This window comes from Octadecabacter dasysiphoniae (genome assembly GCF_021532615.1).
GTDB classification, from domain to species: Bacteria; Pseudomonadota; Alphaproteobacteria; order Rhodobacterales; family Rhodobacteraceae; genus Octadecabacter; species Octadecabacter dasysiphoniae.
Genome location: NZ_JAKGAQ010000001.1, coordinates 1,079,034 through 1,135,099 on the forward strand (window position 1 = coordinate 1,079,034; position 56,066 = coordinate 1,135,099).

Here is a 56,066-nt window from a genome sequence, read left to right on the forward strand (position 1 = left end):
GAAATCGCAGTGAGTGTGATGGCACAAGTGACGACACGGTTGCGCAAAGGATGAGCGTGCGATGAGATTTGGCCTGGTTCCCGTTGCCGACGCGCTTGGCACTATTCTGGCGCATGGTGTGCCAGCGGCGGCGCTTAGCAAAGGGATCGTGCTGGGGGACGGGCATGTGCTTGCCCTTAAAGCCCTCGGAATTGAAAACGTTACGGTTGCGCGGCTTGAAAAGGGCGATGTGGGCGAAGACGATGCGGCGGTTCAGCTGGCGAACGCCTTGGCCCCCAACGCCGATGCGCAGGGTGTGCGTCTGACCAAAGCATCAACCGGGCGCGTCAATATCATGAGCCTGCGTGCTGGGCTGTTTGAACTGGATGTGGCGCGGATCACGGCCCTCAACCGCATTAACCCAATGATCACCCTTGCGACATTGCCCAACCTGCGACGCGTTGAGGCGGGGGTGATGCTGGCCACGATCAAAGTCATTGCCTACGCGCTCCCGCAGGAGGAAGTGAACGACGCCTGCCGCGTGCTTGGCGGTGATCTGGCGCAGGGCGACGCGATGACAATCCGCAGTGCGATGATCAAGACGGCCACGTTGATTGAAACGCACCATCCCGGCCAGCGGTCCCAACCCAAAGGGCGCCGTGTTCTGGATGCGCGGTTGGATCGGTTGGGAACAAATCTGGTCGAAACGCTGGATGTCCCGCACGAGGAAACGGCGATTATCAACGCGATTGCAAACGCCGAGGGAGAGATGATTTTCTTCCTCACGGCTTCGGCCACATCTGACCCCAACGACACCGCGCCCGCAGCCTTAAGGCGAGCAGGGGGGCTGGTCACGCGGTTCGGCATGCCCGTTGATCCGGGCAATCTGTTGTTTTTGGGATCGTTCGAAGACAAACCTGTCATCGGCCTGCCAGGATGCGCGCGATCTCCTGCGATGAACGGCGCGGATTGGGTCATGGAACGCGTGATTTGTGGCCTGCCCATCGGTACGGATGAAATCAGCGCGATGGGCGTTGGTGGATTGCTCAAGGACATTCCGGAACGCGGACGCCCACGCAGTTAAACGCGCAGCGGATCGCCTGACGCTGCATTGCGGCGTAAGAAAAGGTTCTCAGTCGTGCCCTCCCGTGCTTAACTCATTCCAAATACAAATATATCTGGGAGGAATTTCAATGACACAGGTCTCAATGACCGTGAACGGGATGGCTGTCAGCGGCGACGTCGAAGGGCGCACGCTGTTGTCTGATTTCCTGCGGGGCGATCTGCATATGACGGGCACGCACATCGGCTGCGACACCAGCCAATGCGGGGCGTGCGTTGTGCATGTGAACGGCGAGGCCGTGAAATCCTGCACGATGTTTGCCGCAGAAGCAGACGGCGCAGAGGTGGGCACCATCGAAGGTCAGGCGAACGCGGATGGATCGTTGAATGTGATCCAGCAGGCGTTTCAGGACCACCACGGGTTGCAATGCGGATTCTGCACACCGGGCATGGTGATGTCAGCGGCCGCCTTGCTGAAAGATAATCCAAAGCCGAGCGAGGCTGAAGTGCGCGCCTATCTGGAAGGCAATATTTGCCGCTGCACAGGATATCACAACATCGTCAAAGCGATTTTAGCCGCGTCCGGTCAGGACGTGTCATCCATCGCCGCTGAGTAATTCACCGCAGCGCCAGCTTTGGGTGCCAGCGCGGGGAGGCGCGGACACTTTGATAAGCGGCACTGCCTGAGGGAGGACCTTTCTATGCCTAAGGACAACACAACAACAGAAGGCGGCATTGGTGCCGCAACCGTGCGCCGCGAGGACATCCGGTTCTTGACGGGCGAGGGGAACTACACCGACGACATCCGCCTTCAGGGCGAATGCCATGCGATATTCGTGCGATCCGATGTCGCCAATGGTGTGATTAAATCCATTGATACATCCACAGCCGAGGGCATGCCCGGTGTGCTTGCCGTGTTCACAGGTGAGGATTTCGTCGAGGTCGGCGGCAACCCTGCGGGCTGGCTGATCAATTCACGTGACGGCGAACCGATGAAAGAACCCAAGCGCCCCGTGCTGGCCCACGGCAAAGTGCGCCATGTGGGGGATGCCTACGCCGCTGTGGTCGCTGAAACCCGCGAACAGGCGCTGGATGCGGCTGGCGCGATTGAGGCGGACATCGAAGAACTGCCTGCAGTGATCAACATGGCCTCAGCTGTGGCGGGCGGTGGTCTGGTGCATGATGAAATCGACACAAACGTCTGTTTTGACTGGGGCTGGATTGAAGACAACCGCGCCGCGACGGACGCTGCGATTAAGGCCGCGCCGCATGTCACGACGCTGGAACTGGTCAACAACCGTCTGGTGCCTAATGCGATGGAAACACGTGCGTCCATGGGCGATTACAACGCGGGCACGGGGGAATACACGCTCTATACCACCTCCCAGAACCCGCATATGTCGCGCCTGCTGATCTGTGCGTTCGTTCTCGGAATTCCGGAAAACAAATTGCGGGTGATTGCGCCTGATGTTGGTGGCGGATTTGGTTCCAAAATCTACCACTACGGCGAAGAGGCGCTGGTGCTTGCCGCGTCCAAAAAGCTGAAACGCCCTGTGCGCTGGACGTCCACACGCTCTGAGGCGTTTTTGTCAGACGCCCACGGGCGTGACCACGTCACCAAGATCGAACTGGCCTGTGAAAAAGATGGTACATTCATCGCGTTTCGCACGGAAACCATGGCCAATGTCGGCGCCTATTTGTCGAACTTTTCCACCGCCACACCGACGTTCCTGCATGGAACGTTGATGGCCGGAAACTACACCGTGCCCAATGTCTATGTGAACGTGAAGGCCGTGTTTACCAACACCGTGCCCGTTGACGCCTATCGCGGCGCTGGACGGCCAGAGGCGACGTACTCGATTGAACGGGTTATCGACATGGCGGCGCGTGAACTTGGGATGGATCCGATTGAGCTGCGGCGCAAGAATTTCGTCAAACCCGATCAGTACCCCTTCGCGAGCGCTGCGGGACTGGAGTACGACAGCGGCAATTACGATCTGCAAATGGACAAGCTTGAGGCGATGATTGACCGGCCTGGGTTTGCCGCACGTCGCGCCGAAAGTGAAAAGAACGGCAAGCTGCGCGGCCTTGGTCTGAACGCCTATATTGAGGCCTGCGGGATTGCACCGTCAAACCTCGTTGGTGTTTTGGGTGCGCGGGTTGGTCTTTATGATGCCGCCACAGTGCGGGTGAATGCGACCGGTAGTCTGGCCGTCATGGTCGGGGCGCACAGCCACGGGCAGGGGCACGAAACAGCGTTCCCGCAGGTGGTTGCTGAAATGCTGGGGATCGATCCACAAAGCATTGATATTGTGCATGGCGACACGGCGAAAATTCCGTTCGGGATGGGGACCTATGGGTCGCGGTCCTTGGCGGTTTGTGGATCTGCGGTGGTGCGCGCGACTGAAAAGATCATCGCGAAGGCCAAAAAGATCGCCGCCCACATGCTGGAAGCCGCCGAGGCGGATATCGAGTTTGAGGCGGGCAATTTCAGCGTCGCGGGCACGGACAAATCCGTCAGCTTCGGTGAGGTCGCGTTCAAGGCCTATATTCCCCATAACTTCCCGATTGAAGACATCGAACCGGGGTTGGAGGAAACGGCGTTTTATGATCCTGCCAACTTTACATACCCAAGCGGCGCTTATGCCTGCGAGGTCGAGCTGGACCCTGAAACCGGCAAGGTCACCATTGAACGGTTCGCGGCGGCGGATGATTTTGGCAACATTATCAATCCTATGATCGTGACAGGACAGGTCCATGGCGGCATTGGCCAAGGCATCGGTCAGGCGTTGATCGAACAAACGGCCTATGACGATGACGGCCAATTGCTGAGCGCATCTTACATGGATTACGCGATGCCACGGGCCGAAGATGTGCCGTTCTATCAAGTGAACCACGACGATGGCACGCCGTGCGCACACAACCCGCTCGGCGTCAAAGGCTGCGGAGAGGCGGGGGCGATCGGATCGCCTGCGTCGGTCGTGAATGCCGTGATTGATGCGATGCAATCGGGGGGCAAAAACGTCACCCATATGGATATGCCCCTGACGCCAAGCCGCGTCTGGGAAGCCATGAACGCTAAAGGAGTTTGAGAGATGTATAACTTTGAAATGACACGTCCCTCGACGATTGCGGACGCGGCGAAGGCCCTGAAAGAAGAAGACGCACAAGCGCTGGGCGGGGGGCAAACGCTGATCCCGACGTTGAAACAACGCCTTGCGATCCCGTCCACCTTGGTCAGTCTTACCGGTATCGGTGAGATGAACGGTGTGTGCATGTCAGACGCGAACGAGGTTTGTGTGGGCGGGGCGACATCCCATGCGGTGGTCGCGCGCGAGGCTTCGGCCTATCCCGGGTTGGCGGGGCTTGCGTCCCATATCGGCGATCCTGCGGTGCGCAATCGCGGCACGGTTGGTGGATCTTTGGCCAACAACGATCCGTCCGCCTGTTATCCGGCGGCGGCGCTCGCATCGGGTGCGAGCATCATCACCAACACCCGCGAAATTGCGGCGGATGATTATTTCCAAGGCATGTTCACTACGGCGCTTGAGGACGGGGAAATCATCACCGAGGTCCGTTTTCCGGTGCCCGAAAAATCCCACTATGAAAAGTTCGTTCAACCTGCGTCGCGCTTTGCACTGGTCGGTGTGATGGTCGCGAAATACGCTGATGGCGTGCGGGTGGCTGTCACCGGTGCGTCCGAAGAGGGCGTGTTCCGCTGGACCGAGGCCGAAGCAGCGCTGAGCGCGAATTTCAGCGCGGATGCTTTGCCGGACCTGTCGATCAGTGGGGACGACATGATCAGCGATCTGCACGGATCCGGCGAATATCGCGCGCACCTGGTAAAGGTCATGACGGGGCGGGCGGTTGCATCTGCCGCATAAGCTGGGCCGCGTAAATGACGATTGAACGCGAACCAGCGGATATTGCGGGCCGCAGTTTGACCACGGCGCACAACGGCGTGGTTTATGCTGTGGCCTACGATCCAGCCGCGGCGGATGGAATCGTGGCGCAAACACAAAACGCGCTGGCCTTTCTTGATGATCGGCTGGCGGGCTTTGGTGCATCCAAAGCCGGGCTTTTGCAGGTGACGATTTATTTGCATGATATGGCGAACAAAGGTGAAATGGATCGTGTTTGGACAGCTTGGATCGGGCCGCAGGATAACTGGCCGCAGCGGGCCTGCGTCGGTGCGGATCTTGGCGACAGGGGAACGACCCTGATTGAGATCGTCGCAATCGCCGCCCAATTCCCGATTGAGAACGGAGCCTAAATAGAAAGAGCGCCGATCCGCTAAGACCGACGCTCTCAAAATTTCGACCAGACTGAATTAGCCTTTTTGCGGCAGTGGCCCGATCAGCATGACCATCTGGCGGCCTTCCATTTTCGGGAAGTTTTCCACCTTACCGTGTTCCACGGTGTCAGCTGCGACGCGTTCAAGAAGTTCACGGCCAAGGTTCTGGTGGGCCATTTCACGGCCACGGAACCGCAAAGTCACCTTCACTTTGTCGCCGTTTTCCAGGAACTTATAGACGTTGCGCATTTTGACATCGTAGTCATTTGTATCCGTGTTGGGACGGAATTTGACTTCTTTGATCTCAATGATCTTTTGCTTTTTGCGGGCTTCGGCCTCACGCTTTTGCGTCTCGTATTTGAACTTACCGAAGTCCATGATTTTACAGACGGGCGGCGTCGCATTGGGAGAGATTTCAACCAGATCGAGGCCGGCGTCTTCTGCCATCACCATGGCGCGTTCGGGCGTTACAACGCCGACGTTTTCGCCTTCTGCGCCAATGAGGCGGATTTCGGTAGCGCGGATACGGTCGTTGACGCGTGGTCCGGTGTCACGCGCGGGTGGCGCGTTGTGAGGTCTGCGGGCTATGGGACTTGTCCTTAGATTGTTTGCCTTAGAGTGCTGCAACGTAAACCCGCCGCGCCCGCACTTCAAGGCGCAAAAGCGTCTTTCCGCCAACGGGTTTGACGGGGAAAGACCACAATCGGTTCCCGCTTTTCTTTGCACGCGCAGCATGGCATACCCCCAGCCGAGGTCCAGTTGGGGGCCATGTTTTTAAAGGACGAAGATCATGAGAGGCACGATTGCTATTATTGTCATCGCTGTGCTGGGCTTTTTTGGCTACCAGTGGGGCGTAAACGGCAAGAACCCGGCGCAAGTGTTTTCTGGCGCAACTGAAATGGCAACAGAAGCTGCTGACGGCGCCATGGAAACAGCTGGCGACGTGGCTGAAGGCGCGGCAGACATGGCGTCTGATGCGGCTGACGCTGTGACAGACACGGCCGAAGGTGCTGTCGAAGCGGTAACAGATGCTGCCGAAGGTGTAGCGGATGCTGCAAGCGACGCGGTTGATGACGCTGCCGAAGCTGTTGAAGGCGCTGTTGATGGTGTAACTGACGAAGCCGCGGCTGCCGTTGCTGCCGCCGAAGAAGAAGCCGCTGCCGCTGAAGAAGAGGCTGCTGCGCTTGCTGCTGCTGCCGAAGAAGAAGCCGCCGCTGCTGCTGCCGCTGAAGAAGAAGCTGCTGCCGCCGCTGCTGCCGCTGAAGAAGAAGCCGCTGCTGCTGCGACTGCCGCTGAAGAAGCTGCTGCTGCTGAAGCCGCCGCCGCCGAAGAAGCTGCTGCCGCTGCCGCTGAAGAGGCTGCTGCCCTTGAAGAGGCCGCTGCTGCTGAAGCTGAAGCCGCTGTAGAAGAGGGCACCGCGACTGTGTCCGAAACTGCAGACGCTGCCACGGAAGAAGTGACCGAGGCTGTTGAAGCCGGTGAAGCTGCACAAGACGCGATTGATGACGTGGCTGCTGCGTCTGACGGCATGGACATCATGGGTCTTTTGACACCTGAGACATTCGACGCCGCACAGATCAACGAATGGATCGACGGCCAAGAGCTCGGCGCGCTGGTGTCGACACCTCTCAAGGCGGCTGTGACTGCGGCAGGGGACAACCCTGATGCGATCTCTGCTGTGATTGCCCAGATCAAAGAAGCAACAGGCCTCTAAGGTTGGTTCACAACACATGAAAAGGGCCGCTCGATTGAGCGGCCCTTTTTGTATCTGACGGGTCTGTTTAGTCGAGGAAGGCTTTTTCCACGACGTAGTGTTGCGGGTTGGAATTGGCGCCCTCTACCAGCCCGTAGTCTTCGAACATGTCTTTGAGTTCGAGGTTGAACGCCATGTTGCCGCAGATCATCGCGCGGTCATTGTCGGGGTTCAGGGGCGGCACGCCGAGGTCTTCGAAGGCTTCACCGGATTTCATCAGATCAGTGATGCGGCCCATCTTCGGGCTCTGCTCTCGGGTTGTGGTGGGGTAATATTTGATCTTCTTCCAGAACCCTTCGCCGATGACTTCGTTCAGCAGCTCATCTGTTTTCAGGCTTTCGATAAGGTCGCGCCCATAGGTAAGTTCACCCACTTCGCGGCAGGTGTGGGTGATGATGATTTCATCGTAATCTTCATAGGTTTGCGGTTCGCGCAGAAGGCTGGCGAAGGGCGCAAACCCTGTGCCTGTGGCAAAGAACCAGATGCGTTTGCCGGGCAGCAGCGCGTCATGGACCAACGTGCCTACGGGTTTGGGGCGCATGATTACGTCATCGCCGACCTTGATATGCTGCAATTTGGATGTCAGCGGGCCGTCTGGCACTTTGATGGAATAGAATTCCAGTTCTTCATCCCAAGATGGCGACGCGATCGAATAGGCGCGCAGCAGCGGTTTGACCTTGCCGGTTTCGGGGTGTGGATCGCCCATCAGGCCGATCATCACAAATTCACCGGAACGAAACCGCATGGACGCGGGACGTGTCATGCGGAAGCTGAACAAACGGTCCGTGTAATGTTTAACGTCCGTTACAGTCTGCGCATCGGGCAGGGCGGGAACGGCTTTGGTCGCTGGTTCGATCTTTGAATCTGGCACGGGCTTCATTTCTGTCATGTGGATATCGGCGCGAGCTTGCGCCCGCGTCCCTCTGTTACGCGTTGATCTATGTCAGTGAAAGGGGGGGTTGTTGTGCTTTATCCGCGCATGCGGGATTGATAATCATGATCCCGCCAGTTGGCGCGGGCCAGCCATTGGGGTTCGGGTTGGCGGGCCGCGAGGTCTTGTGCGATTTCAACTTCGTCAAATCCGCTGCGCCGCGCCATAGCGTATTGATCCGCAATCACATGGCCGCGCGCGCGCAGACGACCGCCAAAGCCGAGGCGGCGCAGCTGGGCGGCGATGGTGAATCCGCGCCCGTCGGCAAAGCTGGGGAAATCCACGCGGATCATGGCGATGCGGTCCAGACAGCCGGCCAGATCATCGGGTTCCGCATCTGACGCAAGGTCAATCGCCACGGCACCACAATCATTGGCGGCCATATCTGCCAAGGCCACGAAATCGGTTGTCCAATCATCGGCGCCAAAGCCTGTGTCGGTTACAATCACGCTCATTATTTTATCCTTGCTGTCCGGCTGAACCACCAAAGTGGATGCCGCATTCTGTTTTGGCTTGATCACGCCAGCGGCCCGCGCGGGCAGGTTCGCCAGCGTTCACACGGGTCGTGCACGGCATGCAGCCCACGGACGGATACCCCTTCGCGACAAGCGGATGACGGGGCAGATTGTGGGTTTCGATGTAACTACGCAGATCGCTGCTGTCCCAATGGGCTAGCGGGTTGACCTTAATGCGGGGCAGGCGGCCAAGGGGGCGGTCCACCTCAAACATTTCAAGTGCTGCGCGGCTGCCGCCCTGAAACCGTTTGCGCCCTGAAATCCATGTGTCGACGTCGCGCAACGCAGCCTCAAGCGGTTCGGTTTTGCGCAAGGCACAACAGGCGTCGGGATCATGCAGATGCAGCAGGTTTTCGTTGTCGCGTTCAAACAGCACATCGCGTTTGGCGGTGATGGTTTTAACACCCGTCAAACCCAGCGTGTCAGCGACCTTGGCCTGATATTCAAGCGTTTCGGGGAACAGCATTTCCGTATCGATGAACAGCACTGGCACGTTGCGATCCACCTGTGCGGCCATGTGCAACAGCACCACAGATTCCGCCCCGAACGAGCTGACCATGGCCACATCACCCAGCATCGTCAGGGCGTGTTCCATCACATCCTGCGCGTCTTTGTCTTTGAACAAGCGGTTGAGCGTTTGCGTGCGTCCATCAAGCGGCATCAGCTTTCTCCTCTGGGTAAAGAATGGCTTTGAAAGGGGCGGCGCCAAGGCGGCGGTAGGCCTCAAGGAAGGTTTCGTCGGCGTCGTCCCGTAATTCCATATATCCGTAAACAAGCCGTTCAATTGCGGGCACAATGTCGTCCGCGCTAAAGCCCGGACCTGCGCGTTCACCGACTGCGGCGGTTTGCGTGTGATCGCCGCCAAGGGTGATCTGGTAGCTTTCAACGCCTGCGCGATCCAGTCCAAGAATGCCGATATGGCCGACGTGGTGGTGCCCGCAGGCATTGATGCAGCCCGAGATTTTGATTTTCAGCGCGCCAATGTCGTGTTCGATTTTCAGTTCATCAAAACGGGTGGCAATTTGCTGCGCGATCGGGATGGAACGTGCAGTCGCGAGGGCGCAGTAATCCATGCCGGGGCAGGCGATGATATCGGACGCGAGGCCGATGTTTGCCGTCGCCAGATCCGCCGCGCGTAATTCTGCATAAAGTTTGGCGAGGTCGGATTTATGCACGTGGGGCAGGATGACGTTCTGTTCGTGGCTGATGCGCAATTCATTGTGGCCGTATTTGCGGGCCAGATCGGCCATAACGCGCATTTGATCCGCCGTGGCATCGCCCGGCGTGGCCCCATGTTTTTTCACAGAGATACTAACGATTGCATAACCGTCCGCGCGGTGGGCGGTCAGATTGGTATCTGTCCAACTGCGAAACGCGGGGTTGGCCATGCGAGCGGCCTCGTATCCGTCGGTGCTGGCGACCTTGAAATCGGGGGCGGCGAATTGCGCTTCAATCTCTGCCAGCATGTCTTGATCTACGCCACTGAACGTCGGGCGGACTTGGGCGAAACGTTCGTCCACCAGACGGCGGATTTCATCGATGCCATGTTCATGCACGGTTATCTTGATGCGGGCCTTATATTTGTTGTCACGGCGACCAAGGCGGTTCCAGACGGACACGATGGATTCGACGTAAGGCAACAGATCAGCTTGTGGCAGGAAGTCATTGATAACTTTGCCGATCATCGGGGTGCGGCCAAGGCCGCCACCGACGATGATCTTGTAGCCGATCTCGTCATTTTGCTGCACAATCTGAATGCCGATGTCGTGGGCCTTGATCACGGCGCGGTCATTTTCAGACCCCGTCACGGCCAGTTTAAACTTGCGCGGCAGGAACTGGAACTCGGGGTGGTCGGTGGACCATTGGCGCAGCAGTTCGGCCACTGGGCGTGGATCCGCGACCTCATCCGCGGCGGCACCTGCGAAATGGTCGGCGGTCACATTTCTGATAGTGTTTCCAGAGGTTTGGATGGCGTGCATGCCGACGTCCGCGAGGTTGGACAGCATGTCTGGCACGTCTTTGAGGGACGGCCAGTTGTACTGGATGTTCTGACGGGTCGTGAAGTGGCCATAGCCTTTGTCATAGGTCTGCGCGAGGTGGGCAAGCATGTCCATCTGATCGGCGTTCAGCGTGCCGTAAGGCACCGCCACGCGCAGCATGTAGGCGTGCAATTGCAGGTACAAACCGTTCATCAGACGCAGCGGTTTGAATTCGTCTTCTGTCAGCGATCCGTCGATGCGGCATTCGACCTGACCGCGGAATTGCGCGACACGTTCACGGACAAAAGCCTCGTCGAAGTCATTGTATTTATACATTGTTTTCTACCTGCTTGCCGTGTGCGTAATTTGATGGGCCGCGTGTGCGGAAGGCTTCGCGAAAGTGGGTTGTGGTCGGGCCCGCGTCGTCCATGCCCGCGTCCGCGAGGTAGGCACCCGCGATCACCGATTGCTGTGCCTGCGCTTCGAGGAGGCGCAGATCGGCGTGGGCTTCGTCGGTCAGGAATTCGGCGTCTTTGATGTTGCCGGACCATGTGTCAGTGGCGGTGAACCAGACGGCGTCCCCTTCGATCAGAAGGTTCGCGGTGATCACTTTGGGGGTAAAAGCGCGGGGCATTACAGGGCCTCCTGAGTGGATATGGGTCGGGTATGGGTTTGGTATGGGTCTGGTATGGCTACGGGTGTGGTTTTTGCCGCAAGAACTGCATCGCGGGGGGCTAAGCCCATGAAAACCAACGCAGGTCCGCTGATTTGGGCGTTTGTAATCGTCGGTTCCATTTCCACCAGCGTTGTTGCGATGACGCGCTGATCGGCGCGGCTGACGTTTTCGATGATCGTGATTGGTGTCAGCGGGTCGGCGCCGTGCATCAGCAGGCGGCCCTGAATAAAGCGTGCGGATTTCTTGCCCATGTAGATGGCGGCGACTTGCCCATCTTCGGCCAGCGCGCGCCAATCGTGATCGGCATACCCTTTGGTGTCGTGTCCGGTGATAAAGCGCACGGATGAATTGCGGCCCCGTTTGGTCAGGGACTGGCCGATGCCCGCGACAGCGGCAGACGCGGCGGTGATGCCGGGGACGATGGTGTAAGACAGTTCAGCCGCTGTGATCGCGTCGATTTCTTCGTCGAGGCGGCCAAACACCGTCGGGTCGCCCGCCTTAAGGCGCACAACGTGGTGCCCTTGCAGCCCGTGATCCACGATCAGCGCGTTGATGTCGCCTTGCGCCATGGATTTTCCGAACCCTTCTTTGCCCGCGTCGATCATGATCGCTTCGCGGCGCGCCAGTTCGAGGATTTCGGGCGTGACCAAGCGGTCGTAAATCACGACGTCCGCCTTATCGAGGGCTTTGCGCGCTTTCAGCGTCAGCAGATCAGGATCACCGGGGCCCGCACCGACCAGATCGATATGCCCGGGTTTGGCATCGGTGTTCAGGTGATCATGCAGCAACGCGTCGAGCGCTTCTTCGACGGCGTTTTCACCATGGGTCACCGCGCGGGGGCCTGCGTTGAAATAATAATCCGCCCAGAAGTTGCGGCGCGCCACACCAAAGGGAAGCTTTTCGGCCATGCCGCGGAACGACTTACCGATGCGCGCAAGAGTGCCAAGCGAGGCAGGCAGGCGTTCTTCGAGGTCTTTTTTGATGGCGCGGGCCAGCACAGGGGCCGCGCCTTCTGTGCCGATGGCCACGGTCACGGGGTCACGATCCACGATGGCGGGGGTGATGAATTGGCTGTCGCCAAGGTTGTCCACGATGTTGACCAGCGCGCCGTCGCGGTGGGCGAGGGCGGCTGTGCGTGCGTCTTCAACCGCGTCTTCGTGGGCGGCGTAAAACAGGGACGCGCACATTGCATCGCCCGGTTCCATGGCTCGTTCGATCAACGTCAGTTTGCCGGTTTGCGCCCAAGTGTGGATTTCGGGGGCGGCGTTTTCGGCGATGACAGTGATGCGGCCTTCGGTCTTGAGAAGCAGGCGCAGTTTGGCCAGTGCGGCGTCACCACCGCCCGCAAGAACGATGCGGCGGCCTTCAACGGCGAGGAAGATGGGGAAGTGCTTCATGTGCTTTTTCCAATTGCTTCCCTGCAATATAGAATATTATTCCAATAAATGCTTTATGCGGCGGGTTGAAAGGGATGATTGTTCCGCGTATTGCGCAATTCAGTCAGATAATTTTCGATCACGGGAGAAAAGCGAATGGATGTTCGGATAGACGAGTTGGATCGGAAAATCCTACGCGAGATGCAGCGCGATGCGGGGCAATCTTTGGACGAAATCGCCAAATCTGTGGGGTCGAGCAAGACGCCGGTTTGGAACAGGATTCGCAAACTGCGCGAGGCTGGTGTGGTGGGCCAACAGACGGTGATGCTGGATGCCGAAGCGTTGGGTTTTGAGGCCTGTTTCTTTGTGCTGATCCGCACGTCTGAACATGAAGCGGATTGGCAGGCTAAGTTCTTGAAAGCCTTGATGGATCGCGAAGAGGTGCAAGAGGCGCATCGGCTGGCGGGCGACATTGATTATATCCTGAAGGTGCGGGTGAAAAACGCGCGGGCCTATGATGTGTTTTATCAGGCCCTGATATCAGAGGTGCGGGTGTTCAATGTGACCGCGTTGCTGAGCATGGAAGAAATCAAATCGACGGTGGCCCTGCCTTTATAACGGCGGCGCTTTAGCCGAACACGCGGGACACTTCGCGCAGGATCTTTTCGCGGATCGCGCGGGGGTAGTCGCGGTGGGTGCGGGCAGTGATGACGAACCCGTCGCGGGTGATCACGGCGCGGCTGAAGAATGTGGTGATGGCCACGCCCATGGATTCAATCGCGATACCGTTGATTGTCACGCCTTGGCGTTCGGCCTGACGGGAGGCGGTGCGGGTGTCAGACCCCGCGTTTGGTGTGCCGTCGCCCGAAATATCAATGACTTGGCGTTCGCAGGTCGGCGCGGTTTGCATAAAATCGAGCGCGAACAGGATGGCGTCGCCCGGGGCTGTATCGGACATCACGAAGGCACGCGGCATTGTGCGGGCGTCTGCGGCGAAGTTGCGCACATCGGCCTCGGTTCTGATTTGGGTCCAAGGGATCGAGACCTCTTGGCGGCCCACGCCGGACCATTGCATGACTGAAACTGCAACTTGTCCCTGGATCAAGGCCTCCATCACTTCGGCGTCCAGAACCGCGTCTGTCATACCGTCTGTCTGGAGTTTGTATTCGGCCACGTCGATGGAATTGGACACATCGATGGTCAGGATCAGGGCCGTGTCGCAGGCAAGAGCGGGCGTGGCAGCAAGGAGGAGGGCGGACAAAAAACTCTTCATCGATGAAGTGTGCGCGCAAATGGAAGGGGGGTAAAGTGCAGGTTTCTGTTGCCTTGGGTTTGCCCGCAAACACAATCCCAGGACAGAGCAATTGGCCGCAGGACAAATGCGGAGTCCGTTGGGTCCGCGTGTTCGGGCGTGTTGATCGTCGAGGAGGTAAAGTGCAGGTTTCTGTTGCCAGGTACCTGCGAACCCCGCCTTAGGCTGCTAAGCGTAAGGGCTTAAGTTTCGGTATTACGCACAGCTTACGCTGCGAGTGCTACCTGAGCATTGTTGTCATTTGCAACTAGCTTGAATGTACCGATAACGGTGGTGACTCACCGAAACAAAGCTAACCCCTTTAGACGTTCGTCGATCCTATTTCGTCCCCATATCGGCCAAATGAGCCATCCCAGTGAAGGGCGTGATGGTGGAGACGCCGGGTACCGCCCCCGGGTCCGATCCGCTTATTACGAGCGCGTTTATGTTCATAGTCCCGAGGGACATCCCATATATAGGGGGGCTGGTGCCTGCTGCAAAGGGTGGAATTGGATATTTTAGAACCAAAGAAGCGGGGCGGCGCGTTTAGACGGGCCAGTTGAGCCAGATCAGAAGGGCGGCGGGGGGCCATTCGAACGCCAGAAAGACCAGTGCTTTGGTCAGGGGGGGCTTGTCGATGAGGATCGACAGAAACCGCCCCGCGCCCGCGCCGACGTAGGCCACGCCGAGCATGAAATAGGCGTAAGGATCGCCGGTGAACAGGCACCACAGGCCCACGGCAACGAACAAGCCACCCGATCCTGCGCGCAGTTCGGACAGGCCCATGGTTGATTTGGTTGTTTCAAAATCCAGCGCGCCCATGGTGTAGCGCGGGGCCAGGAACCCGAAGGCCCCGAAGGCGATGGTCAGTAGGGCGATGGCGGGGCTGATGTAGTCCATGATGGCTCCTTGATGTTTGATAGTATTACGAGCCGGTGGGGGTGTTGGTTCGGTTTAAGTTTTGGATGGCTTTGCGTCGGCCACGGATTGACCGAGTTTTGAGGTATAGGCCGCGAGATCGGCGAGCAGGCTGTCGACCGCCGCCGCGTCCTGTGATTCCAAGGCGTCGGCGATGGCGGTGTGCAGCCCGATGATGTGATCGCGCGAGCGCGCGGTGAAGGTGATCATGTTCATCAGTGGTTCAATCGCTTCGACTGCGCCGGCGAGCTGATAGGACAGAACCGGATTGCCCGCACCATCCACCAGTGCGCGGTGAAAGGCGACGTCTGAGGCGCAAAAGCTTTCGTCGGATAGGCCCGGCTGCCCCTGACGGGTGATTTCGGCGCGCATCGTGGCGAGGTGATCGGCGGTGCGGCGATCTGCGGACAAGGGCGCGCAGGCGCGTTCAAGGGCAAAGCGCGCTTCGCAAGCCGTGACGAAATCAACGGCGTTCATGCTGAGGAGAAGGGCGGAGGTTGTGATTTGCTGCCCGTAGGCGTCTTCGAACCGGAGTTTGTTGACGAACGCCCCGCCTGTGGCCCCGCGCTGTGTGCGGATCAGGGATTGGGCGGCGAGCCGTTTCAACGCCTCGCGCACGGTAGAGCGGGAGACATTGAATTGTTCGCTAAGCTCTGCTTCGCTCGGGAGGCGTTCACCGATGTCGAGATCACCGGACACAATGGCGTCGCGGATGGATTTGGCAATTTGGGCGGAGAGGTCAGGTGCATTTTTCATTTGTCAGACAATTAAATGTCAGACATATGATTGGCAAGGATTGAGTCGCTTGGGAGGGCGTTCGCATGACAGCCTTTTTCAACATCAGGTCTGCGCTATGGGTGGCGTTCTTTGTCGCGATCCTTTTGGCGTGGGCGATGATGTTCATGATGGCCGTTGATATGGATCTTGATCTGATCGGGCGGCCCGGTGACATGGGCGCGGCGATGGCGGCCATGGACCCGCGTATGCCGATGGATATGCCCATGGCGCGGTTTGGGCCTTTGTTTATGATGTGGGCCGTTATGATGGCGGCGATGATGTTGCCGACGCTGGTGCCAACGTTGCGATCCTACGAAGACCTGATCGTCAGCGCCAATGGCACGCGGGCCGGATGGCTGGGCGTTTTGCTGGGGTATTTTGTGGTTTGGGTGGCGTTTGCCGCGTTGATCACCGCCGTTCAGTTGGGGCTGTTGTTTGGCGGGGTCATCGACATGCTGGGCATCGCCAAAAGTGTCTGGGTGTCGGCCGGGTTGTTGATTGTTGTCGGCGCGTTCCAGTTCACGCGCATCAAAGAGGTTTGCCACGGGGTCTGCCATTCACCGATGATGTATTTTGTCGGGCATTGGAAAACCGGGTTCGGCGGCGGGCTGCGCATGGGGCTGGGCCTTGGCGCGTTTTGTGTTGTGTGCTGCTGGGGCTTTATGGCGCTGGGGTTTGTGGGCGGCGTGATGTCGCTGCTTTGGATGGGTCTGGCGACCTTGTTCATGATTTTGGAAAAACTGCCCGCTGTTGGGCATCTTGTCACCAAACCCATGGGGGTCGTTTTGATCCTCGCGGGGATCGCATTGCCCGTTTGGGCGCTCATTTAGGAGGGTCACACATGGCCATGAAGGAACGCGCACCGGCAGATAAACTGCCCGTCAGTCAGCGGATCGACAGCAAGATGGAAAGCCATCCGTTGCGCCGCAAGATGAAGCCAACGGAGTGGGCCATCAAGGGAGAGCTGTTTTTGAACTGCTCGTGCACCGTGTTTTGCCCCTGTGTTGTGTCGCTTGGCGCGCATCCCCCCACTGAGGGGCATTGCCACGCATGGATGGCGATTGCCATTGATGAGGGGCATTTCGAGGGCGAGGATTTATCCGGTCTGAACGTCGGGCTGTTGGTGGATATTCCGGGCCGTATGGGTGAGGGCAACTGGCGCGTTGCGGCCTATGTGGATGAGAGATCTTCTCAGAAGGCCTACAATGGTCTGTTGAAGATTTTCAGCGGCGCGGCGGGCGGCACGACGGGGCTGTTCACGTTCTTGGTGAGCGAGATCATCGGCGCTGAGCGTGAGAAGGTCGAGATCGTGCGCGATGGCAAAAAGCGCGGGCTTTATATTGGCCGCAAGATTGCCGGAGAGATCGAGATGATCGACGGTGGTGACCCTGATCATCCGGTGATGATCACCAATTCCAAATACTGGATGGGGCCGGATATTATTGCGGCCAAAGGTGTCAAATCCAAGGTGCGCGATTATGGCCGTGTCTGGGATTTCGGCGGTATGTCTGCCGAGATTTGCCCGATTGATTGGAAAGGGCCCAAGCCGTGATAACGCCGCAATATTGCCGGACGATGGCGCAATATAACAGATGGCAAAACAACGGGTTGCGCGACATCGTTAAGACAATGGATGAAGATGAGCTGCGCAAGGATCGCGGGGCGTTTTTCAAGTCTATTTCGGAAACGATGAACCATTTGCTGTGGGGTGACATGTTGTGGATGAGCCGCTTTGACGGGGGCGATGGCCCATCCGTCGGGCCTGAGAAACATGCGCAACTGACACCCAACAAAGCCGAATGGGACCGTCTGCGGTTTCTGACGGACGGGCGGATTATCCAGTGGGCCGAGGGTGCGAAATCCGTCGATCTGACGGGGGATTTGACATGGTATTCGGGCATGAGCGGCAAAGACCTGTCAGAGCCGAAATCCCTGTGCGTCGTGCATTTCTTCAATCACCAGACCCATCATCGCGGTCAAATCCATGCAATGTTGACGGCTGCGGGGCACAAACCGCAGGACACCGACCTTGCGATCATGTCGGAGAACTAGAATGGCGATCATTGCAGGATCGCGCCGGATCAGGCGTACCCCGTTTTCGGACGGCGTAGAGGCGGCGGGCGTTAAGGGATATACGGTTTATAACCATATGTTATTGCCCACTGTTTTCCGCAGCGTGGTTGAAGACTACCACCATCTGAAATCTGCGGTGCAGGTCTGGGATGTGTCCGTTGAACGGCAGGTGGAAATTCGTGGGCCGGATGCGGGGAGGTTGATGCAGATGCTGACGCCGCGCGATCTGCGGGCGATGCTGCCGGGCATGTGTTATTACGTGCCGATGGTTGATGAGACCGGCGGGATGTTGAATGATCCGGTGGCGGTGATGATTGCCGATGACCGCTATTGGGTGTCGATTGCTGACAGTGATTTGTTGTTCTGGATCAAGGGATTGGCCTACGGTCTTCGTCTTGATGTACTGGTCGATGAGCCGGACGTGTCGCCGTTGGCGATCCAGGGGCCAAAGGCGGATGATCTGGCCGCACGGGTGTTTGGCGATAAGGTGAAAGACCTGAAATTTTTTCGCTATGGCTGGTTTGATTTCATGGGTCAGCAGATGCTGGTTGCGCGGTCGGGCTATTCAAAACAGGGCGGTTTCGAAGTCTATGTCGAGGGGTCCAAAAACGGGATGCCGTTGTGGAATGCCCTGATGGAAGCGGGCAAGGATCTGGATGTCCATGCGGGCTGCCCCAATCTGATTGAACGCATCGAGGGTGGGTTGCTGTCATACGGCAACGACATGAACCGCGACAATACCCCCCATGAAGCAGGGCTTGGACGGTTCTGTTCGACCCAGACGGCGATCGGGTGTGTGGGCCGCGATGCGTTGTTGCGCGTGTCCAAAGAGGGGCCCGTCAAACAACTGCGCGCGTTGCGCATTGAGGGCGATATTCCGCCCTGTGATCGCGGTTGGCCGTTGATGGATGGGCAGCGACAGGTTGGCACGGTGACGTCTGCGGCGTGGTCGCCCGATTTTGAAACGAATGTTGCCATCGGGATGGTGCGCATGACCCACTGGGAACCGAAAACGGATGTTGATGTGGTCACCCAAGCGGGGGTTTTCCCCGCTGTCGTGCAAGAAACTTTTTGGATTTGATGAACAGGAGAGATGCTATGTTTAACGCTTTGATAGTTGAGAAGGACGATGAGGGCAAAACGAGCGCGAGCGTTCGCCAGATCGGTGAAGACCGCCTGCCAGAAGGCGATGTGACCGTCGCCGTTGAATATTCGACGGTGAATTACAAAGACGGTTTGTGCGTTGGTCCGGGCGGCGGTCTGGTGCGCAACTATCCGCACGTCCCGGGGATTGATTTTGCGGGCACCGTCGAGGCGTCATCGGATGACCGTTACAAGGCGGGCGACAAAGTTGTGCTGACGGGCTGGCGCGTGGGTGAGGCCCATTGGGGCGGATATTCCCAAAAAGCACGCGTAAAGGCCGATTGGCTGGTGCCGCTGCCCGATGGATTGGACACGCGTCAGGCGATGGCGGTTGGCACGGCCGGGTTTACGGCGATGCTGGCGGTTATGGCGCTTGAGGATCATGGCATCAAGGACGGGCCTGTGTTGGTGACAGGGGCTGCTGGTGGTGTCGGGTCGGTCGCGACGGCGATTTTGGCCAATCTGGGCCATGAGGTTGCCGGTGTGACAGGGCGGCCAGAGACAGCGGATTATCTGAAATCGCTGGGGGCGACGCAGATTGTCGCCCGCGAGGAGCTGAACGAGACCGTCAAACGCCCCCTTGAGGCGGAAACATGGGGCGGCTGTGTCGATGCGGTCGGCGGTGAGATGCTGGCGCGTCTGCTGGGGCAAATCAAATACGGCGGATCGGTTGCGGCTGTCGGTTTGGCGGGCGGCGCTGGTTTGCCTGCCACGGTCATTCCGTTTTTGCTGCGCGGTGTGAACTTGCTGGGGATCGATAGCGTCATGCAGCCCTATGACAACCGTGTGCGCGCATGGGCGCGGATTGCCAAAGACCTGCCGATGGACACCCTTGAGGCGATGGTGCAGCCCGCCGTACTGAGCGATTTGCCAGCCTTGGGGCGTGATATTCTGAAAGGTCAGATCAAGGGCCGCGTTGTCGTTGATGTGAACGCGTAAACGATTGGAGCGTTGCCCTCGCGTCGCAACGGGTTAGGTTGCGCGGTGACAAGGGGAGCGTGACATGACGCCTGTGATTTACTGGGTTCGACGGGATTTCCGGCTGAGCGATAATGCGGCATTGGTGGCGGCCTGTGAGGCCGGTCCGGTGGTGCCTGTGTTTATCTGCGACGATATCGTTGAGGCGCAAGGTGGCGCACCCAAATTCCGGTTGGGTGAGGGCGTGCGCGTGTTTGCCGAGGCGCTTGAGGCCGCCGGATCGCGCCTGATTTTGCGCCGCGGGGATGCCTTGGCTGTGTTGCGCGATTTGGTTGCGGAAACGGGCGCCACGTCGGTGGTTTGGAACCGTCTTTATGATCCGGTCAGCAAGGCGCGCGATACGGCAGTGAAGGCGGCGTTAAAGGACGACGGGATCGGCGCGGACTCCTTTGCGGGGCATTTGTTGTTTGAACCCTGGACGGTCGAGACCAAAACAGGCGGTTTTTACAAAGTCTTCACGCCGATGTGGAAACTGGTGCGCGGGCGCGATGTTGCCGCGCCACTAAGCGCACCTAAGATCAACGCGCCCGGGGATTGGCCCGCATCAGACCTTCTAGACGACTGGGGGCTTGGCGATGCCATGCGCCGGGGGCGGGACGTTTTGACGGCGCACATCTGTGTCGGTGAGGACGCCGCACGGGACCGATTGGGTGATTTCATCAAAAATCGCGTCCAGCGTTATGACACGAACCGCGATTTGCCATCGGTGGACGGGACGTCGCGGTTGTCGGAAAATCTGACTTATGGGGAAATCAGCCCGCGGACCTGTTGGCATGCGGGCTGGGCGGCGATCCATGATGGTAAACCGGATGCAGAAACATTCTGCAAAGAGCTGGTCTGGCGCGAGTTTGCCTATCACCTTGCCCACCACACGCCGCGTATCATCGACCAGAACTGGAAAGAGGGCTGGGATGATTTCCCGTGGAACACCGAAGAAACGGCTGAGGTCACGGCGTGGAAACAGGGGCGTACGGGGATACCGTTTGTCGATGCCGCCATGCGCGAGATGTATGTGACGGGCACCATGCACAACCGCGGGCGTATGATCGTCGCGTCCTATCTGACCAAGCATCTGATGTGTCACTGGAAAATCGGGCAGGCGTGGTTTGAGGATTGCCTGATTGATTGGGACCCTGCGTCCAACGCGATGGGGTGGCAGTGGTCCGCCGGGTCAGGCCCCGATGCGACGCCGTATTTCCGTGTGTTCAACCCCGTCAGCCAGCTGGAAAAGTTCGACCGTGGGGGCAATTACAGCCGTGCGTGGATCGCAGAGGGGCAGGGAACCCCGACAGACACATCGCTGGCCTATTTTGATGCGATTCCGAAAAGTTGGGGCCTGTCGCCACAAGACAAATATCCCCGCCCGATTGTCGATCCGGCACAGGGGCGGGAACGCGCGTTGGAGGCCTACAAGAACCGCACGTTTTGAAGCCTTTGAAAAGAAACAAAGATCAGCCGTGACAGATTTTTCCGAAGCCGTTAATATATAATGAAACTACGGGGCTACTCACCGCGTATACCTTCTAAACACAACGCCAACACCTGGAGCGTCGATGATCCTTACGACCACGCAAGGGCAGTCCAATCTGCCCCGCTATTTCAGTTCCGTTTTTGATATGATGAAGCACCTGCCACGGGGGCGGGTTGATTTCGTGCTGCCCGACGGGCGTACGTTTCGCGCCGATTCAGGTGAGGCCGGATATGTCGCTGTTCTTGAGGTTCACAACGATGATTTGTTCGCCCGTTTGATCCGCGAAGGCGATCTGGGGTTTTCTGAGGCCTACCTTGACGGATGGTGGTCCACGCCGGATTTGATGGCGTTTATGGATTTGGTCAGCGATGACGCCGAAGAGATTTATGACGGCTTTCCGGGGCAAGGGTTGATCCGCACCTACGAAAAGCTGCGGTTCTGGTGGCAGAGCAATTCAAAGCGCCAAGCGCGCAAGAACATCAGCTATCACTACGATCTGGGCAACGAATTTTATGGCCTGTGGCTGGACGACACGATGACCTATTCGAGCGCCAAGTTCGAAACCGGTCAGGAAGATCTGGAAAAGGCGCAGACGCAGAAATACGCATCCATGGTTGATGAAATGGGCGTCAAAGCGGGCGATCATGTTCTGGAAATCGGCTGTGGTTGGGGCGGGTTTGCGGAATACGCCGCCAAAGAACGCGGGTTGAAGGTTACGGGGCTGACCATCAGCCAAGAACAGTTTAACTACGCCGTGGAGCGCATTGAAAAGGCTGGTCTTTCTGATCAGGTCACGTTCAAGATGCAGGATTATCGCGACGAAAAAGGCACCTATGACGGCATCGCATCTATCGAGATGTTCGAGGCTGTGGGCGAGAAATACTGGCCGACCTATTTCGAAACCGTGCGCGAACGCCTGAAACCCGGCGCGCGCGGCACGTTTCAGGTGATTTTGGTGCAAGACAAGCGCTGGCATGTCTATAAACGCGGCGTTGATTTCATCCAGAAATACATTTTCCCCGGTGGGATGTTGCCTGCCCCGACCATCCTGCGCGAGACAATTCGCAAGGCCGGTCTTGAGGTCACGCAGTCCGTGGAATTCGGGCAAAGTTACAGCGATACGCTGCGCCGCTGGCACGATACATTCAACGAAAAGTGGGATCAGGTGGCCGAAATGGGCTTTGATGATCGGTTTCGCAGAATGTGGAACTTTTACCTCGCCTCTTGCGCGGGGGCCTTCCGCGGGGGTATTTGCGATGTAACGCAGATCACGGTGACCCGTCCGGCCAAGTAAACGGGCCCAAAAAGTCGGGCACCTGCAACGGCAAGGAGCAGCGCAATGCCGACTATGGGACGACTGGTAGGGGCCATCTTGTTTGGTGGTCTTGCGTGGTACACCACATTATTGATTATTCCGCTGTTTCCCGAAAACGCGCCGTTGGGGATGTTCCAAGAGGTGAACACATTTTTCGGTCTGGTGGCCGGATGGACAGTGGCGGGCCCGCGTGCGGGGCTGGGGTATGTCGCGGCGTTCAGTTACGGGCTGACGGCGCTGGTTTCGATGGTTGTGATGGCGCTGTTTTTCAATTCTTCGGTTGTGATGATCGAACAATCCTTGCGCAAACGCTATGATGGCCCGGGTGAGGCCGTGACGGATGTGTTCCAGATGTTTGTGGATCATGCGTTGTTGATGGCGACACCCGAAATCATCGGCACGCTGGTGGTTGGCGGCATCGTGGGCGGTTTGATCACGGAGTTCTTCGGACGGCGGTTCAGCTGATGGATTTGTTCATTTTCGGGACGTTGCTGCACGTGCCCCTTTTGGAGGCCGTGAGCGGGGACGCTGATGTATCCAAGCGGTTGGTGTGGGCTGCGCGCCCCGGATATTCCGTAAGCCGCGTGAGCGGGCAGGTTTTCCCGATGATCCACCCCGCGACGAACGGCGTTGCCGAGGGCATTATCGTGCAAGGGTTGGATGATACCGCCCTGGAGAGATTGGATTATTACGAAAAGGCGTTCGGGCATGACCGCGTCGAATTTGTGGTGCTGGATGCCTATGAACAATCGCGCACTGTCACGGCCTATCTGCCCGAACCCGACCGCTGGAGCACAGCAGAGCTTTGGGATCGTGACGGGTGGATCGCGCGGGCGGGTGAATTGACGACCATGACAGCGATTGAGGCGATGAGCGTGATGGACCGCATGGCGGCGCCTGAAATGGGCGCGCAATATCCGGCGATGATGGCGCGGGCCGCATCGCGCCAACGCGCGGCCAAAGACACGGGCACGGGCGGGTTGGGGCGTGCGGATGTGCACGTTCTTCATGCGTCCAAACCCTATGCTGGTTTCTTTAACGTCGAAGAACTGGACCTGTCGTTTCGCCGCTTTGACGGGTCGATGTCGGACCCTGTGAACCGCGCCGTGCTGGTCGGTGTGGATTGCGCAATTTTGCTGCCCTATGACCCTGTGCGCGACCGCGTGATGGTGGTCGAACAATTCCGCCCCGGTGCCTATTTGCGCGGTGATCCCAACCCATGGACGTTGGAACCGATCGCGGGGCGCATTGATCCGGGCGAAGAACCCGAGGACGCGGCGCGGCGTGAAGCCCATGAAGAAGCAGGCGTGACGGTGACGGATTTGCACTGTGTGTCCGCCGCCTATCCCAGCCCCGGTTCAACCACGGAACTGTTTTACACCTATATCGGAATCGCTGATTTGCCCGATGGTGCAAACGGGACGGGGGGGCTTGTGGCCGAGGCCGAAGACATCCGGTCCCATATCATGACGTGGGCTGAATTTGATGCGGCATTGAACGCAGGAAAATTCCGGTTGATGCCGCTGCTTGTGGCGGGGCTTTGGCTGGCGCGCAATCGCGACAGATTGCGCGCATCTGCTTGAAGGTGGGCGGCGTGCAGCCTACACCTTATGTAACTTCAAAAGGTGACCCAAGATGACCATCCGTTCCGACCTTGCCGACGCTGTTGGCAACACACCGCTGATCCGCCTGCGCGCTGCATCCGAAGCCACGGGCTGTGAGATCCTTGGCAAAGCTGAATTCATGAACCCCGGCCAGTCCGTCAAAGACCGTGCGGCGTTGTTTATCATTCGCGATGCTGTGGCCAAGGGGCTGTTGAAACCCGGCGGCACCATTGTCGAAGGGACGGCGGGCAACACGGGAATCGGCCTTGCGCTGGTGGGGGCGTCGATGGGATTCAAGACCGTGATCGTCATCCCCGAGACCCAGAGCGAAGAGAAAAAGGAAATGTTGCGCCTTGCGGGGGCGGAATTGGTGCAGGTGCCAGCAGCGCCGTACCGCAACCCCAACAACTTTGTGCGCTACAGTGAACGTCTGGCCAAGGAAATGGCGCGCAACACCAATGAGGGCGTGATCTGGGCCAACCAGTTTGACAATATTGCCAACCGCCAAGCCCACATCGAAACGACTGGCCCCGAAATCTGGGAACAGACCGACGGTAAGGTGGACGGATTTATCTGCGCGGTCGGGTCTGGCGGGACGCTGGCGGGTGTTGCCATGGCGTTGCAAGACAAGGGCGTCAAGATCGGGCTGGCGGATCCTGACGGGGCCGCGCTGTTCAATTACTACACCAAAGGTGAGCTGAGCATGACCGATGGCGGTTCCATCAACGAAGGAATCGGGCAGGTGCGCATCACCGAAAACCTGAAAGATCTGAAGCCGGATTTTGCCTACAACATCCACGACACAGAGGCGCTGCCGTATGTGTTTGATTTGCTGTCTGACGAAGGCCTATGTCTTGGCGGATCAAGCGGTGTGAACATTGCGGGCGCTGTGCGTATGGCGCACGATATGGGGCCGGGGCATACCATTGTGACGATCCTGTGTGATTATGGCACGCGCTATCAATCCAAACTGTTCAATCCTGAATTCCTGCGGTCCAAAAACCTGCCCGTTCCGGCGTGGCTGGATAAAGAGCCCGTAGTCATTCCGTCGGTCATGGAAGACGTATGAAATATATAGCGGGTTTTCTGATCGCACTGCTGCTGGCGTCTGTGTCGCTGGCGCAGGAGGCTGATCTGGTCGGGTCTGACGCGGACCCTGTTGATGCTTCGGTCGTGCTGCCGGATGTCTTTGAAGACCAGTCCGAATGGGACAGTTTTGCAGCCCGGGTCGAACTGGCGATCAGTGCGGGGCGTGCGTCCAACACCGTTTTGGGCGGGTTGCGCAGTGAACTTGCCGATTGGCGTGATATTTTTCTGGCCCGACAGGGATTGAATGCGTCGCGGATTGCCACGGTGCGGGCCCAGATTGCGGCCCTTGGTCCTGTGCCCGAAGACGGGAACGTAGACCCACGAGTGTCCCAGCGCCGCGATGCGTTGAATGCGCAGCTGCTTGAACTGCGCGCGCCTGTGATCCTTGCCGCTGAGGCGCATACGCAGGCCGATGGCATGATCGGAGAGATCGATGATCTGATCCGCGAGCGCCAATCGGCGCGGTTTACCGAAAGATCGACATCGCCTCTTAACCCGACGGTGTGGGCGCGCACTTGGGACAGTCTTGTCACCGCGCTGCGATCAACGCGCGCTGAAATCAATGGGCAGATATCAAACCCAAGCCGTCGCACCGAATTCGTTGCGGCATTGCCGGGGATATTGGCGTTGTTTGCCGTGGCTTTGGTGTTCGTGCTGCGCGGGCGCAACTGGTTTTCACGTCTGACCGGTCTGATCGAGGCGCGCACCACACGTGGGCGCGGTGTTGTGCGGTTCTTTGTATCGCTCGGCCAAGTTATCATGCCGTTCTTGGGGCTTGTGGCGCTGTCTTCGGCGTTGATCCTGACGGGCATGATGGGGCGGCGCCTGGAGGCGGTTCTCGAAAATGTCGCGCTTTGGGGATTGTTCCCGATCTTGGCGCATTGGCTGGCCGGGCATTTGTTGCCCAAATCCGGCACACCAGAGGATCACCCCCTGCGGCTGAGTGAACAGGTGTCAGGGCGGGCGCATCGCCGTTTTGTGACGCTGGGCTATGCGTTGATGCTGTTCTGTCTGGTTGATGCGTTTTTGACGGCCAACAGTTTTGATGCCGTGCCGTTTGCGGTTGTGATGTTTCCTGTGGGCGTTGTGCTGGCGTGGCCACTTTATCGGTTCGGCAAAGTACTGCGCGAAAGCCTGCTTGAGCAAACCGAGGAGGGCGCGCGGTCTTTTCGTGGGACGGTCCGTGGTTTGCTAAGCCGCGGTTTGATGCTGTCGGCTGTGGGCGGGGTGGTGTTTGCCGCGCTTGGCTATTCCAGCGCCCTTGAGGTTCTGACATTTCCGGCGGCTGTCACCGTTTATGTGTTGGGCATATTGTTGTTGCTGCAAACCCTGACCATGGACACCTATACGCTGGTTTCAAAATCAGAAACCGGTGCGCAGACGGCGCTGATGCCGGTGTTGATCGGGTTCTTGCTGGTGCTTTTGGCGCTACCAATTCTGGCGGTGATCTGGGGCACACAGGTCACCGACCTGACAGAGATGTGGGCGCGGTTCCAGGAAGGGTTCGCCATTGGTGAAACCCGTATTTCGCCAACATCGTTCCTGTTATTCGCGGTCGTGTTTGTGGTTGGTTACACTGTGACGCGGCTGGTGCAGGCTGCATTGCGCACCACGGTTCTGCCGCGCACCAAACTGGATGCGGGCGGGCAGAATGCCATCGTGTCGGGCATGGGGTACGTCGGTATTTTCCTTGCGGCCGTTATCGCGATCACCACAGCCGGGATCGATCTGAGCGGCTTGGCCATTGTTGCGGGTGCATTGTCGGTGGGCATTGGTTTTGGTCTGCAAAACATCGTGTCCAATTTCGTGTCGGGCATTATTTTGTTGATCGAACGCCCGATCAGCCAAGGCGATTGGATCGAAGTGGGCGGGCAGATGGGCTATGTGCGCGATATCTCTGTGCGTTCCACCCGGATTGAGACGTTTGACCGCACAGACGTGATCGTGCCCAACGCTGATCTTGTGTCCAACCAAGTTACCAACTGGACGCGTGGCAACAATGTGGGCCGTGTCATCGTGCCTGTGGGCGTGGCTTACGGGACGGACACCGAATGGGTGACGTCAATCCTGAAAGAAATCGCAGAGGCGCATCCGATGGTTCTGCTGAACCCCGGGCCGTCTGTGGTGTTCCAAGGGTTCGGTGCGGATTCGCTGGACTTTGAAATTCGCGCGATCCTGCGGGATGTGAATTACGTGCTGGGCGTGAAATCGGATATGAACCACGCCATTGCCAAGCGGTTCGTTGAGGAAGGTATCGAAATACCGTTTGCCCAGCGTGATCTGTGGCTGCGCAACCCAGAGACGCTGCAAAAAGGGTACACGCCCGCACCGACGCCCCCAAAACCGTCAAAGGACGGCGATACATGACCAAGACGCTGTTTCTTGAAGATGCGTATTTGCGCGATGCGCAGGCCCGTGTGTTCGCTGTCACGGATGAAGGCGGGATCATTCTGGATGCGACGATCTTTTATGCCACGGGCGGGGGCCAGCCAGGGGATTCCGGCACGCTTAGCTGGGAGGGCGGCAAAATCGACATCGCGACTGCGGTGAAAGGGGACGGGGGCACGATCATTCTGGTGCCCGCCGAACCCAATGCCCTGCCGCCCGTGGGCGCCACCGTTACGCAATCGCTGGATTGGGAACGCCGCCACCGCCACATGCGCGTGCACACGGCGCTGCATTTGTTGTCTGTCGTTATTCCGTTGCCTGTTACGGGCGGGTCGATCGGCCCCGACAAGGGCCGCCTGGATTTCGATATGCCCGATGCCTTGGACGACAAGGCAGGGCTTGAGGACACGCTGAACAAGCTGATCGATTGCGATTTCGAAGTTTCGAGCGAATGGATCACCGATGCGGAGCTGGCCGCGAAGCCGCAGTTGATCAAAACCATGTCCGTCGCCCCACCCAAAGGGGCGGGGCATGTGCGCCTTGTGCGGATCGGTGAGGGCGAAAACACCGCCGATCTGCAACCGTGCGGCGGAACCCATGTGCGGTTTACATCCGACATCGGGCGCGTCCGCCTTGGCAAAGTCGAAAAGAAGGGCAAGCGAAACCGCCGCGTTTACTTGCATTTGGAGGGCTGATGTTCAAACTGTTGTTCACGATTTCGGGGCTGTTTGCAGTGGTGTTGGGGCTGGTGTTGGTGATTGCCCCGCATGTCTATCTGGCGCTGTATGTGCCGCAATTTGACGAAGCAATGGTGTTTGCAGCGCAGCGCCTTGCGCCCGCAATCATCGGGCTGGGCGCGTTGTTGTTGCTGGCGCGTGATCTGCCTGCCGGGCCATTTGCGGCGCGGTTTGCGGTGCTGTCATCGCTTGTCTGGTTTGGGGTTGCCTGCACGGGGGTCTTTCATTTTGCAACCGGCGTCGCGACGTCCGCGATCCTGATTGCCGCCTTGATTGAAGTGGCGCTCGGTGTGTTGTTTGTGCTGGCTGCGCGGCAGATGAGACACGGTTAGCCCTTGGCGATTATTTCTGCCAAAGACCCCTTGCAAACCCCACCGCTTATTGGCTAAACGCCCCCCTACGGACAGGTGGCCGAGTGGTCGAAGGCGCACGCCTGGAAAGTGTGTAGGCGGGAGACCGTCTCCAGGGTTCGAATCCCTGTCTGTCCGCCAGATAACCAATTTTTAGTTTTGAAGTGTAGTTGTAGGAAACTCGAAGCGAAGCGTTAGGGCTTTGCTTTGTTGGGTTTTTCTCGTTGACTAAGTGTCTAGTCGCGTTTTGGTTATTCGAAGTCACTCTAGGAATTTCTGGCTAACGGCACGAAAAGTGTAGTTGGAATCGTAGTCGAGGACATGGTGCGATTGGGGGACAATCGATATGACGGCAAAAATTTGGAAGAAATATGTGGTGAAGACTCACCTACAGGCAAAAAATGCGCCGAGAGGTTCGCATCCTGTTTCCGATGTTAAGGGGCTGCTTCTTCCGGCGAACGGGTCTCCGATCGCCGATATCCTGTGTCATTAACCAATGTTACACTTCTGGCAGGAAGGCAATGCTAGACGCTGGAGTGGCTCCAGGGGCTGCCAAGGGGCCACCTGAGTGCAGTGGTGGGGTCTGATGGGGCTGTGGTCGTCAAATGTTCAACTTGCGCCTGACAGCGGCTATTTCGGGGCGTCTTTTGGGCCAGGCACAGTTGATAACACGGAGGTTTAGTATTCCTACGGTCAGGTGCGGCTATGTGGACTGCAGATGGGGTAGAAATTTGGTGTTTTTTGCAGCTGCAGCGTAAGTCAGCTTTGAGCCCTACTTTACCGAATGCTGCGCTGAGTACGAATGTCTGCTCTGGCGAGCTATTGTTCCATTGTCTTCGCCGGTCGGCAAAAGGTGGTGATCGCTCAGCCAGGGACAAAACGCTGTCTTAGCTTTTTGCGCGTTACCAATCAAAGAGCAGCACTCATTGCCATTGTCCGGGGAGAAGATGATTTGGAAAGTGAACTCTCAACATGAGCGAGCATTGCCTTCAACTCGTTGAAATCAATTGGCTTGCGCAAGACCCAAGATGCATTTTTGGACAGCTCGAACAGCTCACCATTGGGGTATTTGTTGCTGCCAGTCAGATAGATGATCTCGGCATCTGGGATGCGATATCCAGCGAGGTCGGCAACTTGAATGGAGTCGACCGGGCCAATCATGAGGTCCAGCAACAAAAGGTCGGGCGTCACCTGGTTCAGAATTTCACATGCTGCGGGGATGTCACTAGCTGCGTAAGCCAGATGCCCGCAATCCTCCAACACCTGAGTGAGTGCAAATCGCAGAGCAGGATCGTCTTCAAGAACTAGAACCTTCAACATCTTTCCTCCAATCAGGGCAAAGTTGCCAAAATATTGCCACCAAAAGTTAAGGAGCCGTAAATGAGTCGAAGGTAAGATTGAACGATACCGCTCTGAAATACTTAACAATGTGTTAACATATTCAGTCTATGGCTTTTTTTGACAGAGAATTAATTGCACGTGCGCGTAGACCGCGCCTGCCAAGAGTGTGGTATTTACGCGATGGAAACTTCCCTGACTCAACTGTCGTTGGTCGACAGCCCTGCGACGGAGGACTTTGATCGCTTCACCCGTCTGGCGACTAGGATGCTTGGCGTGCCAGTGGCTCTTGTGTCGATTGTGGACTTTGACAAAGACAGGCAATTCTTCACAAGTGCGTGCGGCTTGGGTGAGCCGTGGGCAAGTCAACGGCAAACACCACTGACACATTCATTTTGCCAGCATGTCGTTGCCGCGAATGAACCTCTGGTGATCGAAGATGCCCGCATTCACCCACTTGTAAGCGACAATCTGGCCATACGTGACTTAAACGTCGTAGCATATTTGGGCATTCCAGTAACAGCACCAGATGGCAGGGCTCTCGGCGCTCTTTGCGCGATTGATACCCGGCGACGTGCTTGGTCAGAAGGCGATATCTCCATTCTCAATGATCTGGGCGGGTCTGTGACAAGCCAAATTGGCTTACGCGCGGCACTTCTAGCGAGTGAAAGCTCCAAGAAGGCAGCCTCACAATTTGGAAGTGCGGTCGAAAATTCGCACCATGAAGTGTTCATGTTTGAAGCCGACACGCTCAAGTTCACGACCGTGAACAAAGGGGCCCGCTTCAACCTTGGTTACGACATTGCAGAGCTCCGCGAGCTTACACCGGTGGATATCAAGCCGGAGTTTAGCCAGCTGGACTTTGACACGTATATCGAACGGCTGAGAACCGGAAGCGTCCCAAATCTCGAATTTGAGACCAAGCATGCGCGCAAGGATGGCAGCACTTATCCGGTTTCAATACGGCTGGAACTCCACAACGATAGCAATATGTTCATTGCTTTTGTTGAGGATATTACCGAGCGGCGAAAGCTGGAAAAAGCCCTTGCGAAGGAGACCGCGAGTTTCCTGTCATTCTTCCAATATGCGCCCGAACCTATGACAGTTTCGGCGATGGACACGACCATTTTGCAAGCAAATCCAGCCAGTGAACGCCTTTTCGGACTGTCATCTGAGAACCTTTTGGGAACGCAATTTTTGCCATACATTCCTGAAGACAGCCGACCAGAAGTGCAGTTAGGTTTTTCACAGGCTACCCCTGACAATCCGTTCTATTCTGTTTTGCTGGAACAGGTTATGAACGGAATTCCAAAGAGCCTAATATGGTCGAATGTCGTACAATTTGAAGACGGCAAGCCGTCAAGAATTTTCTCAATCGCAAATGACGTAACAGAGTTGTACGAAGCAAAAACGCTGGCTGAAAGCAGTGCCAGCGAAGCGAAGAGGGCAATGGAAATCCGCAAGGTGTTCTTAGCCAATATGAGCCATGAAGTCCGCACACCTCTCAATGCCATCATGGGGTTGTTCCAACTCATCCAGATGGCTGACGTGCCGGAGCGCCAGAAGAAGCAGGCAAAGGTGGGCCTCGATGCCTCGCATCACCTTTTGGCTCAACTGGTAAATGTATTGGAACTGTCCCGTGTTGAGGCCAATGCCGTTGAGATAGAACCCAAACCAACGGATATCCGGTCGTTGGCAGAACAATGGTTCGAGACTGCATCAGCAACAAATCATCGGCTAGGAAAACCTATCGAACTTTCGCTTGAGATTGACGAAACAACACCCCAACTCGCTGTTCTTGATGAACGTCGAGTGACACAAATTCTGAATAACCTGACAGACAACGCTCTTAAATTTACCAAAGAAGGCCGCGTCACTATCCAAGTTGGTCAGGTATCTAATACTGACGTATCTGCACCCCAGCAATTGGAGATATCGGTATCCGATACTGGATGTGGCATCGCTTGTAACAAACGCGAAGCGGTTTTTGAGCGGTTTGTGCAGATTGACGATGCCCAGACAAGGGAGAACAGTGGATCAGGACTTGGGCTGGCCATCAGCCGTGAGCTCGCTGTACTCATGGGGGGGGCACTTGACGTGACGTGTCCATCGCCTGACGATTGCTACGCAACCACCTTCTCGCTACGGTTGCAGTCTTTCAAATGAACGGAACGTCCAAAATGGCAGCGGCAAAGAAAATCCTCTTGGTTGAAGATGACTATTTCACTCGATTCATGATGCAAGAGATTATCGATACGTTGGGTATCGATGTTGATATCGCCAAAAACGGTCAAGAAGGCTGTGAGCGGCTCGACAAAAACCCAGGAGACTATGGTTTGGTCCTAATGGACATCCATATGCCCAAATTGTCTGGTGTTGATGCGACCCAGATTATTAGGCAAAGACCCAACGATCCGCCGCGCAATGTTGCCATTATCGCGGTGACAGCTGATGAGCATTATCATGACAATTCGGTGGTGAGTAAGCATGGTATGGATGGGTTTATCGCCAAGCCAATTACCGCAGTTGAGCTTAATGGTTTGATTGATCGGTATTGTGGAGCCGCTTGATAAAACACGCCTATCTTTCCCCAGTGTTGTCCTATTAATGTGAGGCTCATCCCACAGTTTAACGTTTGTCCACGAACAACGCTTGTTGGCACGCCGAAGAATCCAAAAGCCGCCTTTGGCGCAGCTGCAGCGAATGATCACTTTGTCCCGCATCTTTACAGTTGGTGCTTTGTGTGGCGAACGGCGGCAGATCTCAGACCTGCCCTTAGTGCAGATCGCAGCGAAGGTGTCGGGTGAGCCCGAAGTAACCGACGCTGCACGTTGCACGAATGTCCGCTATCAGAAGTGAGCCAATAACCCTCAGCAACAACTTCGGTTTTGAACGGGGTTTTTAGTACCACAAAACGATGTAAGGGCCATTCATTCCAAAAAACACGCGGTCGTGGAATGGCATTCCATCCCCCAAGAACCATCCTCACAAGCACCCCGTGATCGATGTTAATAGGTTTTTCTTTCAGAAATTTTCCTCGCGGTAGCTTTATATTCTGGTTATGAGTCCCGAGCCTAGTGAGTGTAATTATTCGATAATGTGGGCGTGCTACGGCGAAAATTCTTTCGAACAGGAGTGTAACTCGTGCAGAAACCGCTTTTGAATGGTTTAGCGTTGACAGCCATTGCAGCAACATCACTGATGCTATGGGCACTTCCATCTTGGGCTGATGCCACGCCTCTGTCGGGTATGGATATGGTCGAATTGGCTGCAAGCCATGAGCGGAGTGGCGAGTTGGAAGCCGCTGAAGCTCTCTACCTACAAGCGTGCGATCTGGGAGAAGGATTCGGATGCTCAGGCCTAACAATACTGCACGAACAGCGCGGTGACCTCGAAGTTTTTGAAGCTATTTCTAGAGAGGGTTGCGAGGCGGGTAGCGGGCTATCCTGCGTGTTTTTGGGCGACATAGCGATGTCGCGGGGGGATCCGATGGCGCTAGCATACTTTGATACCGCGTGCGACCTAGGCCACGGCGGAGGGTGCTCTTTGAGAGGCGATAAGCATGAGATTTACGCTGAGTTTGATCAAGCCGAGGCGCGATACGCGGAAGCCTGCGATCTCGACAATATTAATGGGTGTCTAGGTCTTGCTTACGTATTGAGCAGTATTGGGAGGTATGAGGAAGCCGCTTCTCCTTACCGACAGGCCTGCGACTTGGGTAGCGCGGAGGGGTGTTTTTTTGTCGGCACGAGCTTCTTTAGACAGGAAGACGTACAACAAGCGCTGGTGTACTTGGAAAGGGCCTGTGGAATGGGTTTCGATAAGGGCTGCAATTTGGCTAGAATCTTGCTTTCATCCAATTGAAATGCTTCGCGATGATGTAGCAATACGCAAGCGCCCCAAGATGCGCCCAGCACGACCGCATGTTGAACAACTCGCCCAACCGGACACTGATGCACGTGCGGCGAAGGTCAGAAAAGTCCCGCAAAGCGGTCACCGGCGCACCTTGCAGCGAAAGTCTGCTTTGAGCCCATTCTGTAAATTCGTATTTTGTGCTGCGTGCGCTCGCGGCGCAGGAAATGCCGCATGAGCGAGAAGTTTCGTGCCGCCGCGCAGCAGGAAGAACCGCCATTCATGTAGACCGCAGCACGGATCAGCGGTCGAATTTACAGAGTGCGGACGAAGTGTTCTTTTGGGTCACTATCTCGCCGCCAAGGCCAATCGTCAGCCCTGCGATCTCTTCGACAGTATCGTCGCCTTCCGGGCCCTGAATGAGCGTACGCCCTGTTTCAGATTGCAGCGATCCGCCATCCTCCACCGAATTGGCAGACGAGAGTGCGGCTTGGATGGCGACGGGCGGTACGTTTTGATTCACGCTCAGAACCAGGTTGGGTTCAACGTAAATGACTTCGTTGGGCACACCGGATACCCTACAGTCAAGCACTAATATGAGGTCGTGCTATGATGATTGGCGAACTGGCAAAACGATCCGGCCTCTCAAAGGACGGCTTGCGCCACTACGAGGCCCTTGGCCTTATCCACTCCAGCCCCGTTGCTGCTGGAAGCAGAACCTACCGCATTTATGACGACACGACGTTGGAACGACTTTCTCTCATCTCTCTCGCCAAGCGATTGGGTTTTAAGCTGAGGGAACTCACTGAATCATTGGACCGGCTGTTTTCCGATACGGTCTCGCGCGAGGAGCGTGCACAGATCATTTCTGAAAAGGTGGCAGAAGTGGACATCAAGATTGAAGAACTCACAGCTGCGCGAGACCTTCTAGCTGCTTTCATAGTCACGCCAGACAAAGAATTCATGGATGAGATGTTGAAAGATATGGGGTTGTGGCTGGAGTGAAAATCACTGCAAGCGCCATTTATTCTTTTCACAAACAGTCATCTTCGAAAAAATTCGCTTAGCGAACCTTCACGCAGCTCCAGCGAATGTCGGCTCTGTCCAGCTCCTCGATGGTCGATCCCGCGAGCAGCGAAAGGGCGGTTTGAATTTCGCGCCTCTGACTGGCTTTCAATGGCCGGTATGGCGACATCGGCCGCAACGCAGCGATAAGCGTGCCGCACCTGCGAGGGGATGCTACGTCAGCGAAGGCGGGAAAACGAATGTCGGTTGTGTCCGCATAGCGGGCATTGATGCATTTCGGAGTTCGCAATCGCAGAAAATGGTTTCTGCACAATGATACCAGAATACATTCGAAAACTACCTGGCGCGTGCGGCTTCTGGCACACCTAGTCACTCAAAACTTTGTAAACCGTGGCCCTGCCTATCCCAAGCCGCTTCGCAATAGCGGTTGCACCCATACCAGCTTCTTTGAGTTCTTTAACCTGAGCACGGTCGACCGTTTTGGGACGGCCGAGGTAAATCCCTTTGGCGCGAGCCTTAGCAATCCCCTCTGCCTGACGCTTCCGAATGATGTTTCTTTCAAACTCAGCGAAAGCACCCATCATTTGCAGCTGAAGTTTAGCGAAGGCATCGTCCGAATTGGCCGAAAACGTAAGGTTTTCTGACCGAAAGGTGACTTCTACACCTTTGTCATTCAAGGTTTTGATAATGGACTGAAGGTCCCTCAGGTCTCGAGCCAGTCGATCAATTGCGTGGACGACCACGACGTCGCCTTCGCGAACCCAATCAATCATGAAATTTAGCGCTGGGCGATCTTTGGCGTTCTTGGCCGATAACTTTTCTTCGAACAGCCTATCTACGGGTCCAAGATCTTGGCGGTCAAAGCTCTGCTCTTCAGTGCTAACCCGACGGTATCCGACTACTGACATTTTTGTATCCCATGCTTCTAGACCTTTTGAGACTATGTGTCCACTAAAGCATAATCAACCCTAAAGAGACGCCCTTGTGCGGGAAAACTGATGTCGCCTTTGGGTAGACCTAAAATAGACACTGGCATTCTTATCAACATGCAGTCTGCGAGGCCGACGGTAGAGTGACGGGGGGTGACCAAAGTCCACCGCGTTTATTTACACTGACCCGCCTCCACCATGATCAAAGATTTTTTTGTGTCATTTTGACACGAAAACTGGCGTTGGAGGATCGTGAAAACAGGCTGCGTCCGTGGTTATCGCATAAGAGTAGGGTAGGGCACATCAGTGTGTGATGACATGCGGCACACGTATGGACATACTGCGCTTCGATCAAAAGAAGACGCAAAGCTTGGTTTGCTAATTTGGGCGGATTGCGGACTTTCGCTGCGAGTGCGAGAGTTCCTTATGAGGTCGTCAAAGCGGACATTGCGATAAATAGCCGACTTCGCCTGAAAGCCGTAATGCCCCTTTTCCAACAACGTGAACTGACGTAACGGCTGTGTGCAACTGTCAGCAAAAATTACTCACGGGCGGGCAGAAATCGCGTGCTTGTGGTCAAGCGTATGCTACAGTGTATCTATATTTTGCGGTGCGACCGCCAACGGACACAAGATTTACACATGGCCAAAGCAGAACAAATCAAGGCGCTGATAAACTCGTATCTCAAGAAAGATGATGAGCAGTTTGTTACTGTTGCGCTGCAAGTTGCTGCTAATGAAGCAAAAAAGGGTCATGGTGCTCTGGCGAATGAAATTCGTTCTCTAATTGACCAAAGAAACAGAAGCCCCGTTTCCGTTGTTTCTATCAGCGGCGACCTAGCCGATTTGGTTCAGGAGGTTTCCCCATCGGCTGATGTAACTTCGCTTGTTGTTAGCGAAGGATTACGCTCGCGGATTCAGAGAGTTGTAAAAGAGTATTTTCAATCTGACAAACTCGCGAAACACGGCATGGAAAACCGGCGCAAGGTGCTTCTGTCGGGCCCTCCGGGAACTGGGAAAACACTCACAGCCGCTGTGCTTGCGCATCAAACCGGATTGCCACTGTACGTTATCCAAGTTGACCGCCTCATCACAAAGTACCTTGGAGAAACAGGAGCGAAACTGCGCCAAATTTTTGCGTTGATCCGAAAATCTCCAGGGGTTTATCTCTTCGATGAATTTGATGCGATAGGTGCGCAACGCGGTTTGGAAAGTGATGTTGGGGAGATGCGTCGCATTTTGAGCGCCCTTCTCCAGTTTATTGAAGCCGACGATTCCCGTAGCATACTGGTTGCAGCAACGAACAATATTGATGCGTTAGATGTAGCCTTGTTTCGACGATTTGACGATATTTTGCGGTATGCCAAACCGGACAAGACAGAAATCGAAGCTCTAATAAAAAATCGACTTGGCGTATTTTCAGGGAAATTCAAGATGAACCCTGTTGTGAACGCGGCACATGGTCTAAGCCATGCAGAAGTAACCCAAGCTTGCGACGATTCAATAAAAGAGACAATTTTGACAGACAGACCCTCAGTTACGCAAAAACTATTATTGCAGATGTTGGCGGAGCGAAAATCAGTTTATTCCACATAGAAAAGTAGCCAATGGCCGAGTTAGAATTCCCTCACCTTTTTCTAAACACAGTCCCGAATAGCCAACAATACACGAATCCTACCGGCGGCGGATCTAAATTCCAGCTACCAGATCGCCCTAATCGCATTCAGCATGCTGACTATGTTCGAAATGCGCTCGATAAGATCTGGGATGAATCTTTTACCCTCAAAGAACAGCGAAAAGCCGTATCACTGCCGGCCCGTACAGGAACGTACGTAGAGTTTGAGAGTGCTGCTGGTTTCGAGCTGAAGTTCGAAAGCCTTGAAACAAGAAGATCAGGAATTCGGTTACTAAACGTCCGAGCCCACGAAAACCCGAACGGTAGCAAGACCCAAAGGGCAACGATTTTTGTTCCTCATGGCAAGGAAAAAATACTTGCAGATAAGGTTCGGCGTTACCGAGACGAAGACACACCGAAAGACCAGCCTAAAAACAAGCCCTTGGTAGAAAGCGTAGAAAATCTTCGTATCGCTTTACTCCACTCGTTCTGGAATGATGATGTTGGCTTGATCCCACCGGTCGATGCTCCGCACGCTTGTGAAATCTGGCTGCGCACTCCGACAAAAGAAGGTGAAGCTGCGTCTATTGTTGTGTTTCGGGAGGTTTGTGAGGCGCTAAACATAACGCTGCGTGACGGCCATATCTCTTTTCCGGAGCGCGTTGTGGTGCTTATCGAGGCTAACTCACAGCAGCTCACTGATTTAATATCTTCCACCGATAATCTTGCCGAATTTCGTCGCGCAAAGGAAACAGCGGATTTTTGGGTGGGCATGGAAAACGCTCAACAAGCTGAATGGGTGCAAAATTTGGCTGCTAGACTAAGTGTCGATGCGGGAACTAAGACATCCGCATGTGTGATCGATACGGGCGCGAACAATGGGCACCCGTTGCTCGCGCCTTTGCTTGCTGAAGCCGACTGCGAGAGCGTAGACACCGATTGGGGAACCAACGACGAAGACGGACATGGAACCAGCATGTGTGGCAATGTCGCGTTCGGTGACAACCTTGGGCATTGGTTGCAAACCGATACAGCCATTTCGCTGCCATACAAGTTGGAATCGGTAAAGCTCATACCGAAATCTGGCTTCAAGGAAGATCAAGACCTCAATGGCTACCGAACTAGCCAGGCGGTTACGCGTGCGGAAATATCGAACCCAGAGTTCACTAGAGCAATCTGCATGGCGATAACAAGTACGGACGGGAGAGATAGGGGCCGACCTTCATCATGGTCGGGTATGATTGATGCTTTGGCTGCTGGAGTCGATGATGAACAAGAGGCGCGTCGGCTCTTTATTCTTTCGGCAGGCAACGTTCGCAATGCTTCCGATTGGGCAAATTACCCCGATTCAAACGTCACGTCAGACATTCATGATCCAGGGCAAGCTTGGAATGCTCTGACCGTCGGTGCCGTGACATTCAAGGATCAAATCACCAACGCGGATATAGCAAACATCTATACGCCCATTGCGACAGCCGGACAGCTTTCTCCCTACAGCACGACTTCTATGATGTGGGACAGCAAGTGGCCCAATAAACCAGATATCGTACTTGAAGGTGGGAACGCGGCTGTTGATGGCACGAATTTCACGACACAGCTAGAAGACCTATCGTTGCTGTCACTCAATCATAAGCCGCAGCTTGCCAATTTCACCGGAAATTATGCTACAAGTGCTGCTAGCGCGCTTGCCACAGAACAAGCCGCCAGGCTTCACGCGCAATATCCCAACGCTTGGCCTGAAACGATAAGGGGACTCATGGTCCATTCGGCGCAATGGACACAACAGCTTTGGAACCAGTTCTCGGACCCCGGCAACTCACATAAGGCAAATCGAGAGAGATTGTTGCGTGCATGTGGCTACGGTATACCAAGTGTTGAACGTGCGATGTCATCGGCGAGCAACAGCCTGGCAATGATTGTGCAAGGGGAAATTCAGCCGTTTCAAGAGAAAAAGAAAAATGACTTCAAAGCGAATGACATGCATTTCTATGCTCTGCCTTGGCCAAAAGAAGCACTTAACGATCTTCCGCTAGACACCATGGTTACCATCGACGTTACGCTCTCCTACTTCATCGAGCCTGGTCCGGGTGAAATCGGTTGGCGGGATAAGTATCGCTACAGATCGCACGGCTTGGACTTTAATCTTAAGAAGCCGACTGAAAGCTTGGACGAATTCGTAACTCGGCTCAATAAGGCCGCTCGTGAAGATGATGACACTGACTATGGTGGCTCTGGGGTAGATTGGCAGATTGGCGAGAAAAAAGGTCGAACGCGAGGTTCAATTCATAGAGATTGGGTGGAGATGACAGCTGCCGAAGCTGCGGAAGCTGGCGTTGTTGGTGTCTTTCCGCGCTCCGGCTGGTGGAAAGAGCGCCCTTACCTCGGCAAAGGTGACTCGAAAGCACGTTACAGTCTTATAATCGCCATTCGAACACCGAAAACGGACGTCGACATCTATACGCCTGTGGCAATCGAAATTGAGCAACAAATTCAAGTTTAGTGAGGCCGGCGTACAACCGCCAAGGGTTGGTCGATGGGAAGGTTCGCAAGAAGAAGCTCTAATCTATTGTCTCGATGAGGTTGCTTCCATTGCATGGTGTATATCCAGACCACGCTAAGCAGGTCTCCATGAACTAGCCTGCTGACCTGCTAGGCATGTCACGCTCTTATCTACTCAAAGTGCGAGCTCAATTTCCGCAATGCGGTTTGCCATCGCAGCATCTCAATACTTATTCCAAGTTCCGATCTGGGCCGCTTGACCTTTTCGGTCGAGCGGGCAATCATGTACTTGGCCTAGCGCGTAGGCCGGTGTGCCCGCCATGCGAAGCAAAGCAACGCGACTTCATTTTTTTGGATACCATGCCTTTGGCAGGGTCCGATAAGCAGCGGGCACCTTTTCGGATCCAGTTCGGATATGGATCATGAAACCGACATACTATCTTAAGAAACTGAAAGAACTGTCCAAGCGCTACGCGCGAGCTCAACAGGTACCTCTCCACAAAGCGCGTGATGCGGTTGCCGAAGTACTGGGCTTTTCACACTGGAACGACGTTATTAAGGCGCATAGAGCCAGATGGACCCCAACAAAGGAGCATGTCTTTGCCGTTGAAAGCTTGCTCGTCGAAGCGTTGCCCGGCGATGAAGCTGGTGGGCCTCGATCTGGGTCATTTATTGGAGACTCAGTCTTCGAGACAGATGTTCAACACGGCACCATTGATGGGCACGAATACTCTATCTCAGCTTCAATGGGCGACGTTCATATGCATGGGGCAGGTTGGCACCTTTACGTGCCTGAAGCTCCAAACGGGGAGCCTCGCCTAGAGATCGCAAAACAGATTGAGCACGAGGCTCCAGTTTATGAAGCCCCATTTCAGCAAGAAGCGCTCGGCATCGCGATCAAACGAGCGGAACAGGTTCGTGCGGGAATAGCATCAGATTGGCCAAGACGTTCTACAAAGCCAGACAAAGACGGTCTCGTCCGTCATCCCTTAAACGGAGCTGAGTCAGATAAGTGGTTCTGCTTGCATTGTGATACTTCGATAACTAGCGAACAGATTGCCAGGAGTCTTTGGCATTGCCCACGTTGTGACGCGTCTCCACTCAATATCTTCGAAAGTCCTTGGTGGCTTGAAGACCATGATGCACGGCCAAAGCCATTTTCTAACAAAGAGAAGCAAGGGAGGCCGGAGCTAGTGGTCGATATTGCGGATACACGACCGAAACTGGATTTAGATGCCGAAAAGATAACTCTACTCATGCGAAGTGCACTTGTTGAAGATGCTTCGAACGTTAGTGAGCGGTTGGGTGCTTTATTCGCCGATATCTTTGTTCATGATGACAATGACGTATGCATCACCTTTGATGAATACCTCTGGCCGGAGCACAAGGAACCTATTTCGGCACTCGCAGTTGCGGCTCAACTCGGGATAAATGTTGATCAAGAACTCTGTCTGCGGGAGTTGCCCTTTGCTTGGCCAGGATTAGGTGAGCACACCAAAAGTACCGTAGAGTACACGGAAACGATGCTGAAAGCTTACGCCGACCAAAGGGCCGACAAAGACGTCAAATGAAAAATGATCACTGGATTGGAGGTTGCGGTGAGTGTTTCCGCAACCTCCAACATGTGAGTAGGACGATCTTCAGGATTTGCCACTTCAGCGAATGTCCGGAATGTGGGCTGCGGCTGCAGCATTGAAGATGCGCATTCAAGGGCAGCTCAGGGCCGTAAGTACCGATTGTGATCTCAGCTCCGTTCAAGTTCGCGCAACGTCAACTTCGAAACCGGCGGTGAAGTTCTTGGCGCAAAGACAGCGCGAGAAGAAAGTGTTGTAGAAGTGTAGTTTGCGATCGAGCGAAAATTTAAATTATTAAAGACAATGTATTAGGATCTGGATTGAATGACTGTCTGTCCGCCACTTCATCTAGCGTAAATGCTGGGCTCCTTGTTTTTCTGATCTGTCTTAAGTGGGTTACGGGTTTGCGTAATCTTGGCGCATTTTCACGTTTCAAGACGGGTCGTGCCGCCTGTGGTTTGGCACGGTTTCGGACTGAACCATGGTTGCGCCAATAGCCGCTTTCGCAGTGTGCGGATCTTGGTTATCCATTCGATTATGCGCAAAAAATTGAAATCGCTTAGTATTGTTTTGGTCTTGATGGTGGTGGCGCTTTGGGCAGGAAACACATCCTTGTTTGTGGCGGGGCTAGAAAACCACGATACCCGTTTGATAGCCCACCGAGGTGTACACCAAGTCTATGCAGGTACGGATCGTTCGATTGACTCGTGTCATGCGGCGCCGGTTGAGACGATTGAACATCCTTTCGTCGAAAACACATTGCCGTCTATTGCAGAGGCATTTCGCCTTGGCGCAGATGTCGTGGAGATCGATGTTCATCTTACATCCGACAACGTTTTTGCTGTGTTTCACGACTGGACCCTTGATTGCCGCACGGACGGAACGGGCGTCACCCATAAGCAGAGCTTTGCGTATCTTCAAACCCTTGATGTCGCGTACCGCATTGATGACGCAACCGGCACCTATCCTCTTCGGGGGCAGGGCGTTGGCCTAATGCCGTCCCTGACGGATGTGTTGGGCGTGGATTGGGACGGGCAACTTCTGATCAACTTCAAAAGCAACCGTGCGGAAGATGGCGCCGAGTTTGCCCGAAGATTGGCGGAACTTAGAATGTCCGATCAGGTGTTCGGTGTTTACGGAGGGGCGCCGCCCACGCGGGCCGCGATTGAAATGACGCCCGGTTTGCGTGGGTTCGACAGAGCGTCTTTGAAGGGCTGCCTTACCCGGTATCTGGCCTTAGGTTGGAGTGGTCATATCCCGGAGAGCTGCCGTGACACGTTTGTTGTCGTGCCTCAAAATTACACGGGTTTATTGTGGGGTTGGCCGCATCGTTTTACGAAACGTCTTGGCGCGGTTGGCACAGATGTTGTCTTGGCCGGCCCCTACGACGGGACGGGGTTCATCAGCAGCATCAATGATATCGACGCTCTCTCTCAGGTGCCGGATGCATTTGATGGCTATATCTGGACCGACCGAATTGAGGTGATCGCCCCCCGCATCATGGCCGAAGACTAAGGCAGGGCTTAAGTCACAAACATCTTACAAAACCTTCATCTTCGTGCATCAAATGCTCACTACGCCTGTGCTTGTATGAAATGCGAGCATGGAGCCAGCACAATGAAAGATGATACTTCACACTTGTCATGGGATGATTGGGACGAATTACAAAGCCCGCGTCCGGACACAACGGATTTTGATGGCGTCGTTGACAGTGCCATGAACCGCCGTGGGTTTTTAGGGCGTGTTTTGGCGTTTGGATCTGGGGCAGCTGTCATGGGGACGGGGCTTTTGAATTCTGGCGCAGCACAGGCGCAAATCGCCAGTCGCATCGGGTTCAAACCCATTCCAATTGCAACGGACGCGACCGTTCATGTCCCTGAGGGATACAGCTGGCATCCCGTCGCCAAGTGGGGCCAGCCGTTGTTTTCGGATGCCCCTGAATTTGATCACACGACCGGTGGTGATCTTGCATCCTCGGACCGTGTTTTCGGTGAGAACACAGACGGGATGGAGCTGTTCACTGTCGGCAATCGTCAAGTCATTGCTGTGAACCATGAATACGCGAACCCGAAATTGAACCTGCCACAGAACATGGATGGCATCCCGACAAGTGCGCAGGATGTGACGAAGCTGCAAAACCTTCAGGGTGTTTGCGTGATGGAAGTCGCAGAGGGTGAAAATGGTTGGGATATTGTTGTGGACAGCGACCTGAACCGTCGCATTACGCACAACACGCCGATGAAGGTAACGGGGCCTGCCGCGGGCCACACCCTGATGATGACAGACGCCGATCCGACAGGGCGCACGGTCTTGGGCACGATGAACAATTGTGGTGCCGGGAAAACGCCGTGGGGGACCTATCTGACCTGCGAAGAAAACTTTAACGGGTATTTCGGGTCGACAGATGCCGCGTTCGAAAAACCGGCAGATTATGCCCGTTATGGCATTGGCCTAGAAGGCCGCTATGCCTACGAAAAGTTTGATGTTCGTTTTGATGTCTCGCAAACACCGAATGAACCGCATCGCTTTGGGTATATTGTTGAAATCGATCCAACAGACCCAACGTCTACACCGATCAAGCGCACAGCCTTGGGCCGTTTCAAACACGAAAACGCGGCGGCGACGCTGGCACCTAATGGCCAGGTGATTGTGTATATGGGGGATGATGAACGGGGTGAGTTCATGTACAAATACGTCTCGAACGGGGTGTATACGCCGGGCGGTGACACCAGCACCTTGTTGGATGACGGGCAGCTTTACGTCGCCAAATTCAACGATGATCTGAGCGGAGAGTGGATCGCCCTGACGCCCGAAACCACGGGCATGACACCGGCCGAAATTGCGATCTTTACCCGCCGCGCGGGATCAAACGTCGGGGCGACCACAATGGATCGCCCGGAGTGGGTCGCCGTAAATCCAACTGCGGTCGAATGTTATTGCGCGCTGACCAATAACAAGAACCGTGGCCTTTTGCCCAACGCGGGCGGTGACGAAACGCCTGCAATTGGCCCAAACCCGCGCGAGGCCAATCAATACGGACAGATTGTGCGGTGGCGGCCTGCGGACGATGATCATGCCGCGACAGAATTCACATGGGATTTGTACGTCATGGCCGGCAATCCAGAGGTGCATGATGACGCCTACGCAGGGTCGGACAACATCAATGCGGGCAATCTGTTCAATTCACCCGACGGGATGATGTTTGACAGCACCGGGCTGCTTTGGATCCAAACTGATGGCGACTATGAAAACGAAGGTGACTTTGCTGGCATGGGGAACAACCAGATGCTCGCGGGGGATCCTGTCACGGGGCAGATTGAACGGTTCATGACGGGGCCCTATGGCTCTGAGGTGACGGGGCTGACCTGGTCCGCAGATCGACGGACGATGTTTGTCGGTATTCAACACCCTGCCGCCCCGTTTCCGGATGGTGACGGTAAGCTGGCGCGATCCAGCATCATTGCGATCAAACGCGATGATAATGCGCCGGTCGGGTAACCCCCTAAAGCCATGAAGCGTGAAAGGGCCTTGGCATGTTTGCCAAGGCCCTTTTTTGACTGACGCTGCCGGAGCTGGACCTTGGCCAAACTTGCCGCTCTGCGCAACAACTGGCCTGCGCGGGCTCTCTCGTGTGATTATGCGTCGGCGATCTTGTCATCCATTTTGGATGCAGCATCGGGCTTTGCAGCGGGCACATCCAAAATGTCATTGGTCACGCCAGCCACACCATTTTCGAGGCTGATGCCGAGTTCCTTACCCAAGGCCTGCATCGCGGGCATCTGCAGTGCCATGCCAAGCACTGAATCCAGCGCCTGATTGACCGGCGTGCCACCGCCACCGGATGCAGCGTCTGCACCAGCGCCGCCACCCATGCCATGGCCCATACCTGTGACCTGATGGATCTTGATCGAGTCGATCTTTTCCGCAGGTTTGACCATTTCGGCAATGATCGCGGGCATCGCTTCGAGACTTGCCAGACGGATTTTCATGGCGACGATTTCGCTGCTCAACTCGTTCTCGGAATTGGCAATCGCGGTTTGGCCTTCGGCTGTCGCCAGCAGGTCTGCCTTTTTCGCATCCGCACGCACGATCATCGCGTTTGCATCTGCCTGGGCTTCTTCCAGTTTGGCAGCAGCGCGGTCACTTGCGGCGTCTTTTTCCGCTGCCGCAGCAAGGCGGATACCCGTGGCCTGACGCTCGGCCTCTTTTTCAGCCTCGATCAGTGCGATCTGCTTTTGACGTTCGGCCTCAGCGACAGCGCGGGCTGTTTCAATCGCTTCCGATGCTTTCTTGGCTTCGGCACGTGCACTGTCGGCGGAGGCGCGGGCGTGGCTTTCTTCTTCGGACTTTTTGGCAACGATGATCTGGCGTTCCTGATCTGCAACTTCAAGTTCGCGTTCTTTGGCGATCTCAGCCTCGCGAACGGCGCGTTCGCGTTCAATGCGCGCCTGATCTTTCGCCTGATCGGACGCTTCTTGATTGCGCGCAATTTCCGCTTCTTGGCGCGCTTGCAGGGTCTGAATTTCCTGAATTTGAACGATGGATGCTTCTTCTTTTTCACGATCAATCTGGTACTTCAGACGTTCGGCTTCCATTTCGGATCGCGCAACAGACACGTCCGCCTCTGCCGTGATTTCAGCGCGTTCCTTGCGCGACGTCGCGATGACAGCGGCCAGTTTTTGCATACCAACGGCGTTAAACGCGTTGTTTTCATCCAGCGATTCAAATGGCGTCTGGTCCAGTGCGGTCAGCGACACGGCCTCAAGCTCAAGACCGTTCTTTAACAGATCCTCTGAGATCGCGTTCTGGACTTCCTGAACAAAGCTCGCGCGGTTTTCGTGCAGCTCGTCCATGGTCATCTGGGCGGCAACGGCGCGCAGGCCGTCAATCAGCTTACCCTCGATCATCTCGCGCAGTTGTTCGACGTGGAACGTGCGATCACCCAGCGTCTGCGCGGCGCGTGAAATGCCATCGTCCGTCGCGTTGACTGACACATAGAATTCGACGCCCACATCAACGCGCATCCGGTCTTTCGTGATCAAGGATTGTTCGTTCACGCGCGCCACTTCGAGGCGCAGCGTCTTCATGTTGACCTTGGCGATCTCGTGCAGGAACGGGACGACAATCGTGCCCCCGTCCATGATCACCTTTTTGCCGCCAGACCCGGTTTTCACCAGACTGGTTTCGCGCGTTGCGCGTTTGTACAAACGGGCCATGATCAGGCCGATGAAGATCAAAAGGCCGACAATGATACCGGCAATCGTAAGAATATTGGTAAGTTCCATAAGGTACTCCTTCGGGTCGTGTTGCATTGGTTTAATTTGGGTCAGGCGCGCGGTTTAGATGACAAAGAACTTGTCGCCGCGCTTGCGGATCAGGGTGACATCGCTGCCTTGGGGAAAGACCCCGTCATCATCCAGCGGTTCAACCCGCAGGTAGTGAATGTTGCCATGCCGGTCTTTGATCTTGACCTCGGCGGGGGCGCCGCGCCGCGCGGTGCCTTGGGTGATTGTGCCGCGACTTCCGCCAAGAAACCGCATGCGCAGGGCGCTGGTTTCTGTCTTTGGCATTATCAGCGCGACCCAGTTGGCGATGATCCGGGTAACGGCGAGGGCGGGGAAAACCGCAATCGCCACGGCAAGAAGTGTGAACAACGGCGTCCCGAGCGCTGAGATCGCGACTGATTGCACAATCAGACCGAACAGGCCAAACATCGTCAAAAACGAGACGAGCCAGATCAGAAACGGCACATCACGCGCCCCGATCCACGTTAGGATACCGGAGGGCGCAGGGGACAGTTCACCAACAACATCTGCGTCCAACCCATCAAGATCGATGTCCGCAGACAGATCGAAATCCGTGTCGATATCAATATCGGGTGCTTCGCCGCCAAGGCCAAGAACTGTGGCGCCCAGCATTAGGCTAACGATTTCAATCACAAACAGGCCCGCGGTTACCGCAAGGGCAATGGAAAACGGCAAGGCGTTGGGCAGCAAAAACAAGTCAAACATCATGTCTCCTTCCACATACATATAGTACTTCTTCACGATAATGTTAGGGATATATGTGCAGATAATTGTAATTTTGTCGGAATAAGTTGGCAAATTGGCGCGTTGGAACTATATATCAAAGGGTAAGTCGTCAAAACGATGGCCAAAGGATATCCATGCCGGACTTTATGCAACGCAGGCGCATCGCACGGATGCTCGATCGTAAGGCCGAGCAATTTGCCGACAGATCGAGCCCCGAAAAGGGCTGGATCGCCGCAATGCGACTGGCCTTGGGCATGTCCGCCGAGCACGTGGCGCAGCGCAAGGGTGTCAGCCGAAATGCGGTCTATCAGGCGGAACGCAGCGAAAAAGAAGGGTCCATTTCGCTAAAGCAAATGGAGAACCTTGCCGCTGCGATGGGGGGCACATTTGTTTACGCCATTGTCCCGGACGCGCCGATTGAGCAGCTTAAGTACCGGCGGGCGCTGGAGCGGGCGCGGGCAATGGCGTTGCGACAATCAGGATTTGCAGACTGGTCGGACGACGAAAAACAAGACTGGATCGATGATGCTGCCGCGCAACAGCTTCATGATATGCCTTCCGATTTTTGGGAAACCACCTGACCAAACCTGAAAGGTGACCGCCTAAGACATCAGATCGGTTTCTTTTGCATCAGGTTGGACATGAAGGCCAAGCCGAGCAGAACCAGAATTGATCCCAGAACCTCAATCAACGTTAGGCTTTCGCCGAAGAACAATGAGGCAAATATCAAACCTGATATAGGCACGATAAGTGAGTAGGGCGCGACGGCGGACAACCCGTATTTTGTGATCATTTTTGTCCAGATGCCATAGCCAAAAATGGTCGTGACGACGGCTTGAAACACGATGGATGTGATGCCGCGCCATCCCGAAATATCCAGAATGCCGGTTAAATCGGATGTGAACAGGGCCAGATACCCAAGGATAGGAAGCGGCACAAACAGGCTGGACCAGACGATGAAGCTAAGGATGTTGTCGGGTTTGTAATAGCGCACGATCACATTGCAAACCGTCCATGCCAGACCCGCGACAAAGACAAGCCCCACACCCAACAGAGAGTTGGTTGTGAGCGCGCCGCTGGATATGAGAAGAAAACCCATAAACGCAAATAATATGCCGACTGTCTTTTGCGCTGACATCGTTTCAGAAAAGAATACAACCCCGGCAATTGCTGTCATAAACGCGCTGGATTGCAACAAAAGTGATGCCTGGCCCGCAGGTGTTCCCACTGAGATTGCGAAGTTCACGACGCCCCAGATTCCACATCCAAACAAGAGCCCGTAAGCGGCGACAGCAGGCAGTGGCACGTTTGGCTTTTTGACGAAGAACACGAGTGGTATTGCGACAAGTGCAAACCTGAGGGCCGTCATCATGGGGGCGCTTACGTCTGCCACACCCCATTTAATGACCACGAAATTGAAACCCCAAATGAGGGTCGTGAGGATGATGAGCAACGTATCACGCGGGGTCATATGGTGCAGTCAGACGTCGCAAGCACCGAACCGTAGCTGGCCGCGAGAGGCGCCATAATCGATGCGTGCACCAAATTGGCGGTAACATCGACGCCGTTGTGTGCCACATTTGCCGCCGCGCACGCATCATGTGCCACGGTGATTTTGAAACCCAGATCAACGGCTGCGCGTGCAGTGGCATCAACGCACATCTGGGTCATCGCGCCGCAGAGTATCAGGTGTTCTACATTGTGGTCTTGCAGCACGTCCTTGAGCTTCGTGCCAAAGAAGGAATTTGGACGGCCTTTTGGGATAACCATTTCGCCCTCATGCGGGGTTACGCATGTGTGGATGTTGGCGCCGGGTGTGCCGGGGTGGAAAAAAGGCGCAGCGGTTGACGCCATAACGTGTTGGACATGAACGATCAGAGTATCATTCTGACGCGCCGCTGACAAAAGCTGGGCGGCGTTTTCGCCAGCCGCATTCATACCGGGCAGGGGCATTTTACTGTCAGGGAAGTCGGGGAAATAATCGTTTTGGATATCGATTAAGATGAGAGCTGATTTGGTCATTGGGCCTCCTGTTCGCATCGTGTTTACACAGAATGGACCGACCGTTACGATTGGCAGGTATGACAACAAATATGCCAAACACGCCAAAGATTGGCATTGTTGCCTATGAGGGCGCACAGATGTCTGCCGTATTGGGGTTGGGCGACATAATTGATGTGGCAAACCGGATGGCGGGAACCGCCACGACGACAACCATCACATATGATGTTCTTATAAACGCGGTCCCCGATTCCGGTGTCTTGTATGATGCCATTGTTATGCCGCCAAATTTGACCGGGGCCCGTGGAAAGGCGGACGAGGATTTGCATCAATGGATCTGGGACCAGCACCAGAAAGGTGCCGTTGTGTGTTCCGCCTGTGCCGGTGCGTTTTGGCTGGGTCGTTCGGGAATACTGGATGGCAGGCCTGCGACCACGCATTGGGCGCTGGAGAGTGAGTTCAAAGAGGCGTTTCCACGTGTCCAGCTGCATCCCGAACATATCCTGCTGGATGATAATGATATCGTCACTGCGGGCCGCGTCATGGCGTGGATGGATCTTGGGCTTCATTTGGTCCGGCGTTGGCTCGGACCCGAAGTTGTGTCGCGGACGTGTCGCCAGATGCTGATTGATCCAACCGGACGCGAACAGCGCAACTACCGTTCATTTCGTCCGAACTTGGCCCATAAAGACGCCGTTATTCGCGATGTGCAGATTTGGATGGAAGGACATGCGGACAGTGAACTTTCGATTGCTGTTCTGGCGAAACGGGCAGGCATTTCGACCCGTTCGTTGCAGCGAAAGTTTTCTAACGCGACGGGCTATTCGCTTAATCAGTATGTTCAGGAACTTCGGGTTGAAAAGGCCAAAGGGTTGCTTGAACTGACGTCGCTTCCTGTCAGTGAAATTTGCTGGAAAGTTGGGTATCAGGACGTGTCCGCGTTCAGTCGGCTGTTCAAATCCACATCAGGTCTAAGTGCGCGCGACTATCGCCGCAGGTTCCAGATTGTTTGATCCAACAAATACCGCAGGATTGCAGGCCGCCGCGCGGGGGCTGACGTCTTTGCCGAAGCGGTCAATCTGGTTTCGCCGGATTGCGGCCTGATCAGGCCCAAAAGTTCTGAATTGGACAATGTGATACCATCGCGGCACTCTGTCGGGACAATCCGCCATGTATGCCTAAACATGGTAATTCCAGTTGGAGAATAACATGTTCAAACGGCTCATCCGGTCCTTTTCGGTTTTTGGTTTGTTTGTTGGCCTTCTGTTTTTGTGTGCGTCGCTTACCCCGTCATTGCTTCCGCGTGTTCCGATCACGCAAGGGGTCTTAAGTGGCGTGGCCTTTGCGGTTGGGTACGGCGTGGGCAAGGGGTTTCATATCATATGGTGGTGGTTCGGCGGGCCTGATTTCCCGCCAAACCGTCAACTGGCAGTGAATTGGGTTTTGAGCCTGATCAGTGTCGCGCTTGTGATTGCGACGTTTAGCCGGATTGCGACGTGGCAGAACTCGATCCGGTCCTTGATGGACATGCCGGATGTGAACACGGGCTATCCTTGGATGGTGGCCGGGGTCGCGCTTATCGTTGCGTTGGTGCTGGTTTTTGTCGTGCGCGGGATCATTTGGCTGGCGCAAAAGATCATCGGGTGGCTGAGCCGCGTTTTGCCGCGGAACCTGGCGATTGGGCTGGGGGCGGTGCTGGCCGCGTTTTTGGTCTTTTCTTTGGTGAACAATTTTGTGGTGCAAAACGCGCTCCGCCTGGCCGATACGATCTTTGCGGCGACAGATCAGCGGACGGCCAACGGGGTGACGCCGCCGACCCATGAATTTGCATCTGGCGGCGCAAATTCGGTTGTGAATTGGGATGATATTGGCACCAACGGAAAGGATTTTCTGGTAACGGGCCCGTCGCAGGCTGACATTGCTGCGTTCACCGGGCGCGATGCGCTTGAACCTATCCGCGTGTTTGCGGGGTTCGGGTCTGGTGGCGATTTCGAAGCGCGGGCAAAGGTCGCGCTTGAGGATTTGATCAATTTTGGTGGGTTTGAGAGATCCGTGTTGATCGTCGCGACACCGACCGGCACGGGCTGGCTGGACCCCGCCGCGATTGAGCCGGTGACCTATATGCACGATGGTGACATCGCGATTGTGTCTGCACAATACACCTATGTTCCAAGTTGGCTGTCGATCATTGTAGAACCGGACCGGTCCCGCCTTGCCGCGCGCGCATTATTCATTGAGGTCTACGATTATTGGACCGATTTGCCGCCGGACGCACGACCCGAGCTTTATTTGTTCGGGTTAAGCCTTGGTGCGCTTGGATCAGAAGCCTCTGCGGATCTTGTGACCCTTTTCCCCGACCCAATCGATGGCGCATTCTGGAGCGGCCCACCTTTTGCCAGCACGGTCTGGGAACGCGCAACCGCAGGCCGCAATAACGGCAGCCCAGCATGGTTGCCCGAGTTTCGCGATGGGGCACTTGTGCGTTTTATGAACCAAGACGGGATCGCAGTGCCGGACGGCAGCGAATGGGGCGAGATGCGCCTGCTGTATCTGCAATATGCAAGCGATCCGATGGTGTTTTTCTCGCCTCGGTTGGCCTTTCGGCGCGCAGATTGGTTGGGCGAACCCCGCGGCAGGGATGTGTCGCCGTTCTTTGATTGGTATCCTATTGTGACGTTTTTGCAGGTTGGCTTTGACGTGCCGATGGCCACGTCCACGCCGTCAGGGTATGGACATACCTATGACGCGCTCGATTATATTGAAGGTTGGCTGTCTGTGACGGATCCGCCGAACTGGACAGCGGACGATACGCAACGGTTGAACACGCTTTATACAGGCTTTGTCGCATCCCCAATTTAAGGTCGAAACAACACCATGGATAAAATAGCATTGGCCTTGGGCGCTGGTGGCGCGCGCGGATTGGCCCATATTCACGTGATCCAAGCCTTTGATGAATTGGGAATCAAACCCAGCCTGATCGCGGGCACGTCAATCGGATCCATCATAGGGGCCGCTGCGGGCGCTGGCATGACCGCAGAGGCGATCACCGACCATATCTATAGCAAGATTGGCAGCCCGCTGACCCTGATGAGCGACATGTTCAAAGTCCGCCCGACCAGCATGGACAGCTTTTTTCGCGATGGCGGATTGCGCATCGGAGAGTTGAACCTTGAACGGATATTGGGAACTTTCCTGCCCGACGCGATCCCCGAGACATTCGCCGATCTTTCAATCCCGTTGAAAATAACTGCAACGGATTACTACAGCCAAAGCACGACCGTGTTCGAGGGCGGTGCTCTTTTGTCGGCCATGGCGGCGTCGGCGGCGATACCTGCGGTCTTTTTGCCCGTTGAACGGGATGGGCGGTTTTACATAGATGGCAGCGCGACGAACCCATGTCCTTTGGATATCTTGCAAGACCATGCACAACATGTGATCGCTATCGATGTTTCAGGCGGATCGCACGGCGACGATGCCAAGCGGCCCAATAAGTTCGACGCGATGTATGCATCAAGCCAAATCATGCAAATGTCGATCGTGCAGCACACCGCGTCGAACTATCCTGAAACGGTTCTTCTGCGGCCTCCCGTGGACAGCTATCGGTCTTTGGATTTTTTGAAAGCCAAAGAGATTTTGGCACAGACCATAGAGTTAAAGGATCAAGTCAAAGTGCGGATTGACCGCTTTTTAAAATAATGCGCGGCGAACTGTCGGCTTGATCGCAGATGGTCCGTTTGCCACAACTTGGCGCGCGAAGCGATTGACCACGTTGAAAGCCGTTTCAGGGGCTTTCGATGTCTTTGATTTTGCCAATGACGCGGCGCATGTAGTCCAAGAACGCGTGCGCCTCTTGTTCGGAAAGATCGGCTAGCACTTCTTCGTTGATCTGCATCGCTGTCTGGTAGGCGGAATCGCGAATTGAACGCCCTTGGTCGGTCAGATGGATTGTGCGGGCCCGCGCGTCAGCAGGGTGTTCTTTGCGGGTGATCAGTTCGTCCCGCTCCATTCTGGTCAGCGTATTTGCGAGTGTGGCTTGCTCGATATCGAGCAGCGCCAGAAGTTCCTTTTGAGTGAGGCCGTCCTTTTCCCATAGGGCAAGCAGTGCAGGAAACTGCCCGGGGACAATCCCCAGAGGCGCGATGCGCTTGCGAAGGACCTCAACAAGTAGGCGGGCCATGTTGTTCACAAGGTATCCCGCGGAGTTCATGCGATCAAATTCCATGGGTCCGGCTTAGCATTGCATAGCTCACTATGTAATAGTATATAGCATGCTATTCAATTCGAATCAAAAGGGATACAGCGATGAAAGTTCTGACAGCTATCTGCGCACTGGTTCTGGCACTCCCAAGCGCTGGATTGGCCCAATCGGATGCGCCGACACCCGGCCGCGATTTGGCGGAACTGATCTTTGGTGCGATCGAGGACAACCCTTATGGCACAGCCGACATGGGTGAATTCATCACGTTCGGAGAGGGGATTTTCGTGTCGATGGACTACGACGAAAGTGGGTCCATCACTTTCAACGAGTTCACGGAATGGGACTTTGGTTTCAACTTTATCGCCGCCGATGAGGGCCAGGACCGTGCCTATCAAACCGCGCAAAAGGTGCTTTTTGCGATCTGGGATCACGACGGTAACGGCGAGATCGGACAGCAAGAGTACCAAAAATCCATGGTTTGGGATTTCCGCCGTGCCGATACAGATGGCGATGCTTTCCTGACGCGCGCCGAATTTCTAAGCGGTTATATCGTCAATCTGGCCTACCGCGCCGCGATCACTGGCCAATAAGTTCGGATTATCGAAGATAGGAGACGTCGTATGAAAAGTACCTCAATCCAATATGGATCAGTTGCTGTCACCCTTCATTGGCTGAGCGCGATTTTCATTCTTGCAATGCTCGGGTCCGGCTTTAGGGCTGCATCGATGGCGGATGGTGCGATCAAAGAAACGATCTTGATGTTTCACGTGCCCTTGGGCGTCATCATCTTGGTTTTAACGCTGCTACGCCTGTTCTGGTGGTGGCGCGTCGACCAGAAGCCGCGCTCGGTGGAGGGTGACCCAGCTTGGCAAAACTTCACAGCGAAAGCGATCCATGTGTTGTTCTACATTGTCATTCTTGGGATGGCCGCGAGCGGGATTGGCATGCTGGCAATGTCGGGGACAGGTGGCATTTTGTTCGGCGCAAGCGCAGAGCCTTTGCCGGACTTTAATGAGGTCCTCCCACGTGTACCGCATGGCCTTGGCGCGCGGCTGATGTTGGCGCTGTTCGCGCTTCATGCAGGCGCCGCACTTTACCACCATTTCATCAAACGGGACGGGCTGATCTGGCGGATGTGGTTCAGCGCAAACGACGATGAAGCAGGATCATGATCAAAGCCGTGTTCAACATGCTCGCCATCTGTGGGGCGGCAGGACTTGCGGGTGTCATGCTGAATATCTGTGTCACGCTGGGTGGATACTGGCGCAGCCTTCCGACCCAAGAATTCCTTGGGTGGAAGGGCCTGCGTCAGCCGAGCCATGTGTGATAATCGCTGACCAGCAGGTGTTTGGGATCGACGTCTTCTTCAATATTGGCGAAGCGCCCGATGGGATCGCGGAAAATATTGTCGGTTTCATCGTCGTTGACGGTCGACACTTCGCCGATCAGCACATCGCCGCCGTCACCCCAGAACGCATGCCAGTCGCCGGGCATCAGTGTCACGCTTTCGCCGGCAGAAAGGCGGAGTTTTTCACCGGCCGCATAGTCCCGTTTGATCCCGTCACAGAACACTGTCCCGCCTTTGGTTTCATCAAATTCGCCGCGTGCGTTTGAGCCGTAGAGTTCAACCAACAGCGTCGCGCCGCCGCGGTTTATGATGTCTTCGGCCTTGAGCGCATGCGTGTGCATCGGGCTAAGTTGGTCTTGCTTTGAAATAAGCAGTTTTTCCGCGTAGCACATTCCACCGCCCCGTTGCAGATCGGCCAGGCGCCCGTTGCGCAAGGTAAACAGGAACAGGCCCATTTTGTCGTAATCCCCTGCGCCGTAATCCGTGATGTCCCAGCCGCAGCGCGCATCAATGACGTTTTGCGCGTCCGCCTTGCGGGCCTTGAAGTCATCCGGGGTCCAAAAGGCGAAGGGTGGCAGGGTGAATCCGAACCGGCGCATCATGTCGTTGGCTTCAAGAATGATGTCGTTAACGCGGGAACGTTTCATGGGTTTTCTCCAATCGAGACGGATTGTCTTTGTGTTGAGTAAGGCATTCCGGCGCATTCTGAAACTGCTTTGGGATGGCGTTCGGTGGTGGCGAAAGGGTTGGGCGACGGGCGCGGCACCGATGATTGGGTAGCCCACTGTTATCGCCCGCGCTTTTGCCACCCACGGCTTTGTCGGTCTAAACCCTGTGCGGGTTCATTTGTTTTGAAGTTGAAAGACCATGGCCGTGAGGGCCTGCATCACGGCGCTGACCTTGCCGGTGTTCAGAGCATCGCGATGAGGTTGGCCAAAGGTTCCGGCGTCGTTGTC

At 55.7% G+C, this 56,066-nt stretch carries 57 protein-coding genes, 1 tRNA gene and 1 other RNA gene (2 of these 59 cut by a window edge); 38 read left to right on the forward strand and 21 right to left on the reverse strand.

All coding sequences use genetic code 11. The features are described 5' to 3' along the window. The 6 genes from L0664_RS05245 to L0664_RS05270 form a co-directional block, all read left to right on the forward strand. Window positions 1-54, forward strand: the final stretch of a protein-coding gene (locus L0664_RS05245; RefSeq protein WP_235224566.1) for an XdhC family protein. The gene continues 930 nt to the left of window position 1, outside the view; 54 of the gene's 984 nt are visible here — the last part of the coding sequence; its start codon lies off the left edge, out of view; its stop codon occupies window positions 52-54. A 7-nt stretch (window positions 55-61) separates the two neighbouring features. After that, complete coding sequence (locus tag L0664_RS05250) at window positions 62-1,063, forward strand: molybdopterin-binding protein (protein WP_235224567.1); 1,002 nt, start codon at window positions 62-64, stop codon at window positions 1,061-1,063. Between the two features lie 109 nt (window positions 1,064-1,172). Further along, window positions 1,173-1,658 carry a (2Fe-2S)-binding protein gene (locus L0664_RS05255; RefSeq protein WP_235224568.1) on the forward strand — a complete coding sequence of 162 codons (486 nt, stop codon included), beginning with the start codon at window positions 1,173-1,175 and terminating at the stop codon, window positions 1,656-1,658. An 84-nt stretch (window positions 1,659-1,742) separates the two neighbouring features. After that, a complete protein-coding gene (locus L0664_RS05260) occupies window positions 1,743-4,133 on the forward strand; it encodes a xanthine dehydrogenase family protein molybdopterin-binding subunit (protein ID WP_235224569.1) in 2,391 nt (796 codons plus the stop codon). Window positions 4,134-4,136: 3 nt separating this feature from the next. Beyond that, window positions 4,137-4,925: an FAD binding domain-containing protein gene (locus L0664_RS05265; protein WP_235224570.1), complete on the forward strand. Its 789-nt coding sequence runs from the start codon at window positions 4,137-4,139 to the stop codon at window positions 4,923-4,925. A 14-nt stretch (window positions 4,926-4,939) separates the two neighbouring features. Next, complete coding sequence (locus tag L0664_RS05270) at window positions 4,940-5,314, forward strand: Rid family hydrolase (RefSeq protein WP_235224571.1); 375 nt, start codon at window positions 4,940-4,942, stop codon at window positions 5,312-5,314. A gap of 57 nt (window positions 5,315-5,371) precedes the next feature. On the opposite strand, the gene infC is transcribed toward L0664_RS05270, so the two are convergent. Then, window positions 5,372-6,070, reverse strand: coding sequence for a translation initiation factor IF-3 (gene infC, locus L0664_RS05275; protein WP_235224572.1), 699 nt, complete (start codon window positions 6,068-6,070; stop codon window positions 5,372-5,374). A 55-nt stretch (window positions 6,071-6,125) separates the two neighbouring features. Here infC and L0664_RS05280 point away from each other — a divergent pair, with 55 nt between their 5' ends. Beyond that, the gene (locus tag L0664_RS05280; RefSeq protein ID WP_235224573.1) at window positions 6,126-7,049 is read left to right on the forward strand and encodes a hypothetical protein; all 924 of its coding nucleotides are present in this window, start codon (window positions 6,126-6,128) and stop codon (window positions 7,047-7,049) included. Between the two features lie 67 nt (window positions 7,050-7,116). Here the strand turns inward: L0664_RS05280 and L0664_RS05285 are convergent, their stop codons facing one another. The 6 genes from L0664_RS05285 to cysG form a co-directional block, all read right to left on the reverse strand. Next, window positions 7,117-7,977, reverse strand: coding sequence for a ferredoxin--NADP reductase (locus L0664_RS05285; protein ID WP_235224574.1), 861 nt, complete (start codon window positions 7,975-7,977; stop codon window positions 7,117-7,119). Between the two features lie 80 nt (window positions 7,978-8,057). Next, window positions 8,058-8,474 (reverse strand): DUF934 domain-containing protein, encoded by a 417-nt coding sequence (locus L0664_RS05290; RefSeq protein ID WP_235224575.1) that lies wholly within the window; start codon window positions 8,472-8,474, stop codon window positions 8,058-8,060. A gap of 4 nt (window positions 8,475-8,478) precedes the next feature. Then, window positions 8,479-9,195, reverse strand: a complete 717-nt coding sequence (locus tag L0664_RS05295; RefSeq protein ID WP_235224576.1) for a phosphoadenylyl-sulfate reductase — start codon at window positions 9,193-9,195, stop codon at window positions 8,479-8,481. Continuing rightward, window positions 9,185-10,849, reverse strand: coding sequence for a nitrite/sulfite reductase (locus tag L0664_RS05300; protein ID WP_235224577.1), 1,665 nt, complete (start codon window positions 10,847-10,849; stop codon window positions 9,185-9,187). The genes L0664_RS05295 and L0664_RS05300 overlap by 11 nt, the downstream gene beginning before the upstream one ends. Then, window positions 10,842-11,147: a DUF2849 domain-containing protein gene (locus L0664_RS05305; protein ID WP_235224578.1), complete on the reverse strand. Its 306-nt coding sequence runs from the start codon at window positions 11,145-11,147 to the stop codon at window positions 10,842-10,844. The genes L0664_RS05300 and L0664_RS05305 overlap by 8 nt, the downstream gene beginning before the upstream one ends. Continuing rightward, window positions 11,147-12,586: a siroheme synthase CysG gene (cysG, locus tag L0664_RS05310; RefSeq protein WP_235224579.1), complete on the reverse strand. Its 1,440-nt coding sequence runs from the start codon at window positions 12,584-12,586 to the stop codon at window positions 11,147-11,149. The genes L0664_RS05305 and cysG overlap by 1 nt, the downstream gene beginning before the upstream one ends. A gap of 135 nt (window positions 12,587-12,721) precedes the next feature. Here cysG and L0664_RS05315 point away from each other — a divergent pair, with 135 nt between their 5' ends. Beyond that, window positions 12,722-13,183 carry an Lrp/AsnC family transcriptional regulator gene (locus tag L0664_RS05315; protein ID WP_235224580.1) on the forward strand — a complete coding sequence of 154 codons (462 nt, stop codon included), beginning with the start codon at window positions 12,722-12,724 and terminating at the stop codon, window positions 13,181-13,183. A gap of 10 nt (window positions 13,184-13,193) precedes the next feature. On the opposite strand, the gene L0664_RS05320 is transcribed toward L0664_RS05315, so the two are convergent. The 4 genes from L0664_RS05320 to L0664_RS05335 form a co-directional block, all read right to left on the reverse strand. Beyond that, window positions 13,194-13,838 carry a DUF1194 domain-containing protein gene (locus L0664_RS05320; protein WP_235224581.1) on the reverse strand — a complete coding sequence of 215 codons (645 nt, stop codon included), beginning with the start codon at window positions 13,836-13,838 and terminating at the stop codon, window positions 13,194-13,196. Between the two features lie 160 nt (window positions 13,839-13,998). Continuing rightward, window positions 13,999-14,361, reverse strand: a transfer-messenger RNA (tmRNA) gene (gene ssrA, locus L0664_RS05325). A gap of 41 nt (window positions 14,362-14,402) precedes the next feature. Next, the gene (locus L0664_RS05330; protein ID WP_235224582.1) at window positions 14,403-14,756 is read right to left on the reverse strand and encodes a DUF4345 family protein; all 354 of its coding nucleotides are present in this window, start codon (window positions 14,754-14,756) and stop codon (window positions 14,403-14,405) included. Window positions 14,757-14,810: 54 nt separating this feature from the next. Continuing rightward, the gene (locus L0664_RS05335; RefSeq protein WP_235224583.1) at window positions 14,811-15,530 is read right to left on the reverse strand and encodes a FadR/GntR family transcriptional regulator; all 720 of its coding nucleotides are present in this window, start codon (window positions 15,528-15,530) and stop codon (window positions 14,811-14,813) included. Window positions 15,531-15,595: 65 nt separating this feature from the next. Here L0664_RS05335 and L0664_RS05340 point away from each other — a divergent pair, with 65 nt between their 5' ends. From L0664_RS05340 to L0664_RS05405, 14 genes are all read left to right on the forward strand, one after another. After that, a complete protein-coding gene (locus L0664_RS05340; RefSeq protein WP_235224584.1) occupies window positions 15,596-16,381 on the forward strand; it encodes a DUF2182 domain-containing protein in 786 nt (261 codons plus the stop codon). Window positions 16,382-16,392: 11 nt separating this feature from the next. Further along, complete coding sequence (locus L0664_RS05345; RefSeq protein WP_235224585.1) at window positions 16,393-17,103, forward strand: DUF1326 domain-containing protein; 711 nt, start codon at window positions 16,393-16,395, stop codon at window positions 17,101-17,103. A gap of 23 nt (window positions 17,104-17,126) precedes the next feature. After that, window positions 17,127-17,603 carry a DinB family protein gene (locus L0664_RS05350; RefSeq protein WP_268821593.1) on the forward strand — a complete coding sequence of 159 codons (477 nt, stop codon included), beginning with the start codon at window positions 17,127-17,129 and terminating at the stop codon, window positions 17,601-17,603. Window position 17,604: 1 nt separating this feature from the next. Then, the gene (locus L0664_RS05355; protein WP_235224587.1) at window positions 17,605-18,705 is read left to right on the forward strand and encodes a dimethylsulfoniopropionate demethylase; all 1,101 of its coding nucleotides are present in this window, start codon (window positions 17,605-17,607) and stop codon (window positions 18,703-18,705) included. 17 nt (window positions 18,706-18,722) lie between these two features. After that, window positions 18,723-19,706, forward strand: coding sequence for an acryloyl-CoA reductase (acuI, locus tag L0664_RS05360; RefSeq protein WP_235224588.1), 984 nt, complete (start codon window positions 18,723-18,725; stop codon window positions 19,704-19,706). Window positions 19,707-19,770: 64 nt separating this feature from the next. After that, complete coding sequence (locus L0664_RS05365) at window positions 19,771-21,174, forward strand: cryptochrome/photolyase family protein (protein WP_235224589.1); 1,404 nt, start codon at window positions 19,771-19,773, stop codon at window positions 21,172-21,174. 124 nt (window positions 21,175-21,298) lie between these two features. Further along, on the forward strand, window positions 21,299-22,510 hold the full coding sequence (locus L0664_RS05370; RefSeq protein WP_235224590.1) for an SAM-dependent methyltransferase: 1,212 nt from the start codon (window positions 21,299-21,301) through the stop codon (window positions 22,508-22,510). Window positions 22,511-22,555: 45 nt separating this feature from the next. Beyond that, complete coding sequence (locus L0664_RS05375) at window positions 22,556-22,996, forward strand: TrgA family protein (RefSeq protein ID WP_235224591.1); 441 nt, start codon at window positions 22,556-22,558, stop codon at window positions 22,994-22,996. Then, complete coding sequence (locus tag L0664_RS05380) at window positions 22,996-24,114, forward strand: NUDIX domain-containing protein (protein WP_235224592.1); 1,119 nt, start codon at window positions 22,996-22,998, stop codon at window positions 24,112-24,114. The genes L0664_RS05375 and L0664_RS05380 overlap by 1 nt, the downstream gene beginning before the upstream one ends. 52 nt (window positions 24,115-24,166) lie before the next feature. After that, window positions 24,167-25,204, forward strand: a complete 1,038-nt coding sequence (locus L0664_RS05385; protein WP_235224593.1) for a cysteine synthase A — start codon at window positions 24,167-24,169, stop codon at window positions 25,202-25,204. Continuing rightward, window positions 25,201-27,591 carry a DUF3772 domain-containing protein gene (locus L0664_RS05390; RefSeq protein WP_235224594.1) on the forward strand — a complete coding sequence of 797 codons (2,391 nt, stop codon included), beginning with the start codon at window positions 25,201-25,203 and terminating at the stop codon, window positions 27,589-27,591. Before L0664_RS05385 ends, L0664_RS05390 begins: the two co-directional genes overlap by 4 nt. Beyond that, window positions 27,588-28,307 carry an alanyl-tRNA editing protein gene (locus L0664_RS05395; RefSeq protein WP_235224595.1) on the forward strand — a complete coding sequence of 240 codons (720 nt, stop codon included), beginning with the start codon at window positions 27,588-27,590 and terminating at the stop codon, window positions 28,305-28,307. The genes L0664_RS05390 and L0664_RS05395 overlap by 4 nt, the downstream gene beginning before the upstream one ends. Beyond that, a complete protein-coding gene (locus L0664_RS05400; protein WP_235224596.1) occupies window positions 28,307-28,681 on the forward strand; it encodes a hypothetical protein in 375 nt (124 codons plus the stop codon). The genes L0664_RS05395 and L0664_RS05400 overlap by 1 nt, the downstream gene beginning before the upstream one ends. 69 nt (window positions 28,682-28,750) lie before the next feature. Further along, window positions 28,751-28,840, forward strand: a tRNA-Ser gene (locus L0664_RS05405). Window positions 28,841-29,608: 768 nt separating this feature from the next. On the opposite strand, the gene L0664_RS05410 is transcribed toward L0664_RS05405, so the two are convergent. After that, window positions 29,609-30,019: a response regulator gene (locus L0664_RS05410; protein WP_235224597.1), complete on the reverse strand. Its 411-nt coding sequence runs from the start codon at window positions 30,017-30,019 to the stop codon at window positions 29,609-29,611. 201 nt (window positions 30,020-30,220) lie between these two features. On the opposite strand from L0664_RS05410, the gene L0664_RS05415 reads away from it, so the two are divergent. From L0664_RS05415 to L0664_RS05425, 3 genes are all read left to right on the forward strand, one after another. After that, entirely contained in the window at window positions 30,221-32,203 is a 1,983-nt protein-coding gene (locus L0664_RS05415) for a sensor histidine kinase (RefSeq protein ID WP_235224598.1), read from the forward strand. Between the two features lie 14 nt (window positions 32,204-32,217). Continuing rightward, entirely contained in the window at window positions 32,218-32,607 is a 390-nt protein-coding gene (locus L0664_RS05420) for a response regulator (RefSeq protein WP_235224599.1), read from the forward strand. A gap of 574 nt (window positions 32,608-33,181) precedes the next feature. Further along, on the forward strand, window positions 33,182-33,901 hold the full coding sequence (locus L0664_RS05425; RefSeq protein WP_235224600.1) for a hypothetical protein: 720 nt from the start codon (window positions 33,182-33,184) through the stop codon (window positions 33,899-33,901). 289 nt (window positions 33,902-34,190) lie between these two features. Here L0664_RS05425 and L0664_RS05430 read toward each other — a convergent pair whose 3' ends face one another. After that, window positions 34,191-34,457, reverse strand: coding sequence for a hypothetical protein (locus tag L0664_RS05430; protein ID WP_235224601.1), 267 nt, complete (start codon window positions 34,455-34,457; stop codon window positions 34,191-34,193). A gap of 41 nt (window positions 34,458-34,498) precedes the next feature. On the opposite strand from L0664_RS05430, the gene L0664_RS05435 reads away from it, so the two are divergent. Beyond that, window positions 34,499-34,894 carry a MerR family transcriptional regulator gene (locus L0664_RS05435; protein WP_235224602.1) on the forward strand — a complete coding sequence of 132 codons (396 nt, stop codon included), beginning with the start codon at window positions 34,499-34,501 and terminating at the stop codon, window positions 34,892-34,894. A 386-nt stretch (window positions 34,895-35,280) separates the two neighbouring features. Here the strand turns inward: L0664_RS05435 and L0664_RS05440 are convergent, their stop codons facing one another. Further along, entirely contained in the window at window positions 35,281-35,823 is a 543-nt protein-coding gene (locus L0664_RS05440) for a recombinase family protein (RefSeq protein WP_235224603.1), read from the reverse strand. Window positions 35,824-36,485: 662 nt separating this feature from the next. Here L0664_RS05440 and L0664_RS05445 point away from each other — a divergent pair. The 5 genes from L0664_RS05445 to L0664_RS05465 all read left to right on the forward strand — a co-directional run bounded on the left by L0664_RS05445 (window position 36,486) and on the right by L0664_RS05465 (window position 45,029). Beyond that, window positions 36,486-37,439, forward strand: coding sequence for an AAA family ATPase (locus tag L0664_RS05445; protein ID WP_235224604.1), 954 nt, complete (start codon window positions 36,486-36,488; stop codon window positions 37,437-37,439). 11 nt (window positions 37,440-37,450) lie between these two features. After that, the gene (locus tag L0664_RS05450; RefSeq protein ID WP_235224605.1) at window positions 37,451-39,958 is read left to right on the forward strand and encodes a S8 family peptidase; all 2,508 of its coding nucleotides are present in this window, start codon (window positions 37,451-37,453) and stop codon (window positions 39,956-39,958) included. 421 nt (window positions 39,959-40,379) lie between these two features. Beyond that, window positions 40,380-41,528 (forward strand): P-loop NTPase family protein, encoded by a 1,149-nt coding sequence (locus L0664_RS05455; RefSeq protein WP_235224606.1) that lies wholly within the window; start codon window positions 40,380-40,382, stop codon window positions 41,526-41,528. A gap of 540 nt (window positions 41,529-42,068) precedes the next feature. After that, entirely contained in the window at window positions 42,069-43,046 is a 978-nt protein-coding gene (locus L0664_RS05460) for a glycerophosphodiester phosphodiesterase family protein (RefSeq protein ID WP_235224607.1), read from the forward strand. Window positions 43,047-43,148: 102 nt separating this feature from the next. Then, window positions 43,149-45,029 (forward strand): PhoX family protein, encoded by a 1,881-nt coding sequence (locus L0664_RS05465; RefSeq protein WP_235224608.1) that lies wholly within the window; start codon window positions 43,149-43,151, stop codon window positions 45,027-45,029. Between the two features lie 137 nt (window positions 45,030-45,166). Here the strand turns inward: L0664_RS05465 and L0664_RS05470 are convergent, their stop codons facing one another. Further along, the gene (locus L0664_RS05470; RefSeq protein WP_235224609.1) at window positions 45,167-46,816 is read right to left on the reverse strand and encodes a flotillin family protein; all 1,650 of its coding nucleotides are present in this window, start codon (window positions 46,814-46,816) and stop codon (window positions 45,167-45,169) included. Window positions 46,817-46,870: 54 nt separating this feature from the next. Next, window positions 46,871-47,542 (reverse strand): YqiJ family protein, encoded by a 672-nt coding sequence (locus L0664_RS05475; protein WP_235224610.1) that lies wholly within the window; start codon window positions 47,540-47,542, stop codon window positions 46,871-46,873. Window positions 47,543-47,697: 155 nt separating this feature from the next. Between L0664_RS05475 and L0664_RS05480 the strand changes: the two genes are divergently transcribed. Further along, on the forward strand, window positions 47,698-48,144 hold the full coding sequence (locus L0664_RS05480; RefSeq protein WP_235224611.1) for a helix-turn-helix domain-containing protein: 447 nt from the start codon (window positions 47,698-47,700) through the stop codon (window positions 48,142-48,144). Between the two features lie 29 nt (window positions 48,145-48,173). On the opposite strand, the gene L0664_RS05485 is transcribed toward L0664_RS05480, so the two are convergent. Then, on the reverse strand, window positions 48,174-49,034 hold the full coding sequence (locus L0664_RS05485) for an EamA family transporter (protein ID WP_235224612.1): 861 nt from the start codon (window positions 49,032-49,034) through the stop codon (window positions 48,174-48,176). Further along, window positions 49,031-49,585: a cysteine hydrolase family protein gene (locus L0664_RS05490; protein ID WP_235224613.1), complete on the reverse strand. Its 555-nt coding sequence runs from the start codon at window positions 49,583-49,585 to the stop codon at window positions 49,031-49,033. Before L0664_RS05490 ends, L0664_RS05485 begins: the two co-directional genes overlap by 4 nt. A gap of 59 nt (window positions 49,586-49,644) precedes the next feature. Here L0664_RS05490 and L0664_RS05495 point away from each other — a divergent pair, with 59 nt between their 5' ends. The 3 genes from L0664_RS05495 (at window position 49,645) to L0664_RS05505 (ending at window position 53,260) form a co-directional block, all read left to right on the forward strand. Continuing rightward, the gene (locus L0664_RS05495; RefSeq protein ID WP_235224614.1) at window positions 49,645-50,577 is read left to right on the forward strand and encodes a GlxA family transcriptional regulator; all 933 of its coding nucleotides are present in this window, start codon (window positions 49,645-49,647) and stop codon (window positions 50,575-50,577) included. Window positions 50,578-50,773: 196 nt separating this feature from the next. Further along, window positions 50,774-52,423 carry an alpha/beta hydrolase gene (locus L0664_RS05500; RefSeq protein WP_235224615.1) on the forward strand — a complete coding sequence of 550 codons (1,650 nt, stop codon included), beginning with the start codon at window positions 50,774-50,776 and terminating at the stop codon, window positions 52,421-52,423. Window positions 52,424-52,438: 15 nt separating this feature from the next. Next, the gene (locus L0664_RS05505; protein WP_235224616.1) at window positions 52,439-53,260 is read left to right on the forward strand and encodes a patatin-like phospholipase family protein; all 822 of its coding nucleotides are present in this window, start codon (window positions 52,439-52,441) and stop codon (window positions 53,258-53,260) included. Window positions 53,261-53,345: 85 nt separating this feature from the next. Here L0664_RS05505 and L0664_RS05510 read toward each other — a convergent pair whose 3' ends face one another. Continuing rightward, window positions 53,346-53,786, reverse strand: coding sequence for a MarR family winged helix-turn-helix transcriptional regulator (locus L0664_RS05510; protein WP_235224617.1), 441 nt, complete (start codon window positions 53,784-53,786; stop codon window positions 53,346-53,348). Between the two features lie 80 nt (window positions 53,787-53,866). Between L0664_RS05510 and L0664_RS05515 the strand changes: the two genes are divergently transcribed. From L0664_RS05515 to L0664_RS05525, 3 genes are read left to right on the forward strand one after another with little or no spacing between them, the layout of a single operon-like run. Further along, complete coding sequence (locus tag L0664_RS05515; RefSeq protein ID WP_235224618.1) at window positions 53,867-54,352, forward strand: EF-hand domain-containing protein; 486 nt, start codon at window positions 53,867-53,869, stop codon at window positions 54,350-54,352. Window positions 54,353-54,382: 30 nt separating this feature from the next. Continuing rightward, on the forward strand, window positions 54,383-54,934 hold the full coding sequence (locus tag L0664_RS05520; protein WP_235224619.1) for a cytochrome b: 552 nt from the start codon (window positions 54,383-54,385) through the stop codon (window positions 54,932-54,934). Further along, window positions 54,931-55,089, forward strand: a complete 159-nt coding sequence (locus L0664_RS05525; protein ID WP_235224620.1) for a hypothetical protein — start codon at window positions 54,931-54,933, stop codon at window positions 55,087-55,089. The genes L0664_RS05520 and L0664_RS05525 overlap by 4 nt, the downstream gene beginning before the upstream one ends. Here L0664_RS05525 and L0664_RS05530 read toward each other — a convergent pair. Then, window positions 55,071-55,757, reverse strand: coding sequence for a D-lyxose/D-mannose family sugar isomerase (locus L0664_RS05530; protein WP_235224621.1), 687 nt, complete (start codon window positions 55,755-55,757; stop codon window positions 55,071-55,073). The genes L0664_RS05525 and L0664_RS05530 overlap by 19 nt on opposite strands. 195 nt (window positions 55,758-55,952) lie before the next feature. Next, window positions 55,953-56,066, reverse strand: partial view of an SDR family NAD(P)-dependent oxidoreductase gene (locus tag L0664_RS05535; RefSeq protein ID WP_235224622.1) — the final stretch only. Its footprint extends 681 nt past the window's final position; only the last 114 of its 795 coding nucleotides appear in the window; its start codon lies off the right edge, out of view — the gene reads right to left on this strand; the stop codon is at window positions 55,953-55,955.

Coding starts and splice junctions, on each gene's coding strand:
- L0664_RS05250 (WP_235224567.1), top strand. CDS start 62: ATGAGATTTGGCCTGGTTCCCGTTGCCGACGCGCTTGGCACTATTCTG.
- L0664_RS05255 (WP_235224568.1), top strand. CDS start 1,173: ATGACACAGGTCTCAATGACCGTGAACGGGATGGCTGTCAGCGGCGAC.
- L0664_RS05260 (WP_235224569.1), top strand. CDS start 1,743: ATGCCTAAGGACAACACAACAACAGAAGGCGGCATTGGTGCCGCAACC.
- L0664_RS05265 (WP_235224570.1), top strand. CDS start 4,137: ATGTATAACTTTGAAATGACACGTCCCTCGACGATTGCGGACGCGGCG.
- L0664_RS05270 (WP_235224571.1), top strand. CDS start 4,940: ATGACGATTGAACGCGAACCAGCGGATATTGCGGGCCGCAGTTTGACC.
- infC (WP_235224572.1), bottom strand. CDS start 6,070: ATGCTGCGCGTGCAAAGAAAAGCGGGAACCGATTGTGGTCTTTCCCCG.
- L0664_RS05280 (WP_235224573.1), top strand. CDS start 6,126: ATGAGAGGCACGATTGCTATTATTGTCATCGCTGTGCTGGGCTTTTTT.
- L0664_RS05285 (WP_235224574.1), bottom strand. CDS start 7,977: ATGACAGAAATGAAGCCCGTGCCAGATTCAAAGATCGAACCAGCGACC.
- L0664_RS05290 (WP_235224575.1), bottom strand. CDS start 8,474: ATGAGCGTGATTGTAACCGACACAGGCTTTGGCGCCGATGATTGGACA.
- L0664_RS05295 (WP_235224576.1), bottom strand. CDS start 9,195: ATGCCGCTTGATGGACGCACGCAAACGCTCAACCGCTTGTTCAAAGAC.
- L0664_RS05300 (WP_235224577.1), bottom strand. CDS start 10,849: ATGTATAAATACAATGACTTCGACGAGGCTTTTGTCCGTGAACGTGTC.
- L0664_RS05305 (WP_235224578.1), bottom strand. CDS start 11,147: ATGCCCCGCGCTTTTACCCCCAAAGTGATCACCGCGAACCTTCTGATC.
- cysG (WP_235224579.1), bottom strand. CDS start 12,586: ATGAAGCACTTCCCCATCTTCCTCGCCGTTGAAGGCCGCCGCATCGTT.
- L0664_RS05315 (WP_235224580.1), top strand. CDS start 12,722: ATGGATGTTCGGATAGACGAGTTGGATCGGAAAATCCTACGCGAGATG.
- L0664_RS05320 (WP_235224581.1), bottom strand. CDS start 13,838: ATGAAGAGTTTTTTGTCCGCCCTCCTCCTTGCTGCCACGCCCGCTCTT.
- L0664_RS05330 (WP_235224582.1), bottom strand. CDS start 14,756: ATGGACTACATCAGCCCCGCCATCGCCCTACTGACCATCGCCTTCGGG.
- L0664_RS05335 (WP_235224583.1), bottom strand. CDS start 15,530: ATGAAAAATGCACCTGACCTCTCCGCCCAAATTGCCAAATCCATCCGC.
- L0664_RS05340 (WP_235224584.1), top strand. CDS start 15,596: ATGACAGCCTTTTTCAACATCAGGTCTGCGCTATGGGTGGCGTTCTTT.
- L0664_RS05345 (WP_235224585.1), top strand. CDS start 16,393: ATGGCCATGAAGGAACGCGCACCGGCAGATAAACTGCCCGTCAGTCAG.
- L0664_RS05350 (WP_268821593.1), top strand. CDS start 17,127: ATGGCGCAATATAACAGATGGCAAAACAACGGGTTGCGCGACATCGTT.
- L0664_RS05355 (WP_235224587.1), top strand. CDS start 17,605: ATGGCGATCATTGCAGGATCGCGCCGGATCAGGCGTACCCCGTTTTCG.
- acuI (WP_235224588.1), top strand. CDS start 18,723: ATGTTTAACGCTTTGATAGTTGAGAAGGACGATGAGGGCAAAACGAGC.
- L0664_RS05365 (WP_235224589.1), top strand. CDS start 19,771: ATGACGCCTGTGATTTACTGGGTTCGACGGGATTTCCGGCTGAGCGAT.
- L0664_RS05370 (WP_235224590.1), top strand. CDS start 21,299: ATGATCCTTACGACCACGCAAGGGCAGTCCAATCTGCCCCGCTATTTC.
- L0664_RS05375 (WP_235224591.1), top strand. CDS start 22,556: ATGCCGACTATGGGACGACTGGTAGGGGCCATCTTGTTTGGTGGTCTT.
- L0664_RS05380 (WP_235224592.1), top strand. CDS start 22,996: ATGGATTTGTTCATTTTCGGGACGTTGCTGCACGTGCCCCTTTTGGAG.
- L0664_RS05385 (WP_235224593.1), top strand. CDS start 24,167: ATGACCATCCGTTCCGACCTTGCCGACGCTGTTGGCAACACACCGCTG.
- L0664_RS05390 (WP_235224594.1), top strand. CDS start 25,201: ATGAAATATATAGCGGGTTTTCTGATCGCACTGCTGCTGGCGTCTGTG.
- L0664_RS05395 (WP_235224595.1), top strand. CDS start 27,588: ATGACCAAGACGCTGTTTCTTGAAGATGCGTATTTGCGCGATGCGCAG.
- L0664_RS05400 (WP_235224596.1), top strand. CDS start 28,307: ATGTTCAAACTGTTGTTCACGATTTCGGGGCTGTTTGCAGTGGTGTTG.
- L0664_RS05410 (WP_235224597.1), bottom strand. CDS start 30,019: ATGTTGAAGGTTCTAGTTCTTGAAGACGATCCTGCTCTGCGATTTGCA.
- L0664_RS05415 (WP_235224598.1), top strand. CDS start 30,221: ATGGAAACTTCCCTGACTCAACTGTCGTTGGTCGACAGCCCTGCGACG.
- L0664_RS05420 (WP_235224599.1), top strand. CDS start 32,218: ATGGCAGCGGCAAAGAAAATCCTCTTGGTTGAAGATGACTATTTCACT.
- L0664_RS05435 (WP_235224602.1), top strand. CDS start 34,499: ATGATGATTGGCGAACTGGCAAAACGATCCGGCCTCTCAAAGGACGGC.
- L0664_RS05440 (WP_235224603.1), bottom strand. CDS start 35,823: ATGTCAGTAGTCGGATACCGTCGGGTTAGCACTGAAGAGCAGAGCTTT.
- L0664_RS05445 (WP_235224604.1), top strand. CDS start 36,486: ATGGCCAAAGCAGAACAAATCAAGGCGCTGATAAACTCGTATCTCAAG.
- L0664_RS05450 (WP_235224605.1), top strand. CDS start 37,451: ATGGCCGAGTTAGAATTCCCTCACCTTTTTCTAAACACAGTCCCGAAT.
- L0664_RS05455 (WP_235224606.1), top strand. CDS start 40,380: ATGAAACCGACATACTATCTTAAGAAACTGAAAGAACTGTCCAAGCGC.
- L0664_RS05460 (WP_235224607.1), top strand. CDS start 42,069: ATGCGCAAAAAATTGAAATCGCTTAGTATTGTTTTGGTCTTGATGGTG.
- L0664_RS05465 (WP_235224608.1), top strand. CDS start 43,149: ATGAAAGATGATACTTCACACTTGTCATGGGATGATTGGGACGAATTA.
- L0664_RS05470 (WP_235224609.1), bottom strand. CDS start 46,816: ATGGAACTTACCAATATTCTTACGATTGCCGGTATCATTGTCGGCCTT.
- L0664_RS05475 (WP_235224610.1), bottom strand. CDS start 47,542: ATGTTTGACTTGTTTTTGCTGCCCAACGCCTTGCCGTTTTCCATTGCC.
- L0664_RS05480 (WP_235224611.1), top strand. CDS start 47,698: ATGCCGGACTTTATGCAACGCAGGCGCATCGCACGGATGCTCGATCGT.
- L0664_RS05485 (WP_235224612.1), bottom strand. CDS start 49,034: ATGACCCCGCGTGATACGTTGCTCATCATCCTCACGACCCTCATTTGG.
- L0664_RS05490 (WP_235224613.1), bottom strand. CDS start 49,585: ATGACCAAATCAGCTCTCATCTTAATCGATATCCAAAACGATTATTTC.
- L0664_RS05495 (WP_235224614.1), top strand. CDS start 49,645: ATGACAACAAATATGCCAAACACGCCAAAGATTGGCATTGTTGCCTAT.
- L0664_RS05500 (WP_235224615.1), top strand. CDS start 50,774: ATGTTCAAACGGCTCATCCGGTCCTTTTCGGTTTTTGGTTTGTTTGTT.
- L0664_RS05505 (WP_235224616.1), top strand. CDS start 52,439: ATGGATAAAATAGCATTGGCCTTGGGCGCTGGTGGCGCGCGCGGATTG.
- L0664_RS05510 (WP_235224617.1), bottom strand. CDS start 53,786: ATGGAATTTGATCGCATGAACTCCGCGGGATACCTTGTGAACAACATG.
- L0664_RS05515 (WP_235224618.1), top strand. CDS start 53,867: ATGAAAGTTCTGACAGCTATCTGCGCACTGGTTCTGGCACTCCCAAGC.
- L0664_RS05520 (WP_235224619.1), top strand. CDS start 54,383: ATGAAAAGTACCTCAATCCAATATGGATCAGTTGCTGTCACCCTTCAT.
- L0664_RS05525 (WP_235224620.1), top strand. CDS start 54,931: ATGATCAAAGCCGTGTTCAACATGCTCGCCATCTGTGGGGCGGCAGGA.
- L0664_RS05530 (WP_235224621.1), bottom strand. CDS start 55,757: ATGAAACGTTCCCGCGTTAACGACATCATTCTTGAAGCCAACGACATG.